Raw genomic sequence first — 55,736 nt, forward strand, 5'->3', positions numbered from 1 at the left:
GACGACAGAATCGATGTGGGCTGAGATCGCCGTCGAAATCACGGCATCGTCCGGGTCGCTGCTCGCAGGGGCTGGAGATACGGGCATGGATGCCACCTGCGTGCGATCGGCCGGTGCCTGATCCGGCGCTGCGTCGGGCGAGGCGTCCTGCGGCTCGATCGTCTCCTTGTTCCGCTCGATGCGGACCAGGGTCCCATCGGGGAGATCGGGTCGGGCAGGCGAGAGCACCGCCATACCCCGTGATACGTCGCCGATGATCTCGACATTGCGGCTACCGCGGATGCCGAGGCGCACGGGCACGCGCTCGAGGCGGCCGTTGTTCACGATCTGCGCGGCGCCGTTTGCCACCGCTTCCGCAGGCACTACGATCGCAGAGGGCTTCTCGCGGAAAATGATGTTGGCTTCGACCGACATGCCGATCCGCAGCGGCGTGTCGTTCGGCAGCAGCAGGTAGACGCGGAAGGTTTTGCGCTTGGGATCACCCTTCGGCGTGATCTGCGAAACGCTGGCACGCAGCACCCGTCCCGGAAAGGCATCGCTGCGCAGCAGGGCCTTCTGACCGACCGCGATATGGTTGATCTCCTCCTCGTTCACTTCGGCGACGACCTGCATCGGCAGCGGCGGGCCGACCCAGAACAGCACGTCGGTGGGGCCTGCGATCTCGCCGACCTCGCCGTCGCGCCGCAGCACCATGCCGTCGAGCGGAGCGCGCAGCACAAGCTGGTCGATTCTGACCTGCTGGGCGGCGATGCGCGTCTTGTACTCCTGCGCCTGGGTCCAGCGCTCCTCATATTCCTTCTGCGCCGCGTCGCTCTTGGTGCGGTCTTTCTCCGCGCGATCAAGGTCGCGTTGCGCCTGCTGAGAGGAGAGCTGCAATTCGTTCAGGGCGTTGCGTTCCTCGGCGTCATCCTGGCGGCCGAGAATCTGGCCAGCCTTTACCGTCTGCCCCTCGCAGCTACAGAGATCGACCAGCCGGCGCCGTTGCAGCGGCACCACTTTGGCCCAGCGCGCCGGCTCGACGGTTCCGGTCCCGTAGATGGCTTCAGAGACGGGCGCCAGCGTTGCGACGCTCGTCGTTACCGTCACCGCGTGAAGATAATGGGTATAGGCGTAGTAGCCGCCGCCCGCCGCTATGGCGAGGACTGCGATTCCCAAGATGCGCAAGATCCTCATCGCGATCCCCTCCGCTTCTAGAAGCCCAATTTCTTGCGCACGCCTGACGGCACTTCCTTCAGGAAGCTGTCGATGTCGGAGATTTGGGCCGACGGTTGCGAACTGGGGCTGGGCGCCGGCGCAACTGGTGCCGCAGTGGTGATCGGTGGGGCGGATGCCGGCGCAGCGAAGGCGGGTGTCGTTCGCGATCCACTGGTCGCAGGCCCTGCCGGGGGCAGCTTGCCGGTCGCCACCGCGTGCCACCGGCTGGCCTCGGTTCTCGCCAGATTGATCTCCGCAGAGGTCATTCGGCTTTCAAGCACACTCATCAACTGGCGGGCGCCGTCGCGGAACTCATCCACCCGCGACGCGCCGCTGACGATATAGGCCCACTTGTAGGATTCGATATTGTTCCGCTCGACACCGCGGCCGATGGCATAAAGGCCCGCGAGAATCAGCATCGCGTGCGAATGGCCCTGGTCGGCGGCGCGGCCAAACCAGCGGAACGCTTCCTTGTCGGAGCGCGGAACGCCAACCCCGGCCGAATAAAGCGCGCCGACATAGAACTCCGCCTCGTCATCGCCCGACTGCGCCGCCCGTAGATAGCGGCTTGCCATGTCCTGATCCGACGCCGGATCGGCGATCGCGCCAGGCGCATGCGTCAGAAGAACGGCGCTGCAAAGGATCGCCAGAAGAGCCCGCTTCATGAAAATTCTCTAAGGTTTCGGCGCTTGAAAATGCCGGCGCCAGACGCCGACATCACCGCGTCGGCCACCTCTCAAAATCTAAGTCGATTATACCTGCGGCGAGGTTCAGCCTTCAAGCATCGGGAATCGGCAGCGTGATTTGGCGCACGCTGCCGACGATTCCGCCGGTTCCCGATCGAACCTTCTTCAGGCTCCGTTCATGAGTGTCCGCGAAGCGCGCTTTCGCGAAATCGCCGCAGTCATTCCGCGATTAGCGCGTGCACCGAAAACATGCCGTTGGCATCGGTCCAGGATTCCCGGACCTTCCAGCCCGAGCCGCGGGCGAGTGCCGCGAAGCGGTCGATCGAGTATTTGTAGCTGTTCTCGGTGTGGATGCTCTCTCCGGGACGGAACGAGAAGCTCGTGCCCAGCATGCGCACGGCTTGCTGCCTCTTGCTGATCAGATGCATCTCGATGCGATGCCGCTCGCGATTGTAGATTGCGCGATGGGTGAAGGCGGAGAGATCGAAGTTGCTGCCGAGCTCGCGATTCATGCGGACCAGCACGTTGAGATTGAAGCGGGCGGTGACGCCGGCGGCGTCATTATAGGCGTCGTAGAGCACGCGCTCGTCTTTTTCGAGGTCAGCGCCGACGATCATCTGCGCGCGCTCGCCCAGTATGTCGCGTGCGCTGCGCAGGAAGCGGCAGGCTTCATGCGGCTCGAAATTGCCGATCGTCGAGCCGGGGAAGAAGCCAACCTTCGGCAGGCCCGCAATCTGCGCAGGCAGCGCGAAGGGCGCGGTGAAATCCGCCGCCACCGGATGGACCGCGAGATCGGGAAAATCCCTGCCCAGCCGTTCGGCCTGGCCGTGCAGGAAATCGCCGGAAATATCGACCGGCACGTAGGCGGCGAACGCGCATCTCTCGAGCAACAAGCGGACCTTGGTGGTCGAGCCGGCGCCGAATTCGACCAGCGCCGCGCGCTGCGGGATGATGGATGCGATCTCGCTGCCGCGGTCGCGCAGGATGCCGAGTTCCGTGCGGGTCGGATAATATTCCGGCAGCCGCGTGATCGCCTCGAACAGCTCCGAGCCGGTCGCGTCGTAGAAGTATTTCGGCGACAGGCGCTTGGGATGTTGCGACAGATCGTCCACGGCGTCGCGGGCGAAAGCGGACGTCTGCTCGTCGGGAAGATGCGCGTTGGCCAAAGCGGGGGCGTGCACATTCATGATACTCTCCTGAACGCGCTTTCCGGCGCGCTTTTGATCCGTATGTGAGCAGGCCCCGGTTTCCACCCGACCGGATCATGCCCTGGGAAAAGTCAGGCGGCGTAGTCGGCTAGACGTAGTCCCGTGAATTGCCACCGGTGGTGGGGATAGAAGAAGTTGCGATAGGTGATACGGCTGTGGCCTTCCGGGGTTGCAAGCGAGGAGCCGCGCAACACCAGCTGGTTGACCATGAACTTGCCGTTATATTCGCCGAGGGCGCCCTCGACAGCGCGGTAGCCGGGATAGGGCGCATACGCGCTACGCGTCCATTGCCATACGATGCCGAAGGCATCGTTGAGCTCGCCCGCGCGGGCGGCGACTTCCCACTCCATCTCGGTCGGCAGATGCTTGCCCGCCCAGCGTGCGAACGCATCGGCCTCGTAATAGCTCACATGGCAGACCGGCGCGTCCGGATCGACCGGCCTCAAGCCGCCAAGCGTCAGCACATGCCACTTGCCGTCGACCTCACGCCAGTGCCCGGGCGCCTGCCAGCCCTCATTGGTTGCGGTCGCAAAGCCGTCCATCAGCCAGAGCGTCGCGGTCGCGTAACCGCCGTCCTTCATGAAGGCGAGCCATTCGGCATTGGTGACAAGATTGCGGCTGAGCTTGACCGGACCCACCAGAGCGCGGTGCGCCGGCTTTTCATTGTCGAAATGGAAGCTGTCGTCGCCGTGCCCCACGGTGTGGATGCCTTCGTTGAGCGTCACCCAGCGGTCGCCGTTGCGCTTCGAGGCGGGGAAGCGCCAGTCCGCATCGTAGGCCGGCGAAATCGGGTTTTGCGCAAAGGCATGCAGGATGTCGGTCAACATCAATTCCTGATGCTGCTGCTCGTGGTTCAGCCCGACCTCGACCAGCGGCGCGAGCTTTTGCAGCGTGACCTCGCCGGCCGCCTGAAAGAATTTCACCACGGCCGCATCGACATGGCGGCGATAGGCGGCGACGTCCTTGACGCTGGGCCGCGTTAGCATGCCACGGGCGTTGCGGGCGTGCCGCGGGCCGGCGCTGACGTAGTAGGAATTGAACAGGAAGGCATAATCGGGGTGGAAGGGCGTATAGCCTTCGCAATGCTCGCCGAGCAGAAACTGCTCGAAGAACCAGGTGGTATGCGCGCGATGCCACTTTGCGGGGCTCGCGTCCGGCATCGACTGCACGACCTCATCTTCCGGGCTCAGCGGCGCGGCGCGGCGTTCGGTCTCGCCGCGGACGGCCAGATACGTTTCCACGAGATCCTGAGCGAGGCTGCCGGAATCCGAGAAAAGTGACGGGGCGGGGGCGGCAAGCGGGGCAGCAGTCGCTGATTTCGTCACTGGCATCTCCGATCGGAGCAGAGAACGTTGGGCCTGCCAACTGGTTCCTAACAGGCAGCCCGACCTAGATAGGGGGTCTCTTTCGGGAAAAAAGCCTCCCAAGTGATGATATTGATGTCATCAGCCAATGGATAAGCACCCCCGGCAAGGTCAGCGCCTGCGGGCGGCGCATATCAAATATCGGCCATTTTGCTTTGGATGAACAACGGTTTGCGCTACATATAGGGGAAGTATCGGGTTAGATGGGTGGCCTTGAAAGGCCGCCCGGGAATGGCAGGACCGAACCGGATCGGAAAAGGCCCTGCTGCAAAAGGAAGCGAAGATGAGCATCGAGCAATTTATCGACAACGAAGTGAAGTCGAACGACGTGGTGCTGTTCATGAAGGGTACGCCGCAGTTTCCCCAGTGCGGTTTCTCCGGACAGGTGGTGCAGATCCTCGATCACATCGGTGTCGGCTACAAAGGCCTGAACGTTCTGGAATCGGCGGAGCTGCGCAACGGCATCAAGGCCTATTCGAACTGGCCGACCATTCCGCAGCTGTACGTCAAGGGCGAGTTTGTCGGTGGTTGCGACATCGTCCGCGAGATGTTCCAGGCCGGCGAATTGCAGCAGCTCTTTGCCGACAAAGGCATCCCGGTCGACGCAGCGGTGTAGGACATTGGCCGCGCGCCAGATCGGCACCGCGCGGCTCGAAGTCATTGTTGCTGACATCACCACGCTCAGCGTTGACGCCATCGTGAACGCGGCGAACACGTCGCTTTTGGGCGGCGGCGGTGTCGATGGCGCGATTCATCGCGCGGCTGGCCCCGAGCTCCTTTCCGAGTGCCGCACGCTGGGCGGCTGGGAGACCGGCGACGCCAAGATCACGCGCGGATACCGGCTGCCGGCCAAGTATGTGATCCATGCGGTGGGGCCGGTATGGAGCGGCGGCGGGAGCGGCGAGGATGAACTGCTGTCGTCCTGCTATCGCCGCGCCGTCGCGCTCTGCCAGGTTCATCATCTTGGCTCGATTGCTTTCCCGGCGATTTCGACCGGCGTTTATGGCTTTCCCCCCGACCGTGCCGCCCGCATCGCGGTCACGACCGTGGTAGAAGCGCTTGCGGCGGCGCCGACGCTCGGCCGCGTGATATTCTGTTGCTTTTCGCAGGACAGCGCCAAGCTTCATGAAGCGGCCATGACGCAGCTTTGAGAGGCCTTGTGCCCGTGGCGACCGCCGCTAAACTCCGGCCAGGACAAATTTTCGGGAGGGGAAATGACGCAATTTCAGGAGTTGCGATTGTTGGCCTGTGGGCTGTTCCTGACTGCGGCAATCGCGTTGCCGGCCCGTGCCGAGGGCACCTTCGATATTCCGGCGGGCGCGCATTTCAATCCGCAGAAGCTTGCGAAGGTTGGTGACTACCTGCGCGAGGAGGTCACCGGCGGCAAGATTCCCGGCGCGGTGCTCTTGATCCAGCAGCATGGCAAGCCGGTCTATCACGAGTTCATCGGCGTGCGCGACGTCGCAACCAAGGAGCCGATGACCGACGACACCATCTTCCGCCTGTTCTCGATGACCAAGCCGCTCACGAGCGTGGTGGCCATGCAGCTCATCGACCAAGGCAAGATGTCGCTTGATGATCCCGTCTCCAAATTCATCCCGTCCTTTGCCAATGTGAAACTCGGTCTTGAGAAGGACGACGGCGGAAAGAAGACGCTCGATCTGGTGGCGCCGAACCGGCCGCCGACGGTTCGCGACCTGATGACCCAGACCTCCGGCATCACCTATGGCTTCTATGGCGACAGCCTGGTTCGCAAGGCCTATGCCGCCGCCAACATCTATGCCGGCGACTATGACAATGCCGAGTTTGCCGAGCGCATCGCCAGGCTGCCGCTGCAGAACGAGCCGGGCGCGCTCTGGCAATACGGCCATTCGACCGACATCCTCGGACGCATCATGGAAGTCGTGAGCGGCAAGTCGCTGCTGGCGGTCGAGAAGGAGAAACTGCTCGATCCGCTGGACATGAAGGACACCACCTTTTACGTCACCGACCCTGCCAGGAAGCATCTGATCGCAAAGCCGATGCCGAACGACGCCGACTTCCGGGTCGGCTACGTGAGCTACGCCGACGTCCCCATGAAGTGGGAATCCGGCGGCGGCGGCATGGTCACCACCATGGCGGATTTCGCACGCTTCGCCCGGATGATCCTCAATGGCGGCAAGTTCGGTGGCAAGCGCTATCTCAGCGACAAGGCATTCAAGGACATGACGACCGATCACGTCGGTCCCGGCGCCAATGTCGGTCGCGATTACCTTTATTTTCCAGGCGACGGCTTCGGTTATGGACTTGGCTTTGGCGTGCGCACCGATGCCGGCATTGCCAGGCCGCCGCCGCCAGGCGATATCGGGGAATTGAAGTGGGACGGCGCCAGCGGCTGCTATTTCGTGATCGACCGCAAGCAGGACATGTTCTTCGTGCTGTTGGAAGAGACCCCCTCGGAGCGTCAGAAGATCCAGCCGATGGTGAAGAAGCTGATCTATGAGGCCCTGGAGAACTGACCGCACGGCGTTGCGGCTCGCCGTCGCGCTTCTGATCGGCCTCGTCGTCGCGGCGCCGCCGGCGCGTGGCGATCCGCGGCCGGCGATCGAAACCGGCTTTTCCGCGGACGGGCTGAAAGGCGTCAGCGATTATTTCGAGAACGAGGTTTCGTCGGACCGCATTCCCGGCGCCGTGGTGCTGATCCAGCAGCACGGCGAGCCGGTCTATTTCAAAACCTTCGGGCAGCGCGATGCGGCCGCGCACGCGCCGATGACGAAGGACGCGATCTTCCGCCTGTACTCGATGTCGAAGCCGATCACCGCGGTGGCCGCCATGATGCTGGTCGACGACGGCAAAATCGCGCTCCACGATCCGCTTTCGAAGTACATCCCGTCCTTTGCCGATGTGAAGGTGGGCGTCGAGCAGAAGGACGCGAGCGGCAAGGCTGAACTCACCCTCGAGCCGTTGCAGCGGCCGATCACGATCGAGGATCTGCTCCGTCACACCTCCGGCATCACCTATGGTTTCTACGGCGACGGCGTGGTGCGCAGGCTCTATAGAAGCTCGGGCCTGTTCGACGGCGATTTCGACAACGCGCAATTTGCCGCGCGGCTCGCCAAATTGCCGCTGGCCGAGCAGCCGGAGGCGCAGTGGGACTACGGTCATTCGAGCGATGTGCTCGGTCGCGTAATCGAGGTGGTCTCGGAACGGCCGCTCTTTCAGTTCGAGAAGCAGCGGCTGCTCGATCCCTTAGGGATGAAGGACACCGGCTTTTTCGTACCCGAGGCGAAGCGCGGGCGCGTTGCCGCGTTCCGTCCGAACGGCGGGTTCAAGCGTCCGATCGCGGGTCTCGACGATCCCATCCAGCAGCGGCGCTGGGAATCCGGCGGCGCCGGCATGGACGGCACCGCGCGCGATTATGCGCGCTTTGCGGAGATGCTCCTGGAGGGTGGCGCGCTTGACGGCAGGCGCTACCTGAAGCCCCAGACGGTGGCTTTGATGACCTCCGACCGCATCGGACCGGAGACCGGGATTCGGCGTGACGGGTTCTATTTCCCGCACCGCGACAGCGGTTTCGGCCTCGGGTTTGCGGTGCGGACGGTCGCAACGAGGCTGCTGCCGGCCGGCGAATATGGCTGGGACGGCGTCGGCGGCACGTTCTTCTTCATCGATCCCAGGGACGACATGTTTGCGATCGTGATGATGCAATCGCCGTCACAGCGCGGGCGGATTCAGACCGAGGTGAAGAAGCTGATCTACGAGGCGCTTCGAAAGTGATCATGTGCTAAGCCGCCCGTACGATCTCCCGCACGTGGCCGATCATCTCCTCGATCATCGCTGCAGTGACATCGAGATGCGTGCAGGCGCGGATGCGTCCGTCCATCATCGCGAGCAGCACGCCCCGCTTGTTGAGCGCAGCCACCATCTTGTCACCAGGGACGCCGGCGCCGTCCGGCTTGAAGAACACGAGATTGGTCTCGGGCTCCTGTACCTCGATGCCCGGAATCTGCGACAGCCCGCGGGCAAGCGCGCGCGCATTGGCGTGATCCTCGGCGAGGCGATCGACGTGACGGTCGAGCGCATAGACGCAGGCGGCCGCGCAGATGCCGGCCTGGCGCATCGACCCGCCGAGCCGCTGCTTCCAGCGCCAGACCTCGTCAATCAAGGCGCGGCTTCCCGCGATGGCGCCGCCGATCGGCGCACCGAGCCCCTTGGAGAAATCAATCCAGGCCGAATCCCAGCCCGCGGCCATGTCGCGCGCCGAAATGCCGGTCGCAACCGTTGCATTGAGGAGGCGCGCACCGTCCATATGGGTCGCCATCCCCGCCGACTTCGCGATCGAGACGACCTCGTCGAGCGCCTTCTTCTTCCAGATTGTGCCGCCGCCGATATTGGCGGTCTGCTCGACGCTGACCAGCACCTGCGGCGGCTGGTAACGCGTGCGCGGGTGCAGCGCCTTGCGCAAGGTGTCCGGCGAAAATTGCCCGTCGTTGCCAGGAAGCGGCATGATCTGGAAGCCGCCAAGCGCCGCATGCGCGCCGCCCTCGCGTGCAATGATGTGGGCGGTTTCGTGCGCCAGGATTTCGTCGCCTGGCCGGCAATGCACCAGCGTCGCCGCCACGTTGCACATCGTGCCCGACGGCATGAACACGGCGGCCTCCTTGCCCAGCAGATCGGCGACGCGTTCGCAGAGCAGGTTCACGCTCGGATCATCGCCGATCTGCTCGTCGCCGACCTCCGCCCGCGCCATTGCCTCCCGCATCGCCGGTGTCGGTTTCGTCTGGGTGTCAGACAAAAGATTGATGCGGACCGGCGGCGCCTTGGGATCGCGAGGGGGAGGGGTGTAGTGCATGGGCTGCCTCTTATCGTTGCTCGTCATTGCCGGGCTTGCCCCGGCAATCCATCATCTAAGAATGACTCTTTTGATGATGGATGCGCGGGTCAAGCCCGCGCATGACGATCGTTGGCCATTGGTATAGCGAAACAAAAAGGCCCCGGCAAAGCCGGGGCCTTCGAAAATCGTCGGGAAGCAAACCCGATCAGCGCGAATAGAATTCGACGATCAAGTGCGGCTCCATCTGCACGGCGAACGGAACGTCGGAGAGGCCGGGAACGCGCGCGAATTTTGCGGTCATCTTGGAGTGATCGACCTCGAGATAATCGGGCACGTCGCGCTCGGGAAGCTGGGCTGCCTCCAGCACATGGGCGAGCTGCTTGGAGGATTCCTTCACCTCGATGCTGTCGCCGACCTTGAGCTGATAGCTGCCGATGTTGACCTTGCGGCCGTTCACCTTGACATGGCCGTGATTGATGAACTGGCGTGCCGCGAACATGGTGGGGACGAACTTGGCGCGGAATACCACGCTGTCGAGACGACGCTCCAAAAGGCCAATCAGGTTCTCGCCGGTGTCGCCCTTCATGCGGACGGCCTCGACATAGATCCCGTGGAACTGGCGCTCGCTGATATTGGCGTAATAGCCCTTCAGCTTCTGCTTGGCGCGGAGCTGCACGCCAAAGTCGGAAAGCTTGCCCTTGCGGCGCTGGCCGTGCTGGCCGGGGCCGTATTCGCGGCGGTTGACGGGGCTCTTCGGGCGTCCCCAGATATTCTGGCCCAGGCGTCGATCAATCTTGTACTTCGCCTCATTGCGCTTGGTCATCGCGTCCTCTTCAGGTCTAAAGGTTGAGGAAACGCGCCCTCCTGTGCGTCCGGACGGGCCGGACCGCCGACAGATCCAGCCCCCAAAGCTTGAAGGGATGGACCACGGGTCGCGAAACGCATCGCGGGCCAAAAGCGGCCCGCGAGCAGGGCGGTTTCTAGGCAGAAAGCCCCGGATTGTCAACGAAAAGGCCCAACTGGGTTTGCAATGGCGTCAGGGCGCCGACTGCCCGGCACGCTGGCCGTCTCGGTAAGAAATCCCAATATTCCTAACGGCTTATACGCTCTTTTTCGATGGCGTTATGAGCGGGCAACGGCCGGCCATCAGCGTGGCTAGCGCTTGATCCCCTGGAATGCCGCCGCAATCCCGCGCTGAAACAGCGACCAGTCGAAGCCGAGCGCGAGCGCCAGATAGCCGCGATCGATCATCGCATTCGCTTGGTCGGCTGTGCGGGCCACGCCGCCGATCGGCACGCCGCTCTTCAAGATGCCTTCCTCGGCGCGCCGCATCAGTGCCTGCACCTCGGGATCGTCGACCTGTCCGCGCTTGTTGATGGAGGTCGCGAGATCGCCGGGACCGATCACCGCAACGTCGATGCCCGGGGTTGCCATGATCTCGTCGATACGCTCGACGGCATCCGCGTGCTCGATGGTGATCATGCAGATCATGTCGTCATCGGCGGTCGCCATATAGTCCGGCATCGAGAGGCCCCAGCGGAACGGGGCGTGGAAAGGCCCCCAGAAGCGGTCGCCCTTCGGCGGGTAGCGCAGGCTGCGCACCGCCTTCTCGGCATCGGTGCGGCTGCAGATCATCGGAAAATTGATACCGAGCGCGCCGATATCCATCGGCGCTTTGGCAAGCCACGGCTCGTTGGCTGCGATCCGCGCCAGCGGCACGCAGGGTGTGCCGGCCGTAGCCGTGATCATCGCATGCGCCGAGGTTAGATCGATCGGACCGTGCTCAAGATCGACGATGATCCAGTCGATCCCGCATCGCGCCATGATCTGCACGGTCTGAATGCTCGGAATGGTCGCGATTGCGCCGAAGGTCGGGCGTCCCTCCCGCCACTCCTTGCGCAGGCGGTTCAGCGGCATGGGCGCGGCTACAGTCATTCCAGGCTCCGTTCGATGAGGGGCTGGACGTTAACAGTGCGACGTCTCGCGGCAAATGGCTATGCCGGCACGCGGCCGCCGAAGAACGGCATCAGCGTCCGGCTCAGCCGATGCGGCTTGTTCGAGGTGAAGATCATCTCGGCGCCGCTGGCATCGCCGTCGCCGCGAGAGGGGCCAAGCAGATCCGAAACCCGCCTTGCGATCGCCGGCGCCGGATCGATCCAGTCGACCGGCCAGGGCGCGAGCCGCACAAAGCAATCCAGCAGCAGCGGAAAATGCGTGCAGGCGAGCACGACGGTGTCGGTGCGCGATTTGTCGTTCTCAGCGGCGCCGACAAAACAGGGCGCAAGCTCGGCCAGGATGTCACGGTCGCTCACCTCATTGCCGCTCAGAGCGCTTTCGGCGAGCGAGGCAAGCTCCGGCGAGCCCACCAGCGTCACCTCGCATCCTTGCGCGAAATCGCGGATCAGCGCCTTGGTATATTCGCGCTGCACCGTGCCTCTGGTGCCGAGCACCGAGACTCGCCGGGTCTTCGACCGCGCGCAGGCCGGCTTGATCGCGGGAACGGTGCCGACGAAAGGAGTTTTATAGGCCGCGCGCAAGTGGGACATCACGAGCGTGGAGGCGGTGTTGCAGGCGATCACGATGAGGTCGGGCGCATAGCGATCGATCAATTCGCCGATCAAGGGCACCACGCGCGCGATGATTTCATCCTCGCCGTGGTGGCCATAGGGAAAGAACGCGTCGTCGGCGACGTAGACGAAGTGCGCCTCGGGCCGTGCGGCGACGATTTCGCGCAACACGGTCATGCCGCCAAGACCGGAATCAAACACCAGGATGATTGGAGATTTGGTCACGCCGCGATCCTAGCCGAATGAAGGTTATCATTCAGTTTTTTCGACGTCTGTGGCGTTTATCGGGTTCGATCTTGCAGGTGAGCAAGCGATTTCGAATGATTTTACCCTGCCGGCATCGACTTCTCGATCAGGCGCACCCAATACGATGCGCCGTGGCCTAGAACGTTGTCGTTGAAGCGGTAGGCCGGGTGATGGCATTCATTGCCATCGCCCATCCCCAGGAAAACGAACGCGCCGGGGCGGGCCTCCAGCATGAAGGCAAAGTCCTCGCCGCCCATCAGTGGCAGGACGCGGTCATTCACGTGGTCGGAGCCGACGACATCGCGAGCCACTTCGGCCGCCACCTCCGCCTGCTGCGCGTGATTCATCGTCACAGGATACATGCGGGTATATTTCGTCTCCGCCGATCCACCGTAAGCTCGGGCGATGCTGTCGGCGATCTCGCCGATCCTGCGCTCGAGGAGATCGCGCACGGCAGGATCCAGCGCGCGCACAGTGCCTTTCAGTTCCGCGGTCTCGGGAATGATGTTGAAGGCAGTGCCGGTGTGAAACATGGTGATCGAGACCACTGCCGACTTCAGCGGGTCGACATTGCGCGCAACGATCGACTGCAAGGCGGTGACGATCTGCGCTCCGATCAGGACGGTGTCGACGGCCTTGTGCGGACTAAGCCCGCCGTGGCCGCCCTTGCCGGTGACCTTGATCTCCACGCTGTCGGCCGCCGCGAGCATCGCTCCGGAGTTGATGGCGAAATGGCCTTCGGGGATGCCCGGCATGTTGTGCAGGCCATAGACCTCCTGAACGCCCCAGCGGGTCATGAGCCCGTCGTCGACCATGGCCTTGCCGCCGGCGCCCCCTTCTTCGGCCGGCTGGAAGATGACTACCGCGGTGCCGTCGAAATTGCGTGTCTCGGCGAGATATTTCGCAGCACCCAGCAGCATGGCGGTGTGGCCGTCATGGCCGCAGGCATGCATCAGGCCCGGCGTCTTGGATGCGTAGGGCACGCCCGAGGTCTCCTCGATCGGCAGCGCGTCCATGTCCGCCCGCAGACCGATGGTCCGGCCAGAAGTGTTCTTGCGGCCGTGGATCACGCCGACCACGCCGGTGCGTCCAATACCCGTCACGACCTCGTCGCATCCGAATTCGCGCAGCTTGTCGGCGACGATGCCGGCGGTGCGATGCACCTCGTAGAGCAATTCCGGGTGCTCATGGAAATCATGCCGCCAGGCGGCCATGTCATCTGCGAGGGCGGCAATGCGGTTGACGATGGGCATGTGTCGATCCGTATCCTTGAAACCGGTCAATTCTAAAGGCGTTCCAGCGTAGCTTGCTCCGCCACGTCGAGAAAAGTCTAGTCTGTTCTGGGGCGTTACGCCTCGCCGAACACGCGCTTGAAGATCGTGTCGACGTGCTTGAAGTGATAGCCGAGGTCGAATTGCTCGTCGATCTCGGCATCAGAGAGGTATTTCTTCACCTCAGGGTCCTTTTTGAGCAGCGTGCGGAAGTCGCCTTCGCCGCGCCAGACCGGCATCGCATTGCGCTGCACCAACTTGTAGGAATCCTCGCGGCTCGCGCCCTTCTGCGTCAGCGCGATCAGAATCCGCTGTGAATGGATGAGGCCGCCGAGCCGGTCGAGGTTCTTCTGCATGTTGGCGGGATAGACCAGGAGCTTGTCGACGAGCCCTGCCAGGCGGTTGAGCGCGAAGTCGAGGGTCACGGTAGCGTCCGGCCCGATCATGCGCTCGGCCGAGGAGTGCGAGATATCGCGCTCGTGCCAGAGCGCGACGTTCTCCAGCGCCGGCGTGACGTAGGCCCGAACCATGCGCGACAGGCCGGTGAGGTTTTCCGACAGCACCGGGTTGCGCTTGTGCGGCATGGCGGAGGATCCCTTTTGGCCCTCCGAGAAGAACTCCTCCGCCTCCAGCACTTCGGTCCGCTGCAGGTGCCGGATTTCGGTCGCGAGCCGCTCCACGGAGGCGGCGATGACGCCAAGCGTGGCAAAATACATCGCGTGGCGGTCGCGCGGGATAACCTGGGTCGACACCGGCTCGGGCGTCAGGCCCATCGCCTTGGCGACATGCTCTTCGACGCGCGGATCGATCTGCGCGAAGGTGCCGACCGCGCCCGAGATGGCGCAGGTCGCGACCTCCTTGCGCGCGAGCTTCAGCCGCTCGCGGGCGCGGGTGAACTCGGCATAGGCATAGGCAAGCTTCAGCCCGAACGTGACGGGCTCGGCGTGGATGCCGTGCGAGCGGCCGACGGTTGGTGTCATCTTGTGCTCGAACGCCCGCTTCTTCAGCGCTGCCAGCACGCGATCGATGTCCTCGATCAGGATGTCGGCCGCGCGCGTAAGCTGGACATTGAGGCAGGTATCGAGCACGTCGGACGAGGTCATGCCCTGGTGCACGAAGCGTGCCTCGGGGCCGACGATCTCGGCGAGATGGGTGAGGAAGGCGATGACGTCGTGCTTGGTCTCGCGCTCGATTTCGTCGATGCGTGCGACGTCGAAGGTGGCGTTCTTGCCCTTGGCCCAGATCGTCCTGGCGGCCTCCTTCGGGATCACGCCGAGTTCGGCGAGGGCATCCGCCGCATGCGCCTCGATCTCGAACCAGATCTTGAAGCGCGTCTGCGCCTCCCAGATCGCGGCCATTTCCGGGCGGGTGTAGCGGGGGATCATTGAAAGCTCCGAACCAAGTGGGGCCAGCATCGGGGGACGACTCCAGCCAAATGTTTTTTACGCCGCGCTTTAGCAGATCAGCCTTCGGGAGGCCACCTGAAAGGGCTTTGGCGGTGGAAAACGACGGGGCCGGAATCGGCAATTCAGGCAGGGAGTTACAGATTGGCCAGGCCGCATGCGACGGCCAGCCGGACAAGCTGGGCGTCGGTGTTGAGGCCGGTCTTGGCCTTGACCAGATAGTGATAGTTCTGGACCGTCTTGGGGCTGAGATTGAGGTTAGCGGCGATCTCTTCCGTGGTCGAGCCGGCCGCAAGCTGCCTCAGGATTTCGACCTCCCGTTCCCCCAAACGGTCGATGAGCGATTGCGACGGGTCCAGGCTTTCCTCTGCAAGGATATGGGCGACATCATCACTCATCGCGCGCTCGCCGCGCGCGACCGAGCGGATTGCACGGACGAGCGTGGCGGGCTCGCTGCTCTTCGTCACATAACCGCTCGCGCCGGCGTTGAACGCGGCCTTTATCAGTGCCGCCTCGCTATGCATGCTGAAGACGAGAATGCGGGCGTGGCGGTTTCTCGCGCGGATATTCCGTATCGCCTCCAGGCCGCTTGCGCCCTTCATCGAAATATCCATCACGACGACGTCGGGCGCGTGCGCTTTGAAGGCGCCATAGGCGCTGGTGGCGCTATCGGCCTCGGCGATGACGCGAAAGTCGCTCTGGTTTTCTAGCACACGCCGGTAACCCTGGCGCACGACGGGATGATCGTCCACCAGGAGGATGGAGATGGTGTGCGTCTCGGCCGTCATGCCGCGATCGGGATGGTGGCCGCGACGCTGAGTCCGCGCCTCGCCCCTGCGATTGAGAGCGTCCCACCCAGCGCGGCCAGTCGCTCGCGCATTCCGGTCAGGCCGAAACCCGTCGACTTCGCCACGCTCGCCGCGTCGCCGCCGCCATCATCCTCGACGCAGATCAGGAGCGCGTCTTCCTCGCCCGAGCGCCGTTCTATCCGCAGCGAGATTTCGCGCGCCGCGCTGTGGCGGAGCGCGTTGGTCAGGCATTCCTGGGCAACGCGGTAGGCGGTGGCAGCGACCGGGCCCCGCACGTCGGCAAAGTCGCCCTGCATGTCGAGCTGCACCGTCGGCCGCGCCGGATGCTGCGACCGCCAGCTTTCGACGAGATTGACGACGCCCGCCTCGAGCCCCAATTCCTCGGCGGCCGGATTGCGCAAGCGCTTCAGCGTATCGCGCACGCTGGCCATGATCCGCAGCGTTGCCTGCGAGATCATCCTGGCGTCCTGCGCGATGCCGTTCTTGTCCTGATCTGCGGCGCTCGCCGTCTCGATGGTATTGGCGAAGGCGAGGATCGAGGTGAGGTTCTGGCCGAATTCGTCGTGCAGCTCGCGGGCAAGTGCGCGTCTTTCGTCGTCGCGGATTTCGAGGAGCCGCTGGGTGAGGGCAGCGCGTTGTTCCGTCGCCTGCGCGAGTTGCTCGCCGAGTTCGCCGACCGCTCGGGCAATCATCGCAAGCTCCATCGAGCGGAAGGGCGGCAGCGGCGTGCGGTATTGACCTCGCGCCATGCGTTGCAGCGCGACAACGATGGACCTGGCGGGCGCCAGCGTCTGCGCAACCGCCAACGAGGCGAGGAGGGCGATCGCGACTGCCATCAACAGCGCGATTCCGATATTATCCAGAATGTGCCCCCAGGCGAGCCAGATCGCGGCATCCGGGTCGGCGATGGCGGTCACCGTTCCCGCGCTCGTGGTGCGCGAGCTGATCGAGCGGGTCACGGCGGCGTGGTCGCCGAGCAGCCCATGTACGATCGTGGCGAACCAGGCCGGCGCCGGCTTGCCGATCCCCTTGCTCTGGCCACAGAGTGGCCTCTCGAATTCGGTCTTGGGCAGCAGTTGGACGCACACGCCGGGCGAAATCAGCTTCATCGTTCCGAACGTGCGCCACTCGGGAACCGGCAGAAGCTGAGGAGCCGTCCTGCTCCTGTGCAACAGCAGTTCCCGCCAATAGAGCGCTTCCATCGCCTGGGAGACGCGCTGGGCGGAGGCCGCCGTCGCCCGATCGACACTGCGATAAGCATCGTAGGTGGCCCAGAGCGTCGCCGCTCCCAGACATAACAGAACGACGGCAAGCAGGCGGGCGATGAGCTGAAGCATGAGGCGCATGCGGTCACCTCCAGGGCGTTTGGGCGAGCCTAACAACACCGAGTTCCCATGCCAACCGCAAGCTTGGCTTCGCGCGGTGATCGGGAAAATTTCCCAACCAGGTTTGGGCATATCTCTTTGGACGGTACGCCGCGCCTCTGCTTAACTGCGTCGGCAGACGGTTTTCGGAGGCTCGCGCTGGCGCGAGTTGAAGCGGCATGAGTGTGATCAGCAACGCGCAGGTCCATCTGTCGGGTAGAGACGCCCCCGAGCGAGGGCCGCTCTTGCTCTGGATGATCTTCACCGGGCTTTCCATCTTCGCCGCCATGCTGCTCTGGTACTATGGCTTCATCCACCTGATGGTCGCCTCCGACCGCACTTACATTTCGAGCCTGATCGCCGTCCTCTACATCGTCACCTGCGGTCACTGTTTCTGGCGGACGCGGGCGATCGCACGCGAGGCCGAGGCCGGACGCCGCTGCCTTACCGTCCTGTCGGCGCCCGACCGCAAAGGCGCTGACGTCCGACGCCCGCGCCCTGCCGGCGGGAATGGTGACCGATCACATCCGGAGCCTCGTCACGAAGGCGGCCATGCAAGGCGCAGGGCGCATCGACCAGACCCTGCTCCTGCGCTCGCTGGCCGATCGCTTGCGAGGCTCCAACGGCTTCGGCGCCTTCGTCTCGGATACGTTGATGAAGCTCGGCCTGCTCGGGACGATCATCGGCTTCATCATCATGCTGGCGCCGATTGCGGGCCTGGATGCCGCCGACAAGGTCGCGATGAAATCCTCGATGGGTCTGATGAGCGGCGGTATGGCGGTCGCAATGTACACGACGCTGGCGGGCCTTGTCGGCTCGATCCTTGTTCGCATCCAATACTACATGCTCGATGCCGCGACCCAGCGCGTGTTCTCCGATGCCGTCGTGCTGACCGAGACGCGGGTCACGCCCGCGCTGGAGCGGGAGCGGCATCATGATGGATGACTTCACGCTCTATCCACGCGAGGAGCCGTTCGATCCGTTCAGTGTGATGCTGTTCAAGGCGCTGCAGGTGGTCGCCTTCCTGTTCTTCATTGCGCTGCTGACGATTTCGCCCGACACCAAGGAGGGCAAGATCGATTCCAAGGCCGAGTTCATCATCACCATGGATTGGCCCGACAATCATCCCGATGACCTCGATCTCTTCGTCCAGGACCCGCTCGGTAATATCGCCTGGTATCGGCATCGCGAAGCCGGCTTCCTCACCCTCGATCGCGATGATCGCGGCGGCGCCAACGATTTCATCCTCGTCAATGGCAGAAAAATCCCGTCGCCGATCCGCGAGGAGATCGTCACCGTGCGCGGCATCGTCGCCGGCGAATACACCGTAAACGTCTCGCACTTCCAGGCGGTCACGGGGCTGCCCGTGGAGGCAACCGTGAAGGTGCAGAAGCTCAATCCGACCGCGCAGGTCATCTTCGATGACAAGGTGATCGTCAATCATACCGGCGACGAGAAGACCGCGGTGCGGTTCAGGGTCGACGCCGCGGGCAAGGTGATCGACGTGTTCCGTCGGCCAAAATCGCTTCTGGAGACGTTCCGCAATGTGCGCGCCAATGGCGCGGACATCGATCCCAAAACCCGCGTTCGGGTGTTGCGCTGATGAACAGCCTGCAATCAGTCATTGTCACGCTCTCGATCAGCTATGCGCTGATCGGCGCACTGCTGCTCCTGATCCTCGTCTATGCGCGGTTGCCTTGGCCGGCCAAGGCTATCGCCGTCGTCGTCACCAGTGCGTTTTATATCGTCAGTTTCATTGGCTCTCGCAATTTGCTGGGCTGGGCCAGCGTTGACAAGCTGCCGGCCCGCTTCAAGCTGCTGCAGGCGCGGATCGTGGACCCGCTTACAGTTGAGGGCGATCCGGGCTCGGTCTATCTCTGGGTCGAGGCCTTGGACGACGACAATCGCCCGAGCGGCGTTCCCAGAGCTTACCGCCTGCCATACAGCGATTCCCTCGCCGACAAGACCCACACGGCCCAGAATGCAATTGCCGCCGGGCACCCCCAGGGCGGCCGCGCCGCCGACTTTGGCACGGGCGAAGGCGGAGTGATCGACGCGGCTCGGGAATATATTCTCCCCAAGACTATCATCCAGACGTCGGGTGGTGATCCCTCGACCGGCGAGTTCAAAGCCGACGTGCGGGGCGGTGACGGCATCTCGTTCACGCCGCTGCTGCCGCCGCGCATGCCGCCCAAGGACGAGCAACAATAACTCCACCCTGCGCAGAGGTGGAGACTGGCCTGCGCCGGTGCGCGCTTGATTTCCCTCTCATTCCTCAGCCATGTAAGGCTTGGCTTGAACAGTGGAGGAACGGCGTGCTGCTGGCGCTCTTCTCCGATATCCACGCCAACCGGCATGCTTTTGCCGCTTGCCTCGAGGCGGCGCGCATTCGCGGCGCAGAGCGGCTGATCCTGCTTGGCGACTTCGTCGGTTACGGCGGCGATCCCGAATGGACCGTCGATACCGCGATGGGCCTTGTCGAGGCCGGTGCGATCGCCATCCGCGGCAACCATGACGAGGCGATCGGAACGCCGAGCGAGACCATGAATGCGGTGGCGCAGACCGCGATCGAATGGACCCGCGGGCGCCTCAGCACCGGCCAGCGCCGCTTCCTGGCCGAGCTGCCGCTTAGCATCGAGGAGGAGGACCGCCTCTATGTTCATTCGGAAGCATCCAACCCCAAGCGCTGGCGCTATGTGCAGTCGGCGCTGGACGCTGCGCGCAGCATGATGTCGACGCCGGCACAAATCACCTTCTGCGGCCACATCCACCAGCCCGCGCTCTATTCGCTGTCGGCCAGCGCCAGGATGACGGCCTTTGTGCCGAGGGAGGGCATTCCCGTGCAGCTTCTCAAAGACCGGCAGTGGCTCGTGGTCGCGGGCTCTGTCGGCCAGCCGCGCGATCACAATCCGGACGCCTGCTTCCTCACCTTCGACACAGGGTCGCGGGACGTGACCTATTTGCGCGTGGCCTACGATGTCGAGGCCGCCGCCAGTCGCATCCGCGACAACGGCCTGCCGGCCTTCCTCGCCGATCGCCTGTCGCGGGGACGGTGAGCCGCCAAATTTCGATGCCGCCGCCGGCTCCGCAGCTAGATCGCCTCGCCCCGCGCCCCTGCCGCGGCGTAGCGGATGGCGGCGATGTTCTTCGTGTAGGCTTCCATCGTGCCGCCCTTGAACACGGCCGAGCCGGCGACAAACGCGTTGGCGCCGGCGGCGCCCAATTGGCCCGCGACGTCGGGAGCGACACCGCCGTCGACCTCGATGTCGATCGGCCGGCCCGCAGTCATCGCGCGCAGATCGGAGATCTTGCCGAGCGCGGAGGGAATGAAGGCCTGGCCGCCGAAGCCGGGATTGACCGACATCACCAGCACGAGATCGATCATATCGATCACATATTCGATCGCCGAGATCGGCGTGCCCGGATTGATCGAGACGCCGGCCTTCTTGCCGAGCGCCCTGATCGCCTGCAGCGAACGATGCAGGTGCGGCCCCGCCTCGACATGCACGGTGATGTGGTCACAGCCGGCCTTTGCGAACGCTTCCAGATAGGGATCGCAGGGCGAGATCATCAGATGCGCATCGAAGATCTTCTTCGTATGCGGGCGCAGCGCCTTGATGACGTCGGGGCCGTAGGAGATGTTGGGCACGAAATGGCCGTCCATCACGTCGAGATGGATCCAGTCGGCTCCGGCGGCATCGACGGCGCGGACTTCATCGCCGAGCCTGGAAAAATCCGACGCCAGGATCGAGGGCGCGATGACGAGAGGGCGGGACGCTAGCGACATAGGCGGCTTCCGAAGGCAGAACCAGCGCTCCGCCTAACATGCGTGGGGCACATGGGCAATGCGGCGGCCTTGTGCCGGCTGGTCTTGGGCCTGTTACTTGCCACGCTTGGCTGCCTTGCGCTTGGCCGTTTTCGGCTTCGCGGCGACGGCGCGGTCGGCGACAGCGGCAAGTCCGCGCTCGACCCATTTCTTCAGGCTTTGCTCGGTCCGGTAACCCTCCGGTCTGACGCGAAGGAACCCGGTCATCCGGCGTGCGCCGATATCCGCGGGCTCGACATGGGCTTCGCCGAGGAACCTGTCGCGCGATGCCGGATCGACGCGCACCAGGAGCCCGCCCTTGCCGCTGGCGGAGCAGAATAGGCCCTTCGCGTTCATGAAGGTCAGCCCGCCCATCATTGTCCGTTCGGTGATGCCGCGCCGGCCGGCCATCAGTCTACGGATGCGTTCGGCGAGCTCTTCGTCATAGGCCATCGGCACGGTTCCTGAATCTGGACACCCGGATCATCTTCGGGCGGCGCGAAAGATCAATGGGGCAGCGGCCGCGGTCGACGGGAGAGAGTGGAAAATTCTGCCGCTGCGGCAGCTCTTGCCGGGGTTGAGGCGCTCTGCACGACATGGAAAGCCCTCATTTCATTCGAGTTTTGCTGATGGCACGGCGCTTGCTCCCGATGAGCCCGCGAATGCAATCGAGCCGCCTTGCGCGGCCTGTGTCGGAGTACTGCCATGTTGTTTGCGCTTGGTGCGGCCGGATCTCTCGTAGATGCTCTGTCATCGCTAACTTCCTCGCAATCGTCGTCGGCCACCTCGTCCACGAGCCCGAGCCAGGGTAACCCGTTCGATCTCGGGGCCGGCGCCCAAGGTCAGGTCCAGGGCCAGATTTCGAGCGGCTTCTCCACGGGCTCCGTCGGGCCGACGATCTCGCCGCAGACCATGAGCGCTCTGATCCAGGCGCAAAGCCAGTCGGGCACGACCAACACGGCGCCGACCGATCCCTCCGCCGCGCTTAAGGATCTGTTCTCCCAGATCGACAGCAATGGCGACGGCGTGATCAGCAAGCAGGAATTCGAAAACGCGCTCGGCGCCGGCGGCACCAACGTCGCGGCCGCCGATGACGTGTTCAACAAGCTCTCCAACGGCACCGGCTCGGTGACACTCGACGACCTGAAGTCGGCGCTGCAGGGCGCGGGCCATCATGGCGGTCATCATCACATGCACGCCGATGCCGGTGGATCGACCGGCGCGGACGGCAGCGCCGATGCCCTGGCGCAGGCGCTCGCCGGCGCTTCCAGCACGACCGTGACCAACAGCGACGGCTCGACCACGACCTCGATCACCTACGCCGATGGATCGAAGGTCACGATGACGACGCCCGCGTCCTCGAGCTCCTCGAATTCCGGATCGAACTCGGCCACCTCGTCCTACAACTGGATCGAGCAGATGATCCAGCGCGAGGCGCAGTCGCTGTCGGCTTCGCTCTCCTCGTCGGTTTCCCTCAGCGCCTGATATAGCGCGCATCACCCAAAGCGATCCCGCCACGCGGGCAGCGCGTCTGGAAAGGGCAGTGCGGTCGCCATGAAGACGCCGCGCGCGATCGCGCGCGCGAGCACATTGGCTGCGACCGCGCCGAGCTCGGTCAGGCCGACCACGGGGTCGATCGGCTTCTCGCAGGTCGCTGCGGCAAAGACCACGTCGCCGTCGAGCGGCGCATGCACGGGATAGATCGCGCGCGCCATCCCGGTCTGCGCGATCATCGCAAGCCGCTTGGCCTGGGCTTTGGTCAGCGTCGCGTCGGTGACAACGGCGGCAATCGTGGTGTTCTCCGCCGACGTCGCCGCTGATCTGCCCTTGAGCCGCAGCGCCAGCATGTCCGGGATGAACGAGGCGGGCAGGCCGCGGCCGCCATATTCGCCGTCGATCTCGAACGGCGCGGCCCAGAACCAGGGGCCGTCGCCGATGGTTACGCTGCCGACTGCATTGACCACGGCAAGCGCCGCCACCAGCGCGCCGGTCGAGGTTTCTGCCGACGCCGAGCCGAGGCCGCCCTTGAGCGTCGCCGTGGTCGCGCCCATGCCGGCGCCGACGCTTCCCAGGGAAAAGTCTTTGCCGGCCGCAGCAGCCGCGGCATAGCCGAGGTTGCGATAGGGCGGAAAGCGCCCCCACTTCTTGTCGCCGCCGTTGAGCAGATCGAAGCAGATCGCGCCCGGCACGATCGGGATCACGGCATCGCGGATTTTGAAGCCGCGGCCCTGCTCGGCAAGCCAGGCCTGCACGCCGCCTGCCGCATCCAGTCCCAGCGCCGAGCCGCCGGAGAGTGTGATGCCGTCGATGGCCTCGACCGTGCTTTCGGGTCGGAGCAGGGCTTCCTCGCGCGTGCCCGGCCCGCCGCCGCGCACGTCGATCGCGGCAACCGCGGGCTTGTCGAACAGGATCGCCGTGACCCCGGAAGCGAGCCGCGCATCGTCGGCGTGACCGACGCTGACGCCGGCGATATCGGTGAGGAGATTTTTCAAGGTGGGAGTGTCCAAAGCAGGGTGATCGGCTGATGCCGGATAATCGGTAACTTTCACTTCGAATGTCAAACAGCCTCTCCGGCGTCATCCCCGCGAAAGCGGGGATCCATAACCACAGGCGGTTGTTGTTGATACATGCTATTGGTTACGGCCGTTCCCATTACTCCATCCTGGGGTTATGGGTCCCGGATCGGCGCTCGCGTGCGCTCGCTTGTCCGGGACGACACTGAATATTGAGTTGCAACATAAAGGCGTAGGTTCGCATCCTCGCGGCACGGAATGCCCGAGTCATGCATCATTTTGTGGCCCTCGAAGAGATGAGGGCGCAGGGAATGCCGGGTGCCGTTGCACCCGCAGCCTCGTGTGCGAGAAATGCGCGAAGAATGCACACGAGAAATCCACAGGTACAACCGAACACACTCCGGCATTCCCTGCGCAATGGTTTACGACTTATACGCGATCTCCCCGGAGTGCCGGGCTTGTTAGCCTCCGTCGCCTCGCCCATCATCAGGAGCGAAGCTTGACGCCAGCGTCGGGGCGCCAGGACCACGCGATTTCGCCGTCCGCATCGCACGCCGTTCGTCCCACGGCCGCAACGCGTCCATCGCATTCCGCCTCACGTTTCGTGACGATTGGCCGCAACGTCCCTCATCTGGAGGCGGGATGGCGGCAATCAATCACAGTCTTCCGAAAAACGGAAGACAAATATTTTTCGTCGAGGGGCTTGACATCGCTTCCGATAATACGAAGTCATCGCAGATGATTTGCCCGTCGACTGCGCCAATGCCCTGCCGGGCGCGGAACTGTCCGCTGCAATTTGTGTTGGATCGACGGGCGCGCAACGAATGGATCAAGCTCCCATGGCCCAGGCTCGAGGTAAATCGCTTTTCTTCCGCAAAGGAGGCCGCGCCGGCGCATGGCTCGCCGTTGGGCTCACGCTCCTCGTGGCACCCGCGCTCGCGCAAGACGCAGGCGTGAGCGGCATTGCGCCGGGGCCTGGAAATATCAACGGACTCAACGGCTCGGTCAGGGACCCCTCGGGCATCGGCAACGCGGCGAGGGTGCCGTCGCTGCCTCCGCCCAACATCACGCCGATGATGCCGCCTGGCGCTGTGCCGCTCACCTCGACCGCACCGGCGCTGGTGCGTCTACCGCGGGGCCGTGTGGTGCGGTGGTCGCACCTGTCGCCACGCGAGCGGCGCATCGCCGAGAGGGCGCGGATCAGGGAGAATGACCGGCTGCTCAGGCATGGCGTCACCAGCATCTGCCGGGGATGCTGAGGTTCGAGGCCCGTAGAGAACCTCTCAACCTGATCCACTTACGAAGTTCTTCAGCTCGTTAAAGAACTGCGCGCCCCCTGGGTCCTGCTCAAGCAAGACATGGTTCTTACCCGGCAACGCAACGAAACGAGCATTTGCAATTGAAGCGGCCATTTCGCGGCCCAAAGCAATCGGAACCCGCGCATCGTCGCGGACATGCATCACCAGGGTCGGAGCCCGAACCTGAGGTAACAAATGCCGGACGTCGAACTCGCCGACTGTCTCTAAGTAGCGCACGGCGCATTCCGGTGAAGCGCTCAGACGCTGCATTTCGTTGAATGCGTCGGCCTGCTCTCGGGTCGCAGTCGGCATCATCTGGGACGTAAACAACTGACGGAATGTTGCGTCGTCCGAGCCCCATCCGAGCTTCATCAATGTCTTCATGGCCGCCCAACGCTCGTGATCCGCGGCGGTGGTATTGGATCTCTTGTTGAATCCGGTTGCAAATCCACCATACAACACGAGGTGCGAGACACGATCAGGGTATTTTGCCGCGTACGCGATCGAGACGGCGCAGCCCTGCGAAAATCCGATCAAGGGAAATCGATCGAGACCAGCGGCATTGACAACTGTCTCCATGTCGCTCACCCACGCATCGAAGGATATGTCGCCGACGTCCCAGTCAGAGAGACCATTGCCACGCGCGTCGTAACGAAACAGCGTAAATGATTTCGCCAGCTCGAGCAGGCGATAGCGGAAGACCGGCAGCTCCCAATCGTACTCCAGATGTCCCATCCAATGAGCCGATCGCACGAGCGGTGGCCCCGACCCGACCTTCGCATACGCCAGCCGAACACCATCAGGCGCATTGCAATACCGAACCTCCTGCTTGAGGTCTGATTTGGCAAGAACCTGCGCCGCCAACGGCCTGCCGTCGTCTATATCAACGCGGAAGACCTCTATCGGTCGAGCGATGTTTTTAAGGTTCTGTCGGCCGAGTTCACGGCACGGGAGACTAATCTTCCCCTCGATCAGGTCCAGGACCTGGCGAGAAATGCAAATACCACCGCGGGGGGCAATGCCTTCAAGCCGCGCTGCGACGTTTACGCCGTCGCCGAACACATCGCCGCCGTCTTGGATCACGTCGCCTATGTTGATGCCCACCCGGAATTCGATGCGCCTGTCAGGACTTATCTTCGCATTGCGTGCGGCCATCCCCCGTTGAATTTCGAGGGCACATCTGACCGCATCGACCACGCTCGGAAACTCGGCGAGGACCCCATCCCCCGTGGTCTTGAAGATACGTCCGTGGTGCTGCTTGATCTTTGGGTCGCTAAGCGCCCGCCGATGTGCCTTCAAGGACGTGAGCGTGCCCTCTTCATCAGCGGCCATCAACTTGCTGTAGCCCGCGACGTCGGCCGCGAGGATTGCTGCGAGGCGCCGCTCGACGTGTTGCCGCATCGGCTCGGTTCCGCTTGTCCTGAGCTGTTGAGCTTACGAGTACGCCTACAACGTGTCCATAGAGGGCGCTTGTCAGTCGAGGGAGAGGAGCTGAGACAAGGCGGCCGTTCAGCGGCGAGGGCGTAGCATCTGCGATTCGAGGAATGGCGGACTCATTGCCAACAGTGCCGCTGGGCCGAGTTTGACCCGACGCAGACTTGCGCCACATGCAGATGCGAGCGGGTTGCTCGCGGATGGAACCGTTTGGCGGTCCGTCAGTTAATGCGATTGTTTCTCATCCCATGGAGACAAGCATGAAGAAGCCCATTCTCGCATCCGCTTGCGCTCTTGCGCTTGCGGGTGGCGGCGCAGTGGCCCAGACGCAGCAGCCCGCGCCCGAGGCGTCGCCCGGGATCTCCAAGCACATGTCCAAGCACACCATGCATATGAAGCATGCGAGGCGCATGAAGAAGGAGACGACTGGGCAAACCACCGGCATGGCACGCTCGAAGGGGACGACTGGCCAAACCACTGGCACGGCACCCTCAAAGACCAAGCAGCCTGGCGCGCAGTATTAAGCTCTTGCACGTCCAGGTCACGTAAGGCGGGCACGCCCCTGCGGAACACCAAACCGGCTCGGATAAGGCGGTCGAGCGACGAGCCGGGTTGCGTCTCTGCCTTGCGCAGCACCGCGGTTGACGGCGCGTGAGAAAACTCACGACCGATCGCACTCCGATCTAGGCCACGTCCTTGGGCCGGGCCAAGCCGGCGAAGCAGCAGGTGTTCGGAGCGCATCAACGCGCAATCCGCGCACTGATGGAAACTATTGCGTCAAGAGAGATCGCCGCCGGCGTGGAGCCAGCGCATTGGCATGGGAAAGCCGCGACGCTTGCAGGAGGTCGGGCTTATGACGTGTCGATCCTGCTCGGTGTCGGCCACCAGCTCGGCTGGCATTCACGTCGTGTACACGCTGCTACCGGCAACAGCTCCGCTTCGCGGTCGGCCAGCCATGGCGCCGCACCTTGGCACTTAAGGCAATTCCTGTTGCGAGAGGCGTTATAGGCGATCAGCGTATTGTGCCCTTCTGCGAAGCAGGCGGTACGCCTCAAGAGGTCCGCTCACCGGGGGCACAGCGGCCTAGTAACCCCATCGCCACCCCGGGTGACGCCATCGCCAACCTGGGTGACGCCATCGCCAACCCGGGTAAGCACCGCGATAGGCGCCATAGGCGCCGTACCAGTTCGGGCGCCAGTGGCAGCGGCCCCACGGGCCGCAGACCCAGCGGACCTGATCGATGTTGGCGGTCTGGCCGGCTATCCGGTCGGCATGCGGAATACCATTCGGCATTGCGGAAGCCGCAGTCGAGGTGAGCGCTGCGCCGCCAAGCGCGGCGAGTGCAACAAGAGCCACTCTGTGTCTCATGGATATTTCCTCCTCTGAGACTCCAGAACCTGCGCAACATCAGATGGTTGCCGCGGCGAAAGCGCGGCTTGCGATTTAATCTTGCTGAATATCGGTTCAGACCAACCATTGCGCTCACCTAAGTGCGTCGGTCGGACCCCGCAGAGCCCGCAGAGTCCGTGCGATGGTGTTTGCGCCGCAATACCGGCCTCATGCGCATTGACGGGGCTGACATGGCTGCCGCGCGCATGGCAATTTCCCGAGCTCTAGACGGAACGGGAGCCGACCATGTCCGACGACATCAAGCCTGAAATTCGCCGTGCGCCGCCACGCATGCGCTGGCCGGGGGAGCGCCACGTGGCCGTCGTCTTCAATGTTGCCTATGAAGCCTGGACCGAGCAGGGGGCTTCCGCGATTGGCCCGATGGGCAATCCGTTGCGTCCCGGGGTCTTCGACCTGAATGCGGACTCCTACGGCCGCTATGGCGCGAATGTCGGTATTCGCCGCTTGATGACGATATTGGATCGGGCGGGAATTGCGGCGAATGTCTATGTTTCAGGGGTGCTGTCGGAGCGCGACCCGGACCGGGTTCGAGCCGTCGCCGTCGCCGGGCACGAGATCGTTACGCATGGCTATGCCCAGGATCTTGTTCCCGCGTCTCTGACGCCTGAGGAAGATGAAGATTACATGCGTCGCGCGACCACCGGCCTTGCCAAGGTCATCGGGGCGCAACCGACGGGGTGGATCAGTCCGCGCGCGACGGCGGGCGTCGATACCTTTCGGCGCCTCGTCCGACATGGCTACAAGTGGCAGGGTGACGCCCTTGACGATGATCTGCCCTATCTGCAGACATATCCGGAAGGAGCGCTGGTCGCGGTCCCGCTGGCGATCGAGCTGAACGACCTGTCGCACGCGATGCGGTGGGGGCGGACGCCCCGGCAATTTGTCGACATGTTCGATGAGGCATTGAGCCATCTGCTCGCAGCGACGGACGACGTCGTCATCCTCGACGTGCTCTGCCACGCCCATTGTTATGGCCGGCCGGCCGGAGCGTGGGCCTATGATGAAATCGCGAAGAAATGCGCCGATCGTCAGGACATCTGGGTGACCACCCGCGGCAAGATCGCGGACCACTTCTTGTCGTTGCTTTGAGCCCGCGGGCGGCCGCCGACTTCGTGTCGCGACACAAGCGCTCGTGAAGCGGGTCGAATTTAGCACTTCTTCCAAGCGGCTTCGTTTTATCCACGTTGCGTAATGCAGTATATCGGTTCTCAAATCATAACCATCGCCTTGCCTCGACGGGAGGATATCATGAAAATGTACCAGCTTTATATCAACGGCCAATATGTCGACCCCGCCAACGGCGGGTGGTTCGATTCGATCGATCCCTATCGCGGCAAGCCGTGGGCCAAGATTCCGCGGGGGTCCAAAACCGATGCCGATCGCGCGGTGAAGGCCGCCAATGAAGCGATGTGGCGCGGGCCGTGGGCGAAGATGACGGCATCCGCGCGCGGCAAGGCGATGCGCAAGCTCGGCGACCTCGTCGCTGCGAACGCGGAGCGTCTCGCCGAGATCGAGGTGCGCGACAACGGCAAGCTGATGGCCGAGATGCTGGGCCAGCTTCGCTACCATCCGGAATGGTGGTGGTATTTCGGTGGGCTCGTCGACAAGCTCGAAGGCGGCCTGGTGCCGATCGATAAGCCGGAGACCTTCGCCTACACGACGCATGAGCCCGTTGGCGTCGTCGCAGCACTCACGGCCTGGAATTCGCCGCTGTTGTTCGTCGCCTGGAAATGCGCCGCGGCGCTGGCGGCCGGATGCGCGGTCATCGTCAAGCCATCGGAATTTACCTCCGCCAGCACGCTCGAATTCGCTGCGCTGACGAAGGAGGCCGGCATTCCCGATGGCATCTTCAATGTGGTCACCGGCTTCGGGCCCGAGATCGGCACCGAGCTGATCTCGCACCCCGGCGTCGCCAAGATCACCTTCACCGGATCGGACACGACAGGCGCCAAGGTCTACGAGGCTGCGGCGCGTAGCCTCAAACGCGTCTCGCTCGAGCTCGGCGGAAAGTCTCCCAACATCGTCTTTGAGGATGCCGATCTCTCCGCTGCGGCGGCCGGCGCGGTCTCCGGCATCTTCGCGGCGACGGGCCAGACCTGCATCGCCGGATCGCGCCTCTTGGTGCAGAGCTCGATCAAGGACAAGTTCGTCGAGCGCCTCTTGGACCTCGCGCGCTCCGCCAAGATCGGCGATCCCATGCTGGCCGACACCAATATCGGCCCCATCACGACGCCGGCCCAGTACAAGAAGGTGCTCGACTATATCGATGTTGCGAAGGCGGAGGGCGCGCGCTGCCTGCTTGGCGGAAACCCGGCTTCGGGCGCGGGCATCACCGGCGGCCAGTTCGTCGAACCGACGATTTTCACCGATGTCGACAACACCATGCGGATCGCGCGCGAGGAGGTATTCGGGCCGGTGCTCTCAATCATCTCTTTCGACACCGAGGAGGACGCCATCCGCATCGCCAACGACACGATCTACGGCCTTGCCGCAGGCATCTGGACGCGCGACCTCGCGCGCGCCGTCCGCGTGCCGAAGCTCTTGCGCGCCGGAACGGTGTGGGTGAACACCTACCGCGCCATCAGCTACATGATGCCGTTCGGCGGCATGAAGCATTCGGGCGTCGGGCGCGAGAGCGGGATCGACGCGGTCCGCGAGTATCTGGAAACCAAGAGCGTCTGGATCTCGACCGCGCAGGACGTGCCGGCCAATCCGTTCGTCATGCGCTGAGCGGATGGCAGTCCATTCATAGCGGCGACCGGAGCAAGCGTTGCTTGTCGATGATCGGGGGCGTCATGGAGGCAGCCATCATGTCGGCGGGCCGTCCAGGATCGGCGGCTGGAACGCAAGGCTGAAAGCTCCGAAGTCTCAGGCCGTCCTTGCGACTGGGTTCGGCATCGCGACGCGCAGCGCATAGTAGACCGCACCTGCGATGGCAACGCCAAAGAACCAGCCATAGACACCCCACCAGGATGGCAGGATGGACGTGAAGTTGGGCAGGATGGACGAGAAGAGGGCCCCAACCGCTGCAGCGACAAGGGCGTTCACATTCCAGCCGTTCTGATAGCGATACTCGCCTTCCTCCTGGTACAACGCGGGCACGTTTACTGCGCCCTTCGCAATCAGATAATAGTCGACCATCAGGATGCCGAAGATCGGCCCCATCGTCGCGCCGATCACGCCTACGAAAGAAGCGGCGCTGCCTTCCCACGGCGCGAACGGATAGAGCGCGAGCGCGATCAAAGCCGCGATATAGCCGCCCTTCTTGAAGTCGATGTATTTGGGAAACACGTTGGAGAAATCGAACGCCGGCGAGACGAAATTGGCGACGACATTGATGCCAAGCGTCGCCACCGCGAAGGTAATTGCCGCGAGCAACGCCAGGAACCAGCTGTCGAACTTCGCCGAAATCTGGTCCGGGTGCAGCAGCACTTCGTTGTAGACGTGGAAGGCTGCGATCGTGGTTACGCCGGCAACCAGCGAGAACAGGATCAGATTGACCGGGAGCCCCCAGATATTGCCCTTGCGCACCGCGGCCACGTCCGGCGCGTAGCGCGAGAAGTCGCAGAAATTGAGGTACAACGCCGCAAAGTAAGTGATCCAGGTCGCGGCGACCGCGAACAGCGCGGTGGGCGAGCCCGGCGCACCAAAGACGCCGACGTCCTTGGTCTTTTCGAGCAGCACGTCCTGCGGAATCGGCGAGATCAGCGAGATGCCGCCCGCTTTGATGCAGAGAAAGACCGCGAGGATCAGCATCATCACCCAGACCGCCGGCCCGGCCCAATCCTGGAAGCGGCGCACCGTCTCCATGCCATGCTGAATGATCAGAAGCTGCAGCGCCCAGACCACGACAAAGCAGATGACTTCGAGACCGGAATGGCCAAGCAAGTGCGTCGATTCATGAAACGATTTGAAGACCTCCATGCGCGTCAAAAGCGCAACGATGGCGCCCGATGCGGCCGAGGTCTGAGCGCCATACCAGAAACAAGCGACGATCGCTCGGACCAGGGCAGGAACGTTGGCGCCCCAAACGCCAAAGGAGGCGCGCGCCAGAACAGGATAGGGCACGCCGGTCTTGACGCCGGCATGGCCGATAAGGCTCATCAAAAAGAAAACGACCAGCGAACCAATTCCGATCGCCAGGATGAAATTGACAAAACTGCCACAGAGGAGAAACAAGCTCGCCGCGAGGTAATAGCCCCAGAGGCTATGCACGTCCGAGGTCCAAACGTTGAATATGCTGAACGCCCCCCAATTGCGGACCTTCGCGGGCGCCAAATCCTCATTGTAGAGCGAGGGCGACGCGTTTTTGATCTCCATGACTCCCTCCGACGGCCTTTGATAACAATCAGATTTAACCACGCTTTGTGATGCTTCACCAGCTACACATGGAGTCGGCCATCAGCGAAACCGAAACTCTGCTGACCCATGGCGGGGTTCATTTTGTGAGCAAGGTGGGATAACTCGCTGGCAATCATTTCACTTCGCTGATATCGGGGCTGGAGAACTTGCCTACCCTCGGCAAGGCCGTGCTGTGGCAAGGCGCGCAGAAGATCCGCTTTGGGATGGTGTGATGGCAGACCCCCCTTATCCCCGCGATTTGCGCGGCTACGGACGCAACCCGCCGCATCCGCATTGGCCCGGTGACGCCCGCGTCGCGGTGCAATTCGTGGTGAACTTCGAGGAAGGCGGCGAGAACAACATTCTGCATGGCGACGCCGCCTCGGAGGCTTTCCTCACCGATGTGCTCGGTGCCCAGCCCTGGCCGGGGCAGCGCCATGCCAATGTCGAGTCGATGTTCGAATACGGCTCCCGTGCCGGCTTCTGGCGGCTGTGGCGCATCTTCACCGAACGCAAGCTGCCGACGACCGTGTTCGGTGTGGCGACGGCCTTGAAGCGCAACCCGGAAGTGGTTGCGGCGATGAAGGAGGCGGGCTGGGACATCGCGAGCCACAGTCTGAAATGGATCGAGCACAAGACCATGTCGGAAGAGCGCGAGCGCGCCGAGATCGCCGAGGCCATCCGCGTGCATACCGAAGCGACGGGGATGCGGCCGCGCGGCTGGTACACCGGGCGCTCCTCGATCAACACCATCCGGCTTCTGATGGAGGTGGGCAGCTTTCTCTATTTGTGCGATTCCTATGCCGATGATCTGCCCTATTGGGTCAAAGGCCCGGCCGCGCCGCAGCTGATCATTCCCTATACGCTCGATGCCAACGACATGCGTTTCATCAACGCACAGGGTTTTGCCGGCGGCGATGATTTCTTCACCTATCTCAAGGACAGTTTTGACCTGCTTTACGCCGAGGGCGAGACCGCGCCGAAAATGATGTCGGTCGGCTTGCATTGCCGCATTGTCGGCCGCCCCGGCCGCGCCGCGTCGTTGCTGCGCTTTCTCGACTACATCTCAAAGCACGAGCGCGTCTGGGTGCCGACGCGATTGCAGGTCGCCGAGCATTGGCATGCGAATCTGGCGCATCTGGCCAAGCACGCGCCGAGTATCGGCTAGTCGTCCGTTAAGAAGCCCATTTGATAGCGGCTGGAACAGCGAGCAGCCGCCACAAAGCGTTCAAGTGCCCATCATAGTGATTACCCGGCAGCGCCTTGGCAGGGAAGGAAGTCGGCGCTGACAGAGCGCCAAGGCGAAACAGACGAGCATCCCGGTCGCCGTGCGGCAAAGTGGCGGATTGGCCCGCGCCGTTAACGATCCCTTAACCGTCGCAGCCTAGCTTGTGGTTACTTTTCGGTTAATAGACCGCGCGGTTCGTTCCGGGAGGACAGCCGATGGCCATCGATACTCTGACGTATTCCGAGCTTGGCGCCCACCTGACAATCTCGCCCACGGCCGCTCGTTCGCTTGCCAAGCGGCTCGGGCTGCCGCGCTTCCTTTCGGATGATGGCAAAGCATTGGTGCGCGTGGACCTTGCGCAAATACGGCATACGCCACGCCCACCTGGCCGTCGCGAGGCAGGCAACGTGGCCCTCACGGCAAAGATCGCGGCAATGCAGACGGAGATCGCGCGGCTGGATGCGCTGGCAGGGCGTCACCGGGCCGATTTCGAGCGTGAGCGCGAGCGCGCCGATCGGCTGATGGTTGAACTGCTGCAGGCTAAAGCAGAGACGACGGCGGCCAAGGAGGCGACGGCCCGGCTTGAAGGTTTTCTGCGAAGCAGTGGTCGAACGGAGGACGCGATCAACAGCCATGGACTGGCTGCACGCCGGCCGGGAACCCTGGCCGCAGACCTGGTGGCCGCAGACCGCAAGGCGGTGAGGGAGCAATCGACATCCTGCAATTCCGGCTTGCCGGGGAAATCCTGAGGCAACAATGACCAGCATCACCGATATTCGCGAGATGAAGGCCCGCATTATCGTACTTGGGGTCGGCGGCGCCGGCGGCAATGCTGTCAACAATATGATCGCTTCCGGGCTGCAAGGTGTTGAATTCATCGTCGCCAACACGGACGCCCAGGCGCTCGCCTCGTCGAAGGCCGAGCGCATCATCCAGATGGGCGCGCAGGTAACCCAGGGTCTTGGCGCCGGCGCGCAGCCCGAAGTGGGGCGCGCCGCGGCCGAAGAGGCAATTGACGAGATCCGCGATCATTTGACCGGCGCGCACATGGTGTTCGTTACGGCCGGCATGGGCGGCGGGACCGGCACTGGCGCTGCTCCCGTCATCGCCAGGACGGCGCGCGAGCTTGGCATTCTCACCATCGGTGTCGTCACCAAGCCTTTCCACTTCGAGGGGCAGCGGCGCATGCGCTTTGCCGAACAAGGCATCGCGGAACTGCTCAAGGCGGTCGACACGCTGCTGGTCATCCCGAACCAGAACCTGTTTCGGGTGGCGAACGAGAGGACCACTTTCACCGATGCGTTCGCGCTGGCCGACCAGGTGCTTTATTCGGGTGTGGCCTGCATCAGCGATCTCATCGTCAAGGAAGGTCTGATCAATCTCGATTTTGCCGACGTTCTCAGCGTCATGCGCGAGAAGGGCAAGGCCATGATGGGCAGGGGCGAGGCTTCCGGCCCCAAGCGCGTGCTCGACGCCGCCGTGGCCGCGATCTCCAATCCATTGATCGAGGATCCCTCGATCAAGCGCGCCAGCGGTCTCATCATCTCCATCACCGGCGGCCGGGATCTCATGCTGTTCGAAGTCGAAGAAGCCGCGACCCGCATTCGCGAAGAGGTCGATGCGGACGCCAACATCATCGTCGGCGCCACTTTCGATGACAGCCTGGACGGTGTCGTCCGCGTCTCGGTGGTGGCGACCGGCATCGATAACCTCGGCGCGACGCGCCAGGCGCAAGCATCAAGCCTGCTGGCGGAACTTGCCAGCAAGCTGCGCGACGAGAACCTCCGCAGCGCCGAGCGGATCGAGCATCGTGCATCGCGGCCGCAACTGAGGAGTCCGGCGCTCCACCTGACGGCCCGACACCTCGAACAGCCGTCAACAAAGCCGATATCGGAACAGGCGCGCAATGCGGCTCGGCGTGGTCTTGATCCGCACGGCCGCTTATCCGCTGCGCGCAATTCGATCGAGCAAGTTCTCGATATCCCGGCCTTCCTTGGCCGCAGGACCAACTGAAGGCCAAGTGAAAACCGGCTCGCGCGCAAGCGCGTGAGCGTGCCCGTCGACCTTTTCGAGCGCCGCGGCGATCCGATCAGGCGGTGCTTCTGTCCTCCGTCATTCGGCGTTTGACGGTTTCGCAGGTCTTGCGAACGTCCTCGGTGAACAGGGCGCACTCCTCGATGCGCTTGAAGATCTTTTTGGCTTCCTCGCGATATGAGGCCGCGGTATCGCGAATGAAGGCAATTGTCGTATGCACCTCGGCGGTCATTGCCTCGCATTTCTTCGCCGCGCTGATCAATTCAGTCCCCATCGCTTCGATCTCTTTGGCCGCGGCTTCATAGTCGCGCACCACGGCCTCGGCAGCGAGCTGGCCTACACGCGACACCCCTTGTCGATGCTCGACATAGTCCGGCAATGGTTCGGTCGGAACGCGGGGGGCAGCCCTGCCGGGCAATGTGGGCAAGGCCGCCGTGACGTCCGCTTCGAGCTTCGCCAGATCGAGCGCGTTGTTTCTTGGAAACTTCTCGATGTTCGCCATGAATCAAATCTCCTACTGGACTCTACCCCTCCAAGAAATGGAGCCAATGGGCGAGAAAATTCCGGACAGTCGTCGCCCGCCCCGACCACCCCGCGGGATCGCATCCCGGGAATGGCGAGCTGATTGAACATCCTGATTCGTGGCGAAAGATTCGCAAAACTACGGCCATCGTCTATCGTGAAGATGTCCGCCTTGGATGTCCGCTTGCATGGAAGGGGTCCGGCCGACATTCCGCTTGAGCAGCCGACCAGGTTCGACCCTGCTGTTAATCTCAAGACCGCCAAGGCTCTCGGCATCATTGTGCCGCTATCCATCGACAATGCGGCAGATTATCCTTGGCTGTAAGCGCGATCGGCCCTATGCCTGCCGGGCGTGGTTGGTTTGATGCGCCGCCCAAAACCATTGCCGTTTTGGGGGTGTTGTTCGGCGGCGTTTTTCAGTTTGGACCAGTTGACGGGATATGAACCGGAAAGAACGACGTGCGGCCAGCAAGCGACGCGACGAGTTCGCAAGAAGCTCAAGCGCGCTTGCCTTCGGCCCGGCGGGCGTCAGCATTGCCGATCTCGCCGCTGCGGCAAGTCGTTCGCACCGGATGGGCCGCATCAACGAAGCGCAGGAGATTTGCCGTCAAATTCTCGCGCGCGAGCCTGCACATGTGCAGAGCCTGAATCTCCTCGGTCTGATGGCGCAGGCATCCGGCGATCACCGGCTCGCAGTGAAGACGTTCGCTAAAGCGATTGCTTCGGACGAGGTGAACGCAGCTTGCCACTACAATATCGGCAATTCGTACCAGGCGCTGGGTCATCGCACCAAAACGATCGCGCATTTCAGCAAAGCGCTTGCGCTCGGCATGGACGAGAAGGCGGTCAGCTTCATCCTGCAGGGTCCCGTCGTCGCCAAATATGTTGCGCGGATTGCGGGCAAGTGGCCGCTACAGGTAACGAACGTCGAATTGTTCGGCACCGAAAGCATCACCCTGCTTGCAAAGGACCTCTTCCTCCGCTGTGCGATGGAAGCGATGACGCTGTCGAGCGTGCAACTGGAAGTGTTGCTGGGACATGCGCGCGCCGAGCTGCTGCGGCTTGCAGGCGAGCAGGGCGAAGATAGCGGCGAAGCCGACGATAATATAGTCGCCTTTGCTTGCGCACTCGCTCGGCAGTGCTTCATCAACGAATATGTCTATGCACAGACCGAAGCGGAAAGCGGACTTGCGAGCGTACTGCGCGGTCGATTGCTGCAGGACCTGGCGTCGGGGGCCGCAATAGCTCCACTCACGCTGGCGGTGGTTGCGGCCTATTTCCCACTTCATGCCATGCCGACGGCGGAAGCGCTGCTGCGCCGGGATTGGCCTGCGATGGTGGCCGGCCTGTTACAGGTGCAGCTCCGCGAGCCGCTTGAGGAAGCGGGCGAGCGCACCGCCATTGCGACACTCGCGCCCATAAAGAACAGCGTATCATTGCAAGTGATGCGCCAATACGAGGAAAATCCCTATCCGCGCTGGACCATCAACCCGCTCACCGCATTCGCTGCCGATCAGGCGCGGGGAAGGACCATCCCGACAGCGGAACGGCAAGCCGAACTGGATATTCTGATCGCGGGTTGCGGTACCGGCTTGCACGCGGTTCAGATCGCGCAGGTCTATCCGAACGCCCGTTTGCTCGGGGTCGACGTCAGCCTGGCCAGTCTTGCGCACGCGCGCCGAAAGACACGAGAACTGGGCTTGCGCAATATCGAGTATGCACAAGCGGATATTCTGGAATTAGCCACGATCGATCGCACGTTCGATAGCATTGAGTCGGTCGGTGTGCTCCACCATCTTGCAGAACCGACGGCCGGGTGGCGCGTGCTGGTCTCGTTGCTGCGATCGGGTGGCAGGATGCGCATTGGATTATACAGCAATCTGGCCCGCCGCGTCATCGCGGAGGCCCGCGCCCGCATCGCGGCGCGCGGTTATGGCGCCACAGCCGGCGACATAAGGAGGTGTCGCCGGGACATCATCCGCGAGGCGGAACACTGGAAAATGCTGATTGGCGCGAAAGATTTCTACACCATGAGCGGCTGCCGCGACCTGCTGTTCAACGTCATGGAGCATCACTTCACTCTCCCCGAGATCGCGGCATTTCTGAAGGACAATGATCTGTCTTTCCTGACCTTCGAACCCTTTGACGATCCGACGGTGATCGAAAGCTTTCATAGACAGTTTCCGGGCGCGGCCGATGAGGCCAACCTGGATCAGTGGGGCCGCTTCGAAGCCGATCATCCGGAAACTTTTTGGGACATGTATGTCTTCACAGTGCGCAAGAACGCGCACTGAAGCTTCAGGACGCGTCGGCCCAGACTATTCAACCAGTACAAGCTGGCCGATCATCGCCTGCACATGCGCAAGCCACGCGTTGCGGCGCTCCTCTTCGGCAAGGTCGATCTGCATGTAGCTCGACAGCGTGTAGAGATTGGCGCGGTAGAAATAGGTCAGCGACAGGATCGAGAGGTAGAGGTGAAAGCGGTCGCAGTCGCTCCTGAATTCACCGCGCTCGACGCCGCTCGCGAGCACGCGGTCGAGCACGCCGAGCTGCGTGTTGGAGAAGCTGCGGCGGATATTGTTCTTGACGTGACGTCCCTTGAACAGATTTTCCGAGGCCAGGATGCTGAGCAGCTCGGGGTGCTCCCAATAGTAGTTCCAGTTGAACGCGATCAGCGCGGCGAGCGCCTCGCGCGGCCTTGAAAGATCGAGATCGAGCGCTTCCTCGCGCGCGACGAGATCGGCATAGCAGTGCTCGATCACCTCGTGAAACAGCTTCTCCTTGCTCTTGAAATAGTAATAGAGCATGCGGTCATTGCTCTTCGCCGCCTTGCTGATGCGCTCAACGCGGGCGCCGCCATAGCCCTCCCGCGCGAACTCGGCGACGGCCGCGCGTAGCAGCGCTTCGCGCGTCTGGTCGGGGGCGCGCGCCCGCCGCCGCGCCTTTGCGGACTTGGCGCGGCCGGACTTGGCGCGGTTGGGCTTTGCCTTCACGCGCGGAGCGGGCCCGGATCCGGTCCAGTCGATTTCATTCGCCATGGCGCATCCTCGCAAATCACGACCGGCAGCATGGGGGCTGCCTGTTTTTTGGCAAGCCCCTCCGGTTTTTCGCCGTTGACAAGGCGGCCGGACCGGTGTTCGATATGTAGTAAGTACTACATACATTCGGTAATGTCGTCACGGGAGGGTGGCATGAAGCTGTCGGATGTAGTGAAGCTGGCCGCGTTGGCCTTGGTCGCCACCGCCGGAGCCAGCCCTGGAACCGCGCGGGCGGGCGAGCCGCCGCCGATCAAGATCGGCGACATTTCCTCTTATTCGGCGCTGCCGATCGGCACCCGCGGCTACCGCCAGGGCTGGGAGCTGGCCCGCGACGAGATCAACGGCAAGGGCGGTGTGCTCGGCCGCAAGCTCGAGATCATCGCCCGCGACGACGCCGGCAAGCCCGATGTTGCGATCACCCAGGCGACCCAGCTTGTCGAGAACGAGCAGGTCGACATGCTGACCGGAACGATCCTGTCCAATGTCGGACTCGCGGTCGCCGATTTCGCCAAACAGAAGCAGATCTACTTCCTGGCCTCGCAGCCGCTGACGGATGCGCTGATCTGGGAGAAGGGCAACCGCTACACGTTCCGCCTGCGGCCGAGCACCTACACGCAGGCCTCGATCCTGGCAAAGGAAGCCGCCAAATTCCCGGCGCGCCGCTGGGCGACGATCGCGCCCAACTACGAATTCGGACAGGCTGCGGTGGCAAACTTCAAGCGCGAATTGAAACGGCTGCGGAGCGATGTCGAGTTCGTCGGCGAACAATGGCCGCCGCTTGGCAAGCTCGACGCCGGCGCCGTCGTGCAGGCGATGGTCGCGCAAAATCCGGACGCGATCTTCAATGCGACCTTCGGAGCGGATCTGGCCAAGCTCGTGCGCGAGGGCACGACGCGCAACGCGTTCGCCAATCGCTCGGTCGTCAGCATCCTCTCGGGCGAGCCGGAATATCTCGCGCCGCTCAAGGACGAGGCGCCGCAGGGCTGGCTGGTCACCGGCTATCCCCCGAGCGAGATCAAGACGCCGGCGCACGACGCGTTCCTGAAAGCCTATGTCGGCCGCTTCAAGGAGCAGCCGAATATCGGCGCGCTGATCGGCTACATCAATACGCTGGTGCTCGCGAAGGCGATCGAAACCGCCGGCTCGACCAAGACCGACGATCTGATCAAGGCGACCGAGCACCTGAAGGTCGACACGCCGCTCGGCCCGATCGCCTTTCGCGCGATCGATCATCAGTCGACCATGGGCGTCTACATCGGCAAGCTTGCGGTGCGCGACGGTCAGGGCGTGATGACCGACTGGCGCTACGTCGACGGGGCCGACTACCAGCCTGCCGATAAGGACGTGCTCGCCAAGCTGAAGAACTGACGTCCGGATTTCTTTTCCGAATCCTGGAGGCCGCGCCATGAACCTGCTCGCCCCTCGCAACACCTGGTATCCGCTCACCTGGTCGCGCAACGTCACGCGCAAGCTCAGCCGCCATCGTGTGCTCGGGATGGATTTCGTCGTCTATCGCAGCGAAGCCGGAACGCCGGTCGCTCTCGACGATGCGTGTCCGCATCGGCTCGCGCCGCTGTCGATGGGCAAGCTCAAGGGCGATGCCATCGAGTGCGGCTATCACGGCATGACCTTCGGCATCGACGGCCGTTGCGTCCGCATTCCCGGCCAGTCGATCATTCCGCCGAATGCGCGGGTCCCGTCGTATCCGCTGCAGGAGAAGATGGGGCTGGTCTGGATCTGGCCGGGTGATCCTGCACAAGCGGATCCGTCGCTGATCTATGACCTGCCGCAGTTCGGTGACGCCGCCTGGCACGCGGCCGAGGGCGACGCGCTCAGGATCGAGACCAACTATCTCAATCTCGCCGACAATCTCTGCGATCCCGCCCATGTCAGCTTCGTGCACCTGTCGACGCTCGGCAATGCCGCGAGCGAGGAGATTCCGGTCGAGTACTCCTTTGGAGAGGATAGCGTACTGGTCTGGCGCTGGATCAAGGACGCGCCGCCGATTCCGCTGTTCGCCAAGTACGGCAACTTTTCCGGGCACGTCGATCGCTGGCATTACTACGATTACCGCGCGCCGTGCATTGCGGTGATCGACTTCGGCAGCGCCGCGACCGGCGCCATCGTCGATCCCGAAGACCGCGGCGCCGGCTTGCGCATTTTCGCCTGTCACTTCATCACGCCGGTCGATGACAATATCTGCATCGATCACTGGCTGCATGTGCGAAATTTTGCCCTTCGCGATGCGGAGGTGGACCAGCGGCTGCATGCGGACTTCCGCATCGCCTTCAACGAGGACAAAGAGATTCTGGAGCGCATCGAGGAGGTCGCGCAGGCGAGACCGAACGCCAAGTGCATCCGGCTCGCCATCGACGCCGCCCCGCAGCGCATGCGACGCATCGTGGAGCGGATGGTTGCGGGCGAAGCAGAGGCCCGCGCATCGGCGTGAGATTTCAGGGTCTGTCAGCTGGCGAGGTCCTCAATCACCCTCGCAAACATCCGGCGCGTGTCGCTGCTCAGCGGCTCGTGAACATTGTCGTCGAAATTCTTGACCCGCTGCTTTTGCTCCAAATAATGCACCGTCGGCACCAGCGCACTCGTTGCCTCACGACAGAGTACGCGCAGATGCATCAGCGTTTCCGGATTCAATTCGGTGGATTGCAGCTTCTGTATCCCGTCGATAACGCGCGTCAGTTCAGCCTTCGATTGCTCGAAGTCGTCGTCATATTTGAGATATTCGTCGGCATCGCCAACGATCAAGGATCGAAGCGTCTTCAAGTCATCCGGAGTCAGTGGCTTCTCTAGCTGCAATTTTGCGAGAAGCGACCGGTAGGCCGTATGCGACCGAAGGTATTGGCCTGAGGATGATTCAAGTTCACTCAGCTTTTCGGCCAGACGACTATAGTTTTCCGCGGTTCCGGCCGTCGAAGACTGCGCCGCGACGTTCAGCGCCTCCGAGATTTGCGCGACCAAGTCCTGAATGTCAGCCACGGTTACTCCTTTTCTTCGTATGCATAGCTATCGGTGCCGCTTGTGACCGGCATTAATTCAGCTTGCGTGCAAGCGTGCTGCCGAAGATCCCTGTATGCCCACAACAGCGCGCCGGTTGCCGAACCTAGCAACAACGGATTGAGGATTCGCTGGACGAATATTTAAAAGATGAGACATTCCCTTATTGCGGTCTTCGGATCGTCAGCCCAGGCTCATCTCGTTTTCAAGCGCCACGCGGAGCATCCGCGCCAGCTCGGGCTTGCGGTACGGCTTTGCCAGCAGCAGCACGCCCTCGTCGAGGCGGCCGTGATGCAGGATGGCGTTCTCGGTGTAGCCCGAAGTGAACAGTGTCTTGAGCTGCGGGCGGCGCTTGAGCGCCTCGTCGACGAGTTGCCGGCCGTTCATCGCGCCCGGCATGATCACGTCGGTGAACAGGAGATCGACATCGGCGGAATCGACGATTCTGAGCGCCTCCGTGGCATTGGCGGCCTCGAGCGTCGCGTAGCCGAGGCTTGCCACCTGCGCCACCACATATTGGCGCACCAAGGCGTCGTCCTCGACGACAAGCACGGTCTCGCTGCCGCCCGTCACGTCCGCCGGTGACAGATAGTCTGCTGCGGCCTCGCCCTGTCCGGTCGATCGCGGCAGATAGATCTTCACGGTCGTGCCGTGGCCTTCCTCGCTGTAGATCTTGATGTGGCCGCCGGACTGCTTGACGAAGCCGAACACCATGCTCAGCCCGAGCCCGGTGCCCTTGCCGACCTCCTTGGTGGTGAAGAAGGGATCGAACACCTTTTCCAGAAGATCGGCCGGAATGCCGGTGCCGGTATCGCTGACCGCGATCATGACGTAGTCGCCCGGTGCAACCTCGCTGTTCATGCTCGCATAGTCCTGATCGAGGCGAGCATTGCCGGTTTCCAGCACGAGCTTGCCGCCGCCCGGCATCGCGTCGCGGGCGTTGAGGGCAAGATTGAGTACCGCCGTGGTGAGCTGGTTGGGATCGACCAGCGCCGGCCAGGTGTCCTGGGTCAGCCGCGGCGAAATCTCGATCTGCTCGCCGAGCGTCGGATGCAGCAATTTGGCCGCTTCCAGCACCAGCGAGTTGACGTCGACCTCGGCGGGCTGCAGCGGCTGCTTGCGGGCGAAGGCGAGCAGATGCTTGGTGAGCTGCGCGCCGCGCTCGGCGGCATCGTCGATCAGCTTGGCGATCGAGACGAGCTCGGGCCGGTCGACGACGGCGTCGGCCAGGATGCCGATGGTGCCGGTGATGACGGTGAGGATATTGTTGAAATCGTGAGCGACGCCGCCGGTGAGCTGGCCGATCGCGTCCATCTTCTGCGCCTGTCGCATCTGGGCTTCGGCGGCGCGCTTGTCGGTGAGGTCGCGGCCGATGAAGAAGTGACGCTGCACCGGCTCGGACCAGCTTCCCATCCAGTTCAGCGTGATGATGCGCCCATCCTTGTGCGGATAGCGCGCCTCGAAGTTGCGTACCTGCTGCCCGCGCCGCGCCGCGCGCATCTCCTGCCGCGTGGAGTCGAGATCGTCGGGATGGATGAAATCCACCGCGCTGTGGCCGATCATCTCCTCGGGCGTGTGGCCCAGGATCTTCGCCACGCTGGGGCTGACCTGGACGAAATTCCCGACGCTGTCGGTGACCAGGATCAGATCCTGCGAGGTCTCGAAGACCCGCTGCCGCTCCTCCATCTCGCGAGTGAGCGCGGTCTGGGTCCGCTTGCTCTCGGTGATGTCGTGCGCGATTTTCGAGGAGCCGATGATGGCGCCCGCGGCCGATCGTAGCGGGGAGAAGCTCAAGGAGACATCGACATTGTGGCCGTCCTTGTGGACCCGCACCGTCTCGAAATGCTCGATCTGTTCGCCGCGGCCGACGCGAGTGAGCAGGTCGTCAATTTCGTCATGCCGGTGCGGCGGAACGATCAGCGAGATGTGCTGGCCGACGGCTTCCTGCTCGGTGTATCCGAACAGGCGTGCGGCGGCCGCGTTCCAGCCGGTGATGGTGCCATTGAGCGCCTGGGTGATGATGGCGTCGTTGGATGATTCCACCACCGCGCTGAACAGGCGCTCGCGCACCTTGTGCTGGTCGCGCGCAAAGGCGGCCTCGCGCCGCAGCGCGCGGACCAGGCGCGACATCTGGGCCTGCAGGGCGACGTTGTCGACGAGGAGAACGCCGAGCACGAAGCTCGCCGCGCACAGGCCATAGACCCTTCCTGCATAGAAGCCGACGTCGAAACGGCCGCCATTGAGGATCGCGGATAGAGCGATTTCGAACAGCCAGGCGCAGAGCGCGACCATAAGCCACAGATCGAGCACTGACCGTGGCCGCCGACGCCACAGCGAGGCGAGCGCCACAAGCGTGAGGCCGCAGATGGACGTGGTGACGACCGCCTCGAGCGGCGTCTCGCGTCCATTGATGACCAGGGGCGGCAGGATGTCGTGCCAGACGACGGTGAGCCAGATACTGACGAGGAGCGCAGCAACAACCGCGGCACCGGCCGCGACAATCGATTTTCCAACCGGCCAGGCGTTTGCCTTGACAGGCGCCTTAATGCTGCTGAGCCCATAGGCGATCACCAGCGTCGGAAAGACGCTGTGCCAGATCATGTAGAGCCAGACGGTGGTCTGCGGGCCCGCGCCCAATAATCCGGTCGGCGTGAAAAGGCCGGGGAAGCTGAGGGCATGAAGCAGGGCGATCGGCGCCGTGAACAGATATCCGCTGGCCAGGAACAGCAGCCCCCGGGCGCGCAGGATCGCAAATTGCGAAAACAAAAGCACCGAGGTGATGATGTCGTTGATCGCAAGCGCCGATTGATAGCTGGCGACGAACGCGGGAACCGGCGTCAGCGGGACGCGCGCAAAGGGGACGATGATGGCAAAGAGAATGACGGAGGCGCCGACCACGATCGCTGCCGCGGTGCGGTCGCCTCTGCCCGCCGGCAGGGTCGACAGAAAGATGTTACGGTCATTGACCGTCTGCATGCGCGTCTCCCAACGCGGTAGACCTATGGTTCCATTACCGATTTTAATGAATCAACCGTGGGTTACCTATAACTTGAATCGTTGGGGAGCCCAAACCACTCAGCGGACCAGGTAACTGCCCCTTTACTGACTGACCCAAAATAGCCACCGACTTTTGCAGTTATCCGGTGGTTCCATTGTAGGGTTGCGCGCGCCAAGCATTTCCCGGAGTGAGCAATGCCCCGTGTTCTCGTTGTCGACGACCAGAAGGACGTGCGCGCCATGATCATCATGGTGCTGAAGCTCAGCCATTTCGAGGTGAGCGAGGCCGAAAACATCAAGGGGGGATTGCAGGCCTTTGGTGAGGCCGATTTCGATGCTGCGGTCGTGGACGTCTTCCTGAAAGACGAGAGCGGCTTCGACCTGATCGCGGCGCTGCGCGAGCGCTCGCCGGGACTGCCGGTTGTGGCGGTCTCGGGGTTGGCGACGCTCGATGCGGTCGCGCGCTCGGCCGAACTGTCCAGCGTCGTCTGCCTGCAGAAGCCGTTCCGGCCGGTGGAACTGATCCGCGCCATCGAGACGGCACGTGGCGCGGCCGCGCAGGCCGCACCGAAGCGTGCGGCAGGTTAGTTGTGCAGGAGGGGTAAGCTTTAGCCGAGCTCGTAGGGTGGGCTGAGCGAAGCGAGCCCACCATTTTCTTTCCGCGTGTGCGGCTTCAATGGTGGGCACGGCGCGTTCGCGCCTTTGCCCACCCTACGGCTACAGCCAAAAACATCAACGCCCCGGCGAACCGGGGCGTTGGTTTCGAACCAGATCGCGACGGCCTCAGGAGCCCTTCGGATTGAGCTCGGTGTAGCCGCCCTTGTTGTCCCAGCGATAGACGACATAGTCGAGCTGCTTGATGTCGCCCTTGGCGTCATAGGCCATCTTGCCGATCACGGTGTCCCAGGAGCCCGCCTTAATCGCAGCCATGACCTTCTTCGGATCCGTGGTACCGACCTTCTTCGCCGCCTGCGACCAGACCTGGATCGCCGCATAGGTGTAGAGGGTATAGCCCTCGGGATCGATGTTCTTGGCATTGAACTTCTCGACGATCGCCTTGGCGGTCGCCTTCTTGCGGGGATCGGGACCGAAGGTGAAGAGGGTGCCTGCGCCGGCGGGGCCGGTGATCGAGGCATATTCCTTGTCGGCGAGCGCATCGCCGGCCATCAGGATGGTCTTCAGGCCCTGGTCGCGCATCTGGCGCAGGATCAGCCCGGCTTCGGTGTGATAGCCGCCGACATAGACGAGGTCGATGTTCGCCTGCTTCAGGCGCGAGACGATGGCGTTGAAATCCTTGTCGCCCTGATTGTAGGACTCGTACATCTTCTCCATCACGCCGGCCTTGTTGAGCGCCTTCTTGGTCTCATCGGCAAGCCCTTTGCCGTAGGTGCTCTTGTCGTTGAGGATCGCGATGTTCTTGCCCTTGAAGTGTTTCGCGATGTAGGCGCCGGCCACCGCGCCTTGCTGGTCGTCGCGGCCGCAGACGCGCGCCACGTTCCAGAGCTTGCGCTCGGTGAAGAGCGGGTTGGTGGATGCCGGCGTGATCTCCAGCACGTTGCCGTCGGCATAGGCCTCGGAGGCGGGGATCGATGACGACGAGCAGTAGTGGCCGGCGACGAACGGAATCTTGGAACCCGCGATCTTTTCCGCCACCGAACGTGCCTGCTTGGGATCGCAGGCGTCGTCCTCGATGTCGAGCACGATCTTCTTGCCGAGCACGCCGCCGGCGGCATTGAGGTCAGCAACCGCCATTTCGGCGCCGTTCTTGAGCTGCCGTCCGAACGCGGAATACTCTCCGGTCATCGGCCCCGCGACCGCGATCGTAAGGTCGTCTGCAAATGCGGCGCTCGATACCGCCAATGATGCGCCCAGTGCCAGTCCGATCAGCTTCAATGATTTCATGAGGGATCCTCGCGGGTGTTCGACTCGTGGGTAATGCCGGGCAGGCCGGCTCCTGCAAACCGAGACATTGTCGGATGATTTTGCGCCGAAGTCATCGGCAATTTTCGGGCAAAGTGGTCATCCCGTCGCAGAATCTTGCCGCAGATTCTGGGCAGGGACTAGCCGCGGCGGCCGCCTTCCAGATAGGCGGCGCGGATTTCGGGGCGCTCCAACAGCTCCGCCCCGGTTCCTTTGAGCGTGATCTGCCCGTTGACCATGACATAGCCGCGATGGGCGAGCTTGAGCGCGTGATTGGCGTTCTGTTCCACGATCAGAACGGTCAGGCCGTCCTGTCGGTTGAGCGTGCGGATCGCCTCGAAAATCTGCCGCGCGATCAACGGCGCCAGCCCCAGCGACGGCTCGTCCAAGAGGAGCAGGCGAGGGCGGCTCATCAGCGCGCGGCCGATCGCGAGCATCTGCTGCTCGCCGCCGGACAGCGTGCCGCCGCGCTGGGCGAGGCGTTCCTTCAGCCGCGGGAACAGCGCGAAGACCCGCTCCAGCCCGGTGGCGCCCTCCGCCTCGCTGGTGTCGGTCGCATCGGCGCCCATCTGCAGGTTCTCGGCGACGCTCATGCGCGGAAAGATCCGGCGACCCTCGGGCGATTGCGCGATCCTCAACCGCGCGATCTCATGGGTCGGCACCGCGGTGATGTCGCGGCCGTCGAACAGGATCGTGCCGGCGCGTGCGCGGGGCCGGCCGAAGATCGTCATCATCAATGTCGACTTGCCGGCACCGTTGGCGCCGATGAGCGCCACGATCTCGCCGGCGTTGATGTCGAGATCGACGCCCTTCAGCGCCTCGATCTTGCCATAGGCCGCGCGCAGCCCCCGGATCGCGAGCAGGGGCGCGGTCATGGCAGCACCCTCTCATCGTCATGGCCGGGCTTGACCCGGCCATCCATCCTAACCAGAGACCCTTGTCGAAGAACGATGGATGCCCGGGTCAAGCCCGGGCATGACGAGAGTGGAGATTGCCGGATCACGCGTCGCTCTCCATGACGGCGATGGCTTCTTTCTCGTCGGCGCCGAGATAGGCGGCGATCACCTTGGGATCGTCGCGCACGTCGGAAGGCGCGCCTTCCGCGATTTTCACGCCATAATCCATCACCACCACGTGGTCGGAGATTTCCATCACCACGCTCATGTCGTGCTCGATCAGGAGGATCGAGGTGCCCTGGTCGCGGCGGATCGACAGCAGCAATTCGCTCAATGCCGCGCTCTCGCGCGTGTTCAGGCCGGCGGCAGGCTCATCGAGGCAGAGCAGCGCGGGCTCGGTGCACATCGCGCGCGCAATCTCGAGCCGACGCTGGTCGCCATAAGGGAGGTTGCCTGCGGCATCGTCGGCGCGGTCGATGAGCCCGATGCGATCGAGCCAGAATTTTGAAAGCTCGATCGCGCGTCTTTCCGCGGCCTGGTAGGTGGGCGCGCCGATCAGACCGAGAAAGGTCAACCCGGAGGCGCGCATCAGCGTGTTGTGCTGGGCGACCATCAGGTTCTCCAGCGCGGTCATGCCCGGGAACAGGCGGATGTTCTGGAAGGTGCGGGCGACCTTGGCCTGCTTGGAGATGCGGAAGTCATTGAGCCGCTCCAGCGCGATCTCGCCACCGCCATCGCGCTGCATCCGCATGGTGCCGCCGGTCGGCTTGTAGAAGCCGGTGATGCAGTTGAACACGGTGGTCTTGCCGGCGCCGTTCGGGCCGATCAGCGCCGTGATCTGCTTGCGGCCGGCGGCGAACGAGAGCGCGTTGACGGCGATGATGCCGCCGAAGCGCATGATGAGATGGTCGACGGTGAGGATATGGCCGTCGCTCATCCGTGGCCCTCCTTGACAAGGTCGGAGGAGATCGCCTGCGCCTGCTTCAGGAACACGGTCGGTGCGCGATGGCCGATCAGCCCGCGCGGCCGCCAGATCATCAAGAGCACCATGGCAAGGCCGAACACCAGCATGCGGAATTGCTCGAGGCCGCGGAACAGCTCGAAGCCGCCGATCATGGTGAGCGCCGCCAGCGCGACACCGAGCTGCGAGCCCATGCCGCCGAGGACGACGATCGCGAGCACCAGCGCCGATTCCTGGAAAGTGAAGGATTCCGGGCTGATGAAACCCTGGCGGGTCGCAAAGAACGCGCCGGCGAAGCCACCGAACATGGCGCCGGTCGCGAACGCCGTGAGTTTTGTGGTCGTCGTGTTGATGCCGAGCGCGCGGCAGGCAACCTCGTCCTCGCGCAGCGCCTCCCAGGCCCGCCCGATCGGCAACCGTCGCAGACGGATCGTCACCCAGTTGGTGAGTAGCGCCATTGCCAGGATCACGTAGAACAGGAACACGATGCGATGGGTCGGCGAATACTCGATGCCGAGCCTGGCGGCGAGCCCGTTATCGTCGGCGGTCAGCGGAATGCCGAACAGCGTCGGACGCGGGATGCCGGAGATGCCGTTTGGTCCGTTGGTGAGGGACTGCCAGTTGATGATAACGAGGCGGATGATCTCGCCAAAGGCGAGCGTCACGATCGCGAGATAGTCGCCGCGGAGCCTCAGGACCGGAAAGCCCAGCATCACGCCCCAGAGCGAGGCGAGGAAGCCAGCAATCGGCAGGCAGACCCAGAACGACAGCCCGAAGGTGGTGGCAAACAGCGCGTAGGAATAGGCGCCGACCGCGTAGAAGGCGACGTAACCGAGGTCGAGGAGACCCGCGAGGCCGACCACGATATTCAGGCCCCAGCCGAGCATGACATAGGTCAGCACGAGAATGCCGAGGTCGAGGATATAGGTCTGGTCGTAGAAGATGACCGGAACCAGCAGCGTGAAGACCAACAGCACCGGCCCGACCAGACGGCCGGCGATGTCGAGCCCGCTCTGGACGACCGGCGGAATGAGCTGGCGCGTGTCGGCAGGCCCGAGCCATTGCCGCAGCAGCTCGATCACGATGCTGCCGCCGAACACGGCGCCGACAAGGGCGGCAAGCTCGCCGAAGCGCGTCCAGTAGATCAATTGCCCGGTCGGGCCGGCTTCGGTGCGGATGCCGATCATCAGCGAGAACAGCACCAGCGCCACCGCCGCGCTGATCAGCGCCTTCTTCAGGATGAAGGCAATGCTCGCGGACATCGCCGCAGATGTAGCCGAAGATGTTGCCACTTTGGGCTCGGGCGCGGTGACGCTCACGCGGCCGCCTTCTAGACTTTTTCGACTTCGGGCCGGCCAAGCAGGCCGGTCGGAAGGAAGATGAGGACCACAATCAGAACGGAAAACGCGGCAACGTCCTTGTACTCGACCGAGAAATAAGCCGACCAGAAGGTCTCGATCAGCCCGATCGCGAGCCCGCCCAGCATCGCCCCAGGCAGCGAGCCGATGCCGCCAAGCACCGCCGCGGTGAAGGCCTTGATGCCGGCGACAAAGCCCATGAAGAAATCGACGAGGCCGTAATAGAGCAGGTACATCATGCCGGCGACGGCGGCGAGTGCTGCGCCGATCACGAAGGTCATGGAGATGGTGCGGTCGACGTCGACGCCGAGGAGGGCGGCCATGGTCTGGTCTTGCTCACAGGCGCGCATGTCGCGCCCGATCCGCGTGCGCGCGACGAACCAGGTGAAAACGAGAAGCAGCGCGACGGTGGTAAGCACCACGACGATCTGGATGTTGGAGAGCCGCACGACGAAGCCGTCGGCGCTTTCATGCAAGGTGTAGCCGCCGGTGATGATCGGCGCCACCGGTTTCACGCGCGCGCCTTGCGCGACCTGTGAAAAATTCGAGAGCACGAACGACATGCCGATCGCCGACAGCATCGGCGCGAGACGGAAGGAGCGGCGCAGAGGCCGGTAGGCGATGCGCTCCACCGTCCAGCCATAGAGCGCGGTGATTGCCATCGACACCAGGAGCACGATCAGCAGGATCACGGGGATTGCCGTCATCCCGAACGACACCAGCACCAGGAACGAGATCAACGCGATGAAGCCGCCGATCATGAAGATGTCGCCATGGGCGAAATTGATCATGCCGACGATGCCATAGACCATGGTGTAGCCGATCGCGATCAGCCCGTAGATCGAGCCAAGCACAAGGCCATTGATCAGTTGCTGAGCGAAATAATCCATGGCTGCCAATTGAATGAACCGTCGACGCGGCGCTGGCCCCAGGCAGCCTTGGACGCCGCATCGTTGACGGTTTCTTAACAAGCGGAACCCTGAGCGGCAACAGCGCTCGCCATCAGCAAATGGGCTTGTACAGGATTGTTTCTGCTGCCGGTTCCCTTGCCCCGGAGGCGACAACGGCTCGACACATTAAAACCGCCGATGGGAACTGTGTTCCCCGGCAACCAAACCGAAGCGCTTGGGTTGTCACGGGTTGTGTTCAATCAGGGAGATCCCGAAATGAGCAACCCCAATCAGAAGCCGGGTCAGCAGAACCAGACCCCGGGCCAGAAGCCCGGCCAGCAGCAGCAGGGTGGCGGCCAGCCGAAGCCCGGCCAGCAGCAACAGCAACCCGGCGAGGGACGCTAGTTCGGGGCGACAGTAGCGTAGAGTCGCGCCACATAGCATAAAGTAGCGTAACGGAAGGAGGGTCCCGCAGTGAGGCGGGACCTTTCTTTTTCGGCCAAAAGCTGGGCGGTCGGCGCCGCCTTACGGGCGTCTGGGAGCGAGGGATAAGCGGGCCGCCGCATCATTAAGGTAAACAAAGGGTTTAAATTGCGGATCGCAATTTAAGGGCGTTACGTCACCCGCAAAGCGGCGTGCCCGGTGAGGTGCGCCCAGTCATTTGCGGGAAGCGACATGTCCACGAACTGGCGGATCAGCTCATTCAACGGCGCGCTCTTGGCGGCCTATTTCATTCCGACCTGGACCATCCTTTCGTTTCGGATCATGGCCTCGCCGATCCACTCCTTCTACGAGCGGCCGAACGTGTCGGTGGCGTTCTTCGCCAGCGACACTCTGCACTTTGCCGCGACCGGCATGGTGCGCGCGGCCTGGCTGCTCGCGCTCGGCCGAATGACGGTGGTGGCGTTCTTTGCGATCTTCCTCCTGCTTCTCACGCGCCCCGTGATCCGCAAGGCCGGCGGCTGCAACGAGGCGCTGGCGATCGCGCTCGCCATTGGCAGCGTGATCTGCTTTGCCATGATGCTGATGGCCAACTATGTGCACGAGCCCGAGGCCATGCAGCTCCACGCCACCGAGCTCTTGATGCTGCTCGGCACGGCAATCGTGATGCTGGTCGAGCCTCCGGCGGAATCCGTGGCAACGGTGACGGCCGAGCAGGGCGCGGTGCTACCGCTTCAAGAGCCCCAGCTCTTCCACAATCGCTGACGCCTCCTTCACGGCGTGGTTGGCGGCGGGCACGCCGCAATAGATCGCCTGCTGCAGCAGGATCTCCTTGATATCGTCCGGCGTAAAGCCGCCTTCTGCGAGTGCTGCACGCACATGCAGGCGGAATTCGTCCCACTGGCCGAGCGCCACCAGGGTGCCGATCACGAGCACGCGGCGCGTGCGCTCGTTGAAATGCGGCCGCGTCCAGATCTCGCCCCAGGCATAGCGCGTGATCAGGTCCTGGAATTCGGTGTTGAAGGCGTTGCGGGTCGCGGTCGATTTGTCGACCCACGCGTTGCCAAGAACTTTCCGGCGCTTGGCCATGCCGCCGTCGCGGCGCTGCTGATCGTCCATGGATTTTGTCCTCCGTCATTCCGGGATGCGCGAAGCGCAGACCCGGAATCTCGAGATTCCGGGTTCGCCTCTTCGAGGCGCCCCGGAATGACGAGCAGGTTACTTCTGCGTCAAGAACCCTACCACCGCCTCGGTGAAGGCGTGCGATTGCTCGACGTTGGAAATGTGGGCGGCGTCGAGAATGGTCAGGCTCGCGCCGGGGATCTGGCTGCGGATCAATTCGCCGGCTGCGATCGGGGTCGCCATGTCGTGGCGGCCGGCGATGACGAGTGTCGGGCTCTTGACCTTCGGCAGCAGCGCGCGCTGGTCAAGCGTCGACAGCGCCTCGCAGCAGGCGAGGTAGCCCTGAACAGGCGAGGCGAGCAGCATCGCCTTCAAATTGGCGGTGATCTGCGGCTCGCGCTCGCGGAAGTCCGCGGTCAGCCAGCCGGCGATCACGGTATCGGCGACGGCGGCCACGCCGCCTTCCTTCACCGCCTTGATGCGGTTATTCCAGTTGGTGGGATCGGCGTAGTAGCAGGCGGTATTGGACAGGATGATCTTGTCCATCCGCTCCGGCGCGTTGGCGCCCAGCCATTGCCCGACCATGCCGCCCATCGACAGTCCGCACCAATGCACCCTGTCGATGTTGAGGCCGTCGAGGATCGCGAGCACGTCGCGGCCGAAGCGCTCCATCGAATAGGGTCCCGGCGGCACGCCGGACTTGCCATGGCCGCGGCGGTCGTAGCGGACGACGCGGAACACCTGCGTCAGCGCCTTCATCTGCGGCTCCCACATCTGCATGGTGGTGCCGAGTGAATTCGACAGCATCAACGTTGGTCCGGCCTGGCGGCCCTCGACGGAGACGTTGAGCAGGCATCCGTCGGCATCGATCATCGGCATGTTGTTTTACCCTCGTCATGCGCGGGCTTGCTTGCCCGCCGAAGCTTTGGCGTAGGCGGGACCCGCGCATCCATCCAAGAAGAGTCTTTCTTTTCGATGGATTGCCGGGTCAAGCCCGGCAACGACATCGGAGTATTAGTCGAGCGACGCGAGCAGGCGGTCGATCAGGGCTTGCGAGACCCCCTGATAGGCCATCGGCTCGAACAGTTTTGCGAGCTTGCTCGCGTCGAGCTGCGCAGTCACCCTCGAATCGCTCATGAGCACGTCGCGCAGATGTTTTTTGTCGGCGACCGCCTTCTTGCTCGCGGCCTCGATCAGATGGTGCGCGTCGGCCTTGCCGATCGTCTCCGCGAGCGCGAAGCTCACCGCTTCCGCCATGATCAGCCCGTGCGTCGCATCCAGATTTTCGCGCATGCGCGCGGCGTCGACCTCGAGCCCCTCGGCGAGATCGACGATCGCGGCCAGCGCGCCCGACGTGACCAGCATCAGGGCCGGCAAGGTCGGCCATTCCGCATGCCAGGGGCCGGCAGAGCGCTCATGGTCCTGCACTTGCGCGGCGAAGATCGTCGCGGCGAGATTGGGCGCCATGGTCGCAGCACCCAGGGCGCTTGCGGCCGCAACCGGGTTTCGCTTGTGCGGCATGGTCGAGGAGCCGCCGCGGCCGGCGCCGGCAGGTTCGAACGCTTCGCTGACGTCGGTTTGCATCATCAAGGAGACATCGCGCGCGATCTTGCCGCAGCTTCCGGCGAGAATCGCGAAGACCGAGGCGGCATCCGCGATACGGTCGCGATGAGTGTGCCACGGTGCTTCCGGCAGCGGCAGATCAAGCTCGCGCGCCAATGCCTCCGACACTGCAAGCCCCTTGTCGCCAAGTGCGGCGAGCGTGCCGGCGGCACCGCCGAATTGCAGCGCCAGCGTTTCGCGCGCGAGGCGCTTCAGCCGCAACTTGGAGCGATGCAGCGCCGCGGCGTATTCGGCAAGCTTCAGCCCGAACGGCATCGGCAGGGCATGCTGCAGCCAGGTGCGCGCGACCACCGCGGTGTGGCGATGCTGGCGTGCGAGATCGGCAAAACCAGTGATGGCGCGATCGAGATCGGCGAGCAGCGAATCCATGCCCTTGCGCAGGGTGAGCATCGCGGCAGTATCAATCACGTCCTGGCTGGTGGCGCCCCAATGCACATAGCGCGCGGCCTCCGGGTCGCTTTTGGCGACCAAGGATGTGAGCGCCTTGACCAGCGGGATCGCAAGATTGCCGGAGCGGGTCGCTGCTTCCGCGAGCGCGGCAAGCTCAAACTTGCCGGCCGCGCAGGCTTTGGCAATCGGTGCAACGACCCCTGTGGGAATCAAGCCGACCGCGCCTTCCGCCCGCGCCAGCGCCGATTCGAAATCGAGCATGTGCTGGAGCATCGTCGCATCGTCGCAGGCGACGCGCATCTGAGCGCTCGACAGCATGGGGGCGAGCAGAGGGGAAAGGGAGGTCGCCATGGTGCGCGCGACCTAATCATTCCCACCGCGCCCTGCCAATCCCAAAGCGGCTTTCGCGTGTGCGAATATGCATCCCACGTCGTCCTATGGCGGCCCTTTCTTTTCGCCGTTTCGTGCTTTACTGGGAGATGACAAATCAAGATGTTTCGGGGAGGTCCCCATGGCGATGACAATGACTGGCGAGGTCCAGCTTCCGGCGAGCCGTGAAGCGGTGTGGGCCAAGCTGAACGATCCGGACGTGCTGAAGGCCTGCATCCCCGGCTGCGAGGAGATGGAGAGGACCGACGAGCACGGCTTTCGCGCCGTCGCCAGGATGAAGGTTGGGCCGGTATCGGCCCGCTTCAAGGGCAAGGTCACCTTGAGCGATCTCAATCCGCCGAATGGCTACAAGATCACAGGTGAGGGCGAGGGCGGCGTCGCCGGCTTCGCCAAGGGTGGTGCGACCGTGGCCCTCACCGACAAGGACGGGGGCACGCTTTTGAGCTACAACGTCGAGGCGCAGATCGGCGGCAAGCTCGCCCAGCTCGGCCAGCGCCTGATCAATGGCGCGGCCAAGAAACTGGCCGACGAGTTCTTCGCCAATTTCGCCAAGGCGGTAGAGGGTTAGCGGGTCATGGGAGGGCTGTTCCGGGCGAGGTTGCCCATTGCCGGATCGGCCCATATTATGACTGTGGAATGACTTTAATCGCTGCGTCGCCGACGTGCGCACACGCAGATCAAGAGAGTGCTGATGGCCAAGGTTTCCCTGATCGTTAACGGCAATCCCGTCACCGCGAATATCGACCCCCGCACACTGCTGGTGCAATTTCTGCGCGAGCACCTGCGCCTCACCGGCACCCATGTCGGCTGCGACACCTCGCAGTGCGGCGCCTGTGTCGTGCATCTCGACGGCAAGGCGGTGAAGTCCTGCACCACGCTCACCGTGATGGCTGACGGGCATGAGGTGAAGACCATCGAGGGGCTCGCCGCGGACGGCGCGCCGCTGCATCCGATGCAGGAGGCCTTCCGCGAGCACCATGGCCTGCAATGCGGCTTCTGCACGCCCGGCATGATCATGACCGCGGTCGACCTGGTCCATCGCAAGGGCCATGACCTCTCCGAGCAGGTGATCCGGGAGGAGCTCGAAGGCAATCTCTGCCGCTGCACGGGCTACCAGAACATCGTCCAGTCGATCGCCGCCGGCGCCAAGGCGATGGCGAAGTCCGATCTCGCATAACCGATAACGCGGCA

At 63.4% G+C, this 55,736-nt stretch carries 53 protein-coding genes and 2 pseudogenes; 25 read left to right on the forward strand and 30 right to left on the reverse strand.

All coding sequences use genetic code 11. The annotated features are described in order from the left end of the window. The 4 genes from VKR55_RS30605 to egtB all read right to left on the reverse strand — a co-directional run. The coding region (locus VKR55_RS30605) for an efflux RND transporter periplasmic adaptor subunit (RefSeq protein ID WP_324409132.1) at positions 1-1,155 on the reverse strand (1,155 nt) is incomplete at its 3' end. Positions 1,156-1,190: 35 nt separating this feature from the next. Continuing rightward, positions 1,191-1,859 (reverse strand): tetratricopeptide repeat protein, encoded by a 669-nt coding sequence (locus VKR55_RS30610; protein ID WP_324409133.1) that lies wholly within the window; start codon positions 1,857-1,859, stop codon positions 1,191-1,193. 239 nt (positions 1,860-2,098) lie between these two features. Further along, positions 2,099-3,067, reverse strand: a complete 969-nt coding sequence (gene egtD, locus VKR55_RS30615) for an L-histidine N(alpha)-methyltransferase (RefSeq protein ID WP_324409134.1) — start codon at positions 3,065-3,067, stop codon at positions 2,099-2,101. A 92-nt stretch (positions 3,068-3,159) separates the two neighbouring features. Next, positions 3,160-4,419 (reverse strand): ergothioneine biosynthesis protein EgtB, encoded by a 1,260-nt coding sequence (egtB, locus tag VKR55_RS30620; protein WP_414642501.1) that lies wholly within the window; start codon positions 4,417-4,419, stop codon positions 3,160-3,162. Positions 4,420-4,735: 316 nt separating this feature from the next. Here egtB and grxD point away from each other — a divergent pair, with 316 nt between their 5' ends. The 4 genes from grxD to VKR55_RS30640 all read left to right on the forward strand — a co-directional run bounded on the left by grxD (position 4,736) and on the right by VKR55_RS30640 (position 8,208). Further along, the gene (gene grxD / locus VKR55_RS30625) at positions 4,736-5,068 is read left to right on the forward strand and encodes a Grx4 family monothiol glutaredoxin (RefSeq protein ID WP_324409136.1); all 333 of its coding nucleotides are present in this window, start codon (positions 4,736-4,738) and stop codon (positions 5,066-5,068) included. A 4-nt stretch (positions 5,069-5,072) separates the two neighbouring features. Continuing rightward, the gene (locus VKR55_RS30630; protein WP_324409137.1) at positions 5,073-5,603 is read left to right on the forward strand and encodes an O-acetyl-ADP-ribose deacetylase; all 531 of its coding nucleotides are present in this window, start codon (positions 5,073-5,075) and stop codon (positions 5,601-5,603) included. Positions 5,604-5,666: 63 nt separating this feature from the next. After that, complete coding sequence (locus VKR55_RS30635) at positions 5,667-6,950, forward strand: serine hydrolase domain-containing protein (protein WP_324409138.1); 1,284 nt, start codon at positions 5,667-5,669, stop codon at positions 6,948-6,950. Beyond that, entirely contained in the window at positions 6,931-8,208 is a 1,278-nt protein-coding gene (locus VKR55_RS30640) for a serine hydrolase domain-containing protein (RefSeq protein ID WP_324409139.1), read from the forward strand. The genes VKR55_RS30635 and VKR55_RS30640 overlap by 20 nt, the downstream gene beginning before the upstream one ends. A gap of 7 nt (positions 8,209-8,215) precedes the next feature. On the opposite strand, the gene VKR55_RS30645 is transcribed toward VKR55_RS30640, so the two are convergent. From VKR55_RS30645 to VKR55_RS30680, 8 genes are all read right to left on the reverse strand, one after another. Beyond that, complete coding sequence (locus VKR55_RS30645) at positions 8,216-9,283, reverse strand: threonine aldolase family protein (protein ID WP_324409140.1); 1,068 nt, start codon at positions 9,281-9,283, stop codon at positions 8,216-8,218. A 187-nt stretch (positions 9,284-9,470) separates the two neighbouring features. Then, positions 9,471-10,088 (reverse strand): 30S ribosomal protein S4, encoded by a 618-nt coding sequence (gene rpsD / locus VKR55_RS30650; RefSeq protein ID WP_324409141.1) that lies wholly within the window; start codon positions 10,086-10,088, stop codon positions 9,471-9,473. Between the two features lie 332 nt (positions 10,089-10,420). After that, entirely contained in the window at positions 10,421-11,200 is a 780-nt protein-coding gene (locus VKR55_RS30655; protein WP_324409142.1) for an HpcH/HpaI aldolase family protein, read from the reverse strand. A 59-nt stretch (positions 11,201-11,259) separates the two neighbouring features. Continuing rightward, positions 11,260-12,057, reverse strand: a complete 798-nt coding sequence (gene murI, locus VKR55_RS30660; protein ID WP_324409143.1) for a glutamate racemase — start codon at positions 12,055-12,057, stop codon at positions 11,260-11,262. 101 nt (positions 12,058-12,158) lie between these two features. Then, positions 12,159-13,331, reverse strand: a complete 1,173-nt coding sequence (locus VKR55_RS30665; RefSeq protein WP_324409144.1) for a M20 aminoacylase family protein — start codon at positions 13,329-13,331, stop codon at positions 12,159-12,161. A gap of 95 nt (positions 13,332-13,426) precedes the next feature. Beyond that, positions 13,427-14,734, reverse strand: coding sequence for an adenylosuccinate lyase (gene purB / locus VKR55_RS30670; protein ID WP_324409145.1), 1,308 nt, complete (start codon positions 14,732-14,734; stop codon positions 13,427-13,429). 155 nt (positions 14,735-14,889) lie between these two features. Further along, positions 14,890-15,540, reverse strand: coding sequence for a response regulator transcription factor (locus tag VKR55_RS30675; protein ID WP_324409146.1), 651 nt, complete (start codon positions 15,538-15,540; stop codon positions 14,890-14,892). After that, positions 15,537-16,907, reverse strand: a complete 1,371-nt coding sequence (locus VKR55_RS30680) for a sensor histidine kinase (RefSeq protein WP_324409147.1) — start codon at positions 16,905-16,907, stop codon at positions 15,537-15,539. Before VKR55_RS30680 ends, VKR55_RS30675 begins: the two co-directional genes overlap by 4 nt. 197 nt (positions 16,908-17,104) lie before the next feature. Between VKR55_RS30680 and VKR55_RS30685 the strand changes: the two are divergent. The 4 genes and pseudogenes from VKR55_RS30685 to VKR55_RS30700 all read left to right on the forward strand — a co-directional run bounded on the left by VKR55_RS30685 (position 17,105) and on the right by VKR55_RS30700 (position 19,981). Next, positions 17,105-17,870, forward strand: a pseudogene (locus VKR55_RS30685) (MotA/TolQ/ExbB proton channel family protein). Then, positions 17,860-18,528, forward strand: a complete 669-nt coding sequence (locus VKR55_RS30690) for a hypothetical protein (protein ID WP_324409148.1) — start codon at positions 17,860-17,862, stop codon at positions 18,526-18,528. Before VKR55_RS30685 ends, VKR55_RS30690 begins: the two are co-directional and overlap by 11 nt. Then, positions 18,528-19,136: a hypothetical protein gene (locus VKR55_RS30695; protein ID WP_324409149.1), complete on the forward strand. Its 609-nt coding sequence runs from the start codon at positions 18,528-18,530 to the stop codon at positions 19,134-19,136. Before VKR55_RS30690 ends, VKR55_RS30695 begins: the two co-directional genes overlap by 1 nt. A gap of 104 nt (positions 19,137-19,240) precedes the next feature. Continuing rightward, complete coding sequence (locus VKR55_RS30700; protein WP_324409150.1) at positions 19,241-19,981, forward strand: metallophosphoesterase family protein; 741 nt, start codon at positions 19,241-19,243, stop codon at positions 19,979-19,981. A gap of 35 nt (positions 19,982-20,016) precedes the next feature. Here the strand turns inward: VKR55_RS30700 and rpe are convergent, their stop codons facing one another. Together rpe and VKR55_RS30710 are read right to left on the reverse strand one after the other, a co-directional pair. Continuing rightward, a complete protein-coding gene (gene rpe, locus VKR55_RS30705; protein WP_324409151.1) occupies positions 20,017-20,712 on the reverse strand; it encodes a ribulose-phosphate 3-epimerase in 696 nt (231 codons plus the stop codon). Positions 20,713-20,805: 93 nt separating this feature from the next. After that, positions 20,806-21,183 carry a TfoX/Sxy family protein gene (locus VKR55_RS30710; protein ID WP_324409152.1) on the reverse strand — a complete coding sequence of 126 codons (378 nt, stop codon included), beginning with the start codon at positions 21,181-21,183 and terminating at the stop codon, positions 20,806-20,808. A 252-nt stretch (positions 21,184-21,435) separates the two neighbouring features. Between VKR55_RS30710 and VKR55_RS30715 the strand changes: the two genes are divergently transcribed. After that, positions 21,436-22,215, forward strand: coding sequence for an EF-hand domain-containing protein (locus tag VKR55_RS30715; RefSeq protein ID WP_324409153.1), 780 nt, complete (start codon positions 21,436-21,438; stop codon positions 22,213-22,215). A gap of 11 nt (positions 22,216-22,226) precedes the next feature. Here VKR55_RS30715 and VKR55_RS30720 read toward each other — a convergent pair whose 3' ends face one another. After that, entirely contained in the window at positions 22,227-23,222 is a 996-nt protein-coding gene (locus VKR55_RS30720) for a P1 family peptidase (RefSeq protein WP_324409154.1), read from the reverse strand. 860 nt (positions 23,223-24,082) lie between these two features. On the opposite strand from VKR55_RS30720, the gene VKR55_RS30725 reads away from it, so the two are divergent. Then, positions 24,083-24,502 (forward strand): hypothetical protein, encoded by a 420-nt coding sequence (locus VKR55_RS30725; protein ID WP_324409155.1) that lies wholly within the window; start codon positions 24,083-24,085, stop codon positions 24,500-24,502. Positions 24,503-24,526: 24 nt separating this feature from the next. Here VKR55_RS30725 and VKR55_RS30730 read toward each other — a convergent pair whose 3' ends face one another. Beyond that, a complete protein-coding gene (locus VKR55_RS30730; protein ID WP_324409156.1) occupies positions 24,527-25,942 on the reverse strand; it encodes an alpha/beta fold hydrolase in 1,416 nt (471 codons plus the stop codon). A gap of 293 nt (positions 25,943-26,235) precedes the next feature. Between VKR55_RS30730 and VKR55_RS30735 the strand changes: the two genes are divergently transcribed. Further along, positions 26,236-26,499 (forward strand): hypothetical protein, encoded by a 264-nt coding sequence (locus VKR55_RS30735; RefSeq protein WP_324409157.1) that lies wholly within the window; start codon positions 26,236-26,238, stop codon positions 26,497-26,499. 559 nt (positions 26,500-27,058) lie between these two features. Here VKR55_RS30735 and VKR55_RS30740 read toward each other — a convergent pair. Next, a complete protein-coding gene (locus VKR55_RS30740) occupies positions 27,059-27,343 on the reverse strand; it encodes a hypothetical protein (protein WP_324409158.1) in 285 nt (94 codons plus the stop codon). Positions 27,344-27,610: 267 nt separating this feature from the next. Between VKR55_RS30740 and VKR55_RS30745 the strand changes: the two genes are divergently transcribed. Both VKR55_RS30745 and VKR55_RS30750 read left to right on the forward strand, forming a co-directional pair. Next, positions 27,611-28,474, forward strand: coding sequence for a polysaccharide deacetylase family protein (locus VKR55_RS30745; protein WP_324409159.1), 864 nt, complete (start codon positions 27,611-27,613; stop codon positions 28,472-28,474). 159 nt (positions 28,475-28,633) lie between these two features. Beyond that, positions 28,634-30,115 (forward strand): aldehyde dehydrogenase, encoded by a 1,482-nt coding sequence (locus VKR55_RS30750; RefSeq protein WP_324409160.1) that lies wholly within the window; start codon positions 28,634-28,636, stop codon positions 30,113-30,115. Between the two features lie 138 nt (positions 30,116-30,253). On the opposite strand, the gene VKR55_RS30755 is transcribed toward VKR55_RS30750, so the two are convergent. Continuing rightward, positions 30,254-31,705 carry an NCS1 family nucleobase:cation symporter-1 gene (locus VKR55_RS30755; RefSeq protein ID WP_324409161.1) on the reverse strand — a complete coding sequence of 484 codons (1,452 nt, stop codon included), beginning with the start codon at positions 31,703-31,705 and terminating at the stop codon, positions 30,254-30,256. A 253-nt stretch (positions 31,706-31,958) separates the two neighbouring features. Between VKR55_RS30755 and puuE the strand changes: the two genes are divergently transcribed. The 3 genes and pseudogenes from puuE to ftsZ all read left to right on the forward strand — a co-directional run. Further along, positions 31,959-32,894: an allantoinase PuuE gene (gene puuE / locus VKR55_RS30765; RefSeq protein WP_324409162.1), complete on the forward strand. Its 936-nt coding sequence runs from the start codon at positions 31,959-31,961 to the stop codon at positions 32,892-32,894. A 275-nt stretch (positions 32,895-33,169) separates the two neighbouring features. Next, entirely contained in the window at positions 33,170-33,703 is a 534-nt protein-coding gene (locus VKR55_RS30770; RefSeq protein WP_324409163.1) for a hypothetical protein, read from the forward strand. A 7-nt stretch (positions 33,704-33,710) separates the two neighbouring features. Then, positions 33,711-34,661 (forward strand): annotated as a pseudogene (gene ftsZ, locus VKR55_RS30775) (cell division protein FtsZ); the annotation flags it as partial. Between the two features lie 382 nt (positions 34,662-35,043). Here the strand turns inward: ftsZ and VKR55_RS30780 are convergent. Further along, positions 35,044-35,490: a hypothetical protein gene (locus VKR55_RS30780; RefSeq protein ID WP_324409164.1), complete on the reverse strand. Its 447-nt coding sequence runs from the start codon at positions 35,488-35,490 to the stop codon at positions 35,044-35,046. A 123-nt stretch (positions 35,491-35,613) separates the two neighbouring features. Between VKR55_RS30780 and VKR55_RS30785 the strand changes: the two genes are divergently transcribed. Together VKR55_RS30785 and VKR55_RS30790 are read left to right on the forward strand one after the other, a co-directional pair. Then, complete coding sequence (locus VKR55_RS30785) at positions 35,614-35,835, forward strand: hypothetical protein (protein WP_324409165.1); 222 nt, start codon at positions 35,614-35,616, stop codon at positions 35,833-35,835. A gap of 247 nt (positions 35,836-36,082) precedes the next feature. Beyond that, a complete protein-coding gene (locus VKR55_RS30790; RefSeq protein ID WP_324409166.1) occupies positions 36,083-37,804 on the forward strand; it encodes a class I SAM-dependent methyltransferase in 1,722 nt (573 codons plus the stop codon). Between the two features lie 24 nt (positions 37,805-37,828). On the opposite strand, the gene VKR55_RS30795 is transcribed toward VKR55_RS30790, so the two are convergent. Then, positions 37,829-38,548, reverse strand: coding sequence for a TetR/AcrR family transcriptional regulator (locus VKR55_RS30795; RefSeq protein WP_324409167.1), 720 nt, complete (start codon positions 38,546-38,548; stop codon positions 37,829-37,831). 153 nt (positions 38,549-38,701) lie between these two features. Between VKR55_RS30795 and VKR55_RS30800 the strand changes: the two genes are divergently transcribed. Both VKR55_RS30800 and VKR55_RS30805 read left to right on the forward strand, forming a co-directional pair. Continuing rightward, on the forward strand, positions 38,702-39,916 hold the full coding sequence (locus tag VKR55_RS30800) for an ABC transporter substrate-binding protein (protein WP_324409168.1): 1,215 nt from the start codon (positions 38,702-38,704) through the stop codon (positions 39,914-39,916). Between the two features lie 37 nt (positions 39,917-39,953). Then, positions 39,954-40,997 carry an aromatic ring-hydroxylating dioxygenase subunit alpha gene (locus VKR55_RS30805; RefSeq protein WP_324409169.1) on the forward strand — a complete coding sequence of 348 codons (1,044 nt, stop codon included), beginning with the start codon at positions 39,954-39,956 and terminating at the stop codon, positions 40,995-40,997. A gap of 14 nt (positions 40,998-41,011) precedes the next feature. On the opposite strand, the gene VKR55_RS30810 is transcribed toward VKR55_RS30805, so the two are convergent. Further along, positions 41,012-41,539, reverse strand: coding sequence for a hypothetical protein (locus VKR55_RS30810; RefSeq protein WP_324409170.1), 528 nt, complete (start codon positions 41,537-41,539; stop codon positions 41,012-41,014). A gap of 201 nt (positions 41,540-41,740) precedes the next feature. Beyond that, positions 41,741-44,533 (reverse strand): PAS domain S-box protein, encoded by a 2,793-nt coding sequence (locus VKR55_RS30815; protein WP_324409171.1) that lies wholly within the window; start codon positions 44,531-44,533, stop codon positions 41,741-41,743. Between the two features lie 216 nt (positions 44,534-44,749). On the opposite strand from VKR55_RS30815, the gene VKR55_RS30820 reads away from it, so the two are divergent. Next, the gene (locus tag VKR55_RS30820; protein WP_324409172.1) at positions 44,750-45,142 is read left to right on the forward strand and encodes a response regulator; all 393 of its coding nucleotides are present in this window, start codon (positions 44,750-44,752) and stop codon (positions 45,140-45,142) included. 195 nt (positions 45,143-45,337) lie between these two features. On the opposite strand, the gene VKR55_RS30825 is transcribed toward VKR55_RS30820, so the two are convergent. The 5 genes from VKR55_RS30825 to VKR55_RS30845 form a co-directional block, all read right to left on the reverse strand. Next, positions 45,338-46,456, reverse strand: coding sequence for a branched-chain amino acid ABC transporter substrate-binding protein (locus VKR55_RS30825; RefSeq protein WP_324409173.1), 1,119 nt, complete (start codon positions 46,454-46,456; stop codon positions 45,338-45,340). A gap of 158 nt (positions 46,457-46,614) precedes the next feature. Further along, on the reverse strand, positions 46,615-47,349 hold the full coding sequence (locus VKR55_RS30830; protein ID WP_324409174.1) for an ABC transporter ATP-binding protein: 735 nt from the start codon (positions 47,347-47,349) through the stop codon (positions 46,615-46,617). Positions 47,350-47,473: 124 nt separating this feature from the next. Next, the gene (locus VKR55_RS30835; RefSeq protein ID WP_324409175.1) at positions 47,474-48,307 is read right to left on the reverse strand and encodes an ABC transporter ATP-binding protein; all 834 of its coding nucleotides are present in this window, start codon (positions 48,305-48,307) and stop codon (positions 47,474-47,476) included. Continuing rightward, a complete protein-coding gene (gene livM, locus VKR55_RS30840; RefSeq protein ID WP_324409176.1) occupies positions 48,304-49,593 on the reverse strand; it encodes a high-affinity branched-chain amino acid ABC transporter permease LivM in 1,290 nt (429 codons plus the stop codon). Before livM ends, VKR55_RS30835 begins: the two co-directional genes overlap by 4 nt. A gap of 68 nt (positions 49,594-49,661) precedes the next feature. Then, the gene (locus VKR55_RS30845) at positions 49,662-50,579 is read right to left on the reverse strand and encodes an ABC transporter permease subunit (protein ID WP_324409177.1); all 918 of its coding nucleotides are present in this window, start codon (positions 50,577-50,579) and stop codon (positions 49,662-49,664) included. Positions 50,580-50,855: 276 nt separating this feature from the next. On the opposite strand from VKR55_RS30845, the gene VKR55_RS30850 reads away from it, so the two are divergent. Both VKR55_RS30850 and VKR55_RS30855 read left to right on the forward strand, forming a co-directional pair. Next, on the forward strand, positions 50,856-50,984 hold the full coding sequence (locus tag VKR55_RS30850; protein ID WP_324409178.1) for a hypothetical protein: 129 nt from the start codon (positions 50,856-50,858) through the stop codon (positions 50,982-50,984). 270 nt (positions 50,985-51,254) lie between these two features. Next, positions 51,255-51,785 (forward strand): hypothetical protein, encoded by a 531-nt coding sequence (locus VKR55_RS30855; RefSeq protein WP_324409179.1) that lies wholly within the window; start codon positions 51,255-51,257, stop codon positions 51,783-51,785. On the opposite strand, the gene VKR55_RS30860 is transcribed toward VKR55_RS30855, so the two are convergent. The 3 genes from VKR55_RS30860 to VKR55_RS30870 all read right to left on the reverse strand — a co-directional run bounded on the left by VKR55_RS30860 (position 51,747) and on the right by VKR55_RS30870 (position 54,506). Further along, positions 51,747-52,139 carry a carboxymuconolactone decarboxylase family protein gene (locus VKR55_RS30860; protein WP_324409180.1) on the reverse strand — a complete coding sequence of 131 codons (393 nt, stop codon included), beginning with the start codon at positions 52,137-52,139 and terminating at the stop codon, positions 51,747-51,749. The two genes, VKR55_RS30855 and VKR55_RS30860, sit on opposite strands and share 39 nt — an antisense overlap. Before the next feature lie 99 nt (positions 52,140-52,238). Continuing rightward, entirely contained in the window at positions 52,239-53,021 is a 783-nt protein-coding gene (gene pcaD, locus VKR55_RS30865; protein ID WP_324409181.1) for a 3-oxoadipate enol-lactonase, read from the reverse strand. Positions 53,022-53,156: 135 nt separating this feature from the next. Further along, positions 53,157-54,506, reverse strand: a complete 1,350-nt coding sequence (locus tag VKR55_RS30870) for a 3-carboxy-cis,cis-muconate cycloisomerase (protein ID WP_324409182.1) — start codon at positions 54,504-54,506, stop codon at positions 53,157-53,159. A 160-nt stretch (positions 54,507-54,666) separates the two neighbouring features. Here VKR55_RS30870 and VKR55_RS30875 point away from each other — a divergent pair, with 160 nt between their 5' ends. After that, entirely contained in the window at positions 54,667-55,113 is a 447-nt protein-coding gene (locus VKR55_RS30875) for an SRPBCC family protein (protein WP_324409183.1), read from the forward strand. A gap of 123 nt (positions 55,114-55,236) precedes the next feature. Continuing rightward, entirely contained in the window at positions 55,237-55,722 is a 486-nt protein-coding gene (locus VKR55_RS30880) for a (2Fe-2S)-binding protein (RefSeq protein WP_324409184.1), read from the forward strand. Positions 55,723-55,736 lie beyond the last annotated feature (14 nt).

The organism is Bradyrhizobium sp., assembly GCF_035309285.1.
Lineage (GTDB): Bacteria > Pseudomonadota > Alphaproteobacteria > Rhizobiales > Xanthobacteraceae > Bradyrhizobium.

Excerpts from the sequence above, each read along its gene's own strand:
- VKR55_RS30610 (WP_324409133.1), bottom strand. The coding sequence starts at position 1,859 with ATGAAGCGGGCTCTTCTGGCGATCCTTTGCAGCGCCGTTCTTCTGACG.
- egtD (WP_324409134.1), bottom strand. The coding sequence starts at position 3,067 with ATGAATGTGCACGCCCCCGCTTTGGCCAACGCGCATCTTCCCGACGAG.
- egtB (WP_414642501.1), bottom strand. The coding sequence starts at position 4,419 with ATGCCAGTGACGAAATCAGCGACTGCTGCCCCGCTTGCCGCCCCCGCC.
- grxD (WP_324409136.1), top strand. The coding sequence starts at position 4,736 with ATGAGCATCGAGCAATTTATCGACAACGAAGTGAAGTCGAACGACGTG.
- VKR55_RS30635 (WP_324409138.1), top strand. The coding sequence starts at position 5,667 with ATGACGCAATTTCAGGAGTTGCGATTGTTGGCCTGTGGGCTGTTCCTG.
- VKR55_RS30640 (WP_324409139.1), top strand. The coding sequence starts at position 6,931 with ATGAGGCCCTGGAGAACTGACCGCACGGCGTTGCGGCTCGCCGTCGCG.
- VKR55_RS30645 (WP_324409140.1), bottom strand. The coding sequence starts at position 9,283 with ATGCACTACACCCCTCCCCCTCGCGATCCCAAGGCGCCGCCGGTCCGC.
- rpsD (WP_324409141.1), bottom strand. The coding sequence starts at position 10,088 with ATGACCAAGCGCAATGAGGCGAAGTACAAGATTGATCGACGCCTGGGC.
- VKR55_RS30655 (WP_324409142.1), bottom strand. The coding sequence starts at position 11,200 with ATGACTGTAGCCGCGCCCATGCCGCTGAACCGCCTGCGCAAGGAGTGG.
- VKR55_RS30665 (WP_324409144.1), bottom strand. The coding sequence starts at position 13,331 with ATGCCCATCGTCAACCGCATTGCCGCCCTCGCAGATGACATGGCCGCC.
- purB (WP_324409145.1), bottom strand. The coding sequence starts at position 14,734 with ATGATCCCCCGCTACACCCGCCCGGAAATGGCCGCGATCTGGGAGGCG.
- VKR55_RS30675 (WP_324409146.1), bottom strand. The coding sequence starts at position 15,540 with ATGACGGCCGAGACGCACACCATCTCCATCCTCCTGGTGGACGATCAT.
- VKR55_RS30680 (WP_324409147.1), bottom strand. The coding sequence starts at position 16,907 with ATGCGCCTCATGCTTCAGCTCATCGCCCGCCTGCTTGCCGTCGTTCTG.
- VKR55_RS30690 (WP_324409148.1), top strand. The coding sequence starts at position 17,860 with ATGATGGATGACTTCACGCTCTATCCACGCGAGGAGCCGTTCGATCCG.
- VKR55_RS30695 (WP_324409149.1), top strand. The coding sequence starts at position 18,528 with ATGAACAGCCTGCAATCAGTCATTGTCACGCTCTCGATCAGCTATGCG.
- rpe (WP_324409151.1), bottom strand. The coding sequence starts at position 20,712 with ATGTCGCTAGCGTCCCGCCCTCTCGTCATCGCGCCCTCGATCCTGGCG.
- VKR55_RS30710 (WP_324409152.1), bottom strand. The coding sequence starts at position 21,183 with ATGGCCTATGACGAAGAGCTCGCCGAACGCATCCGTAGACTGATGGCC.
- VKR55_RS30715 (WP_324409153.1), top strand. The coding sequence starts at position 21,436 with ATGTTGTTTGCGCTTGGTGCGGCCGGATCTCTCGTAGATGCTCTGTCA.
- VKR55_RS30725 (WP_324409155.1), top strand. The coding sequence starts at position 24,083 with ATGGCCCAGGCTCGAGGTAAATCGCTTTTCTTCCGCAAAGGAGGCCGC.
- VKR55_RS30730 (WP_324409156.1), bottom strand. The coding sequence starts at position 25,942 with ATGCGGCAACACGTCGAGCGGCGCCTCGCAGCAATCCTCGCGGCCGAC.
- VKR55_RS30735 (WP_324409157.1), top strand. The coding sequence starts at position 26,236 with ATGAAGAAGCCCATTCTCGCATCCGCTTGCGCTCTTGCGCTTGCGGGT.
- VKR55_RS30740 (WP_324409158.1), bottom strand. The coding sequence starts at position 27,343 with ATGAGACACAGAGTGGCTCTTGTTGCACTCGCCGCGCTTGGCGGCGCA.
- VKR55_RS30745 (WP_324409159.1), top strand. The coding sequence starts at position 27,611 with ATGTCCGACGACATCAAGCCTGAAATTCGCCGTGCGCCGCCACGCATG.
- VKR55_RS30750 (WP_324409160.1), top strand. The coding sequence starts at position 28,634 with ATGAAAATGTACCAGCTTTATATCAACGGCCAATATGTCGACCCCGCC.
- VKR55_RS30755 (WP_324409161.1), bottom strand. The coding sequence starts at position 31,705 with ATGGAGATCAAAAACGCGTCGCCCTCGCTCTACAATGAGGATTTGGCG.
- puuE (WP_324409162.1), top strand. The coding sequence starts at position 31,959 with ATGGCAGACCCCCCTTATCCCCGCGATTTGCGCGGCTACGGACGCAAC.
- VKR55_RS30770 (WP_324409163.1), top strand. The coding sequence starts at position 33,170 with ATGGCCATCGATACTCTGACGTATTCCGAGCTTGGCGCCCACCTGACA.
- VKR55_RS30780 (WP_324409164.1), bottom strand. The coding sequence starts at position 35,490 with ATGGCGAACATCGAGAAGTTTCCAAGAAACAACGCGCTCGATCTGGCG.
- VKR55_RS30790 (WP_324409166.1), top strand. The coding sequence starts at position 36,083 with ATGGGCCGCATCAACGAAGCGCAGGAGATTTGCCGTCAAATTCTCGCG.
- VKR55_RS30795 (WP_324409167.1), bottom strand. The coding sequence starts at position 38,548 with ATGGCGAATGAAATCGACTGGACCGGATCCGGGCCCGCTCCGCGCGTG.
- VKR55_RS30800 (WP_324409168.1), top strand. The coding sequence starts at position 38,702 with ATGAAGCTGTCGGATGTAGTGAAGCTGGCCGCGTTGGCCTTGGTCGCC.
- VKR55_RS30805 (WP_324409169.1), top strand. The coding sequence starts at position 39,954 with ATGAACCTGCTCGCCCCTCGCAACACCTGGTATCCGCTCACCTGGTCG.
- VKR55_RS30815 (WP_324409171.1), bottom strand. The coding sequence starts at position 44,533 with ATGCAGACGGTCAATGACCGTAACATCTTTCTGTCGACCCTGCCGGCG.
- VKR55_RS30820 (WP_324409172.1), top strand. The coding sequence starts at position 44,750 with ATGCCCCGTGTTCTCGTTGTCGACGACCAGAAGGACGTGCGCGCCATG.
- VKR55_RS30825 (WP_324409173.1), bottom strand. The coding sequence starts at position 46,456 with ATGAAATCATTGAAGCTGATCGGACTGGCACTGGGCGCATCATTGGCG.
- VKR55_RS30830 (WP_324409174.1), bottom strand. The coding sequence starts at position 47,349 with ATGACCGCGCCCCTGCTCGCGATCCGGGGGCTGCGCGCGGCCTATGGC.
- VKR55_RS30835 (WP_324409175.1), bottom strand. The coding sequence starts at position 48,307 with ATGAGCGACGGCCATATCCTCACCGTCGACCATCTCATCATGCGCTTC.
- livM (WP_324409176.1), bottom strand. The coding sequence starts at position 49,593 with ATGTCCGCGAGCATTGCCTTCATCCTGAAGAAGGCGCTGATCAGCGCG.
- VKR55_RS30845 (WP_324409177.1), bottom strand. The coding sequence starts at position 50,579 with ATGGATTATTTCGCTCAGCAACTGATCAATGGCCTTGTGCTTGGCTCG.
- VKR55_RS30850 (WP_324409178.1), top strand. The coding sequence starts at position 50,856 with ATGAGCAACCCCAATCAGAAGCCGGGTCAGCAGAACCAGACCCCGGGC.
- VKR55_RS30855 (WP_324409179.1), top strand. The coding sequence starts at position 51,255 with ATGTCCACGAACTGGCGGATCAGCTCATTCAACGGCGCGCTCTTGGCG.
- VKR55_RS30860 (WP_324409180.1), bottom strand. The coding sequence starts at position 52,139 with ATGGACGATCAGCAGCGCCGCGACGGCGGCATGGCCAAGCGCCGGAAA.
- pcaD (WP_324409181.1), bottom strand. The coding sequence starts at position 53,021 with ATGCCGATGATCGATGCCGACGGATGCCTGCTCAACGTCTCCGTCGAG.
- VKR55_RS30870 (WP_324409182.1), bottom strand. The coding sequence starts at position 54,506 with ATGGCGACCTCCCTTTCCCCTCTGCTCGCCCCCATGCTGTCGAGCGCT.
- VKR55_RS30875 (WP_324409183.1), top strand. The coding sequence starts at position 54,667 with ATGGCGATGACAATGACTGGCGAGGTCCAGCTTCCGGCGAGCCGTGAA.
- VKR55_RS30880 (WP_324409184.1), top strand. The coding sequence starts at position 55,237 with ATGGCCAAGGTTTCCCTGATCGTTAACGGCAATCCCGTCACCGCGAAT.